Below are 57,671 nucleotides of genomic sequence, written 5' to 3' on the forward strand. Positions count from 1 at the left end.
ATAAGATAGTGGTGCCCATAAAGGTCCTTCTTTCTAATGGAATGTTGTAACGACACCATTAAAGACCTTTATGGGTTTTTCTGTCCACTAAAATGTTCAACTTAAATTTTACAATCTGCCTTAACGAAAATAAAATTTTGACATAAGTTAGAATTTAGTGAAAAATTTATTTGATTTTTTCTTCTTATATAGTGCAATCCCAAAGACCATGAGATTGCGGAATAAACCCAGCTTGGGTCCAAAAGGCCGTGGTAGCTGGATCGGGAATAAAGCCGAGCCGAACTGTAGTCATCCGGCGGCGTCGGGCTAGGTTGATGAGGGAAGTCAACAATGCAGAAGCATGCTTATCATAGTCATAAGCACCACTAACAGCAAGGGTAGTGATGATGAACATTGGCTGCATATAGGTAAAGGTGAGGAGTTCAGCATGGAGATAAGCTAGAACCTGGTCAGTTAAAGGATCGACACTGACCCTGAGCATATGCTGGTGGGGATCTTTCAAAAGAGTTGTTAGATAACTAGTAGTGTCAGCGAGGGTACAACCTTCGTTCAATTCGGTGTTATTGATGCGTTGAATATCCCGACTGTCATCGGGGGTGACTTCTCTGAGCATATGGGTAATCTCCCTTGGTTAGTTTTTTTCTATTATAATAGATAGAAATAAAAAATGCGGGCTGATCAAGTGATCAGCCCGCATTTTATATATGTGCTGCTAGTCAGAGTAATTACTTGTTAGCATCTTGCTTCTTTAATAAAGCAACAATTTCTTCTAAGTACTTTTCTTCAGCAGATGGTTCAGGATCAGCCGGTGCTTCTTCCTTCTTAGGCAATGCCTTGTTAACTGCCTTAACGATCAAGAAGACCACAAAAGCAATGATCAAGAAGTTAATGATCGAGTTCAAAAATGCCCCAAACTTAAAGTGGGCTTCCCCGATAGAGAAGACGAGGTTAGAAAGATCGATCTTACCCAAGAAAATCCCAATCAACGGGTTGATTAAGTTTTCTACCAATGAAGTAACGATAGCAGTAAAAGCAGACCCGATGATAACCCCAATGGCGAGGTCTAAAACATTACCGCGTGAAATAAATTCTTTAAATTCTTTTAGCATGCTTCAACATCCTTCTATGAATATTTACTTATTATATACAAGCATACCAACAAAATTAACGAGAAACAACTCAAAAAATCTTTATATAGCGCCTATATAGATATAATTGAATATATTTTTTGGTAATAAGTGTAACATTCTCGTCATAAAAGAGGATTTTTAACGAAAATGCGTTCGTTTTTTTGAAAAGAAAGAACTTTTTTAACGAAAGTATATTTAATTATTTAATTGATATGCAGATGGACAACGTTTTTTGAAATATAAATAAAAGGGAAGTCAGTCCCATGTTGATGGGATCTAGGCTTAAATATTTGTTTTTTAAGCTTTACAAAAGATTACAGATTGTAATAATCGTTACGATGTTGGGGATTTTCGTAAAATTGCTGGTATTTTAATGTTACAAGGTGCTTATATACTAAGAATTGTTAGCTCGCAGGGGCGAGTGGAAAAAAGTTTTTATTAGATAACATAATCACAGACAATACACATAGGAGTGAATTTTCTATATGAATTTCAAACAAACTTTACTTTCAGTTGCAGCAGCTAGTGGCTTGTTCCTTTTTGGTTCCAAGGCTGCTAACGCCGACCAAGTAACTTATACAGTTAAGAGTGGGGATACTGTTAGCCAAATCGCTAAGGACCACAACACTACTGTTAAGTCCATCGAAAAGTTGAACAACTTAAAGAACGTTAACTTGATCTTTGTTGACCAAAAGTTAATCGTTGAAGAAAATGGTGAAGCAGCTAATACTGCAGTTGCTCAAGCAGCTCAACCTGCTACAACAGCAGTTGCCCAAGCACCAGTACAACAACCAGTGCAACAGGCACAAGCTACACCAGCACAACAAGCAAGTTCAGCTCAAACTAACTACGCTGCAACACAAACACAAACACAAACACAAACTCAAAACACATACAGTGCACCTGTAACTACAGGTTCTAGCTCTGAAGAAGCTGCTAAGGCTTGGATTGCAGGGCGTGAATCAGGTGGTTCATACACTGCTACTAACGGTAACTACTATGGTAAGTACCAATTATCCCGTGCATACTTGAATGGTGACTACTCAGCTGCTAACCAAGAACGCGTGGCTAACCAATACGTACAAGCTCGTTATGGTTCATGGTCTGCTGCTAAGGCTCACTGGTTAAGCAACGGCTGGTACTAAAATTAGGCTCAGAGTAAGCATATATTAGCTTTAGTACATTTATCCCAACAGGGTTTGACATCATGTCAAACCCTGTTTTTTCGTGCAGTAATAAAAACTAGACATTAATTGTAAGTGGTCAAAGAAGCATTTTCTTAGTATCATAAAAGCAAATAGCGTAGTTAGGTAAAGGGGGATATAAGATGACAGATATTGAAATTGCTAGCCAAGCGGAAATGTTACCGATCACAGAGATTGCTAAAAAGATCGGGTTGCAGGCAGATGACATTGAACAGTATGGCAAATACAAAGCTAAGTTGGCGTGGCCTTTAGCATACCGTCCAGACAAAAAGCATAAGTTGGTTTTAGTAACCTCAATCAATCCCACTCCGGCTGGGGAGGGGAAGTCAACGGTGCTAGTTGGCTTGGGTGATGCTATGAATCAGATTGGGCGTCAGACTGTTATCGCCATGCGGGAGCCATCCATGGGGCCGGTCTTTGGAATTAAAGGTGGGGCTACTGGCGGAGGATATAGCCAGGTACTGCCGATGGAAGATATTAACTTGCACTTTACTGGGGATATGCACGCACTGACAGCAGCCAATAACACATTAGCAGCGTTAATTGATAATTACATTATGCGGGACAATTCTTTAGGCTTAGATCCCCGGCGGATTCAATGGAAGCGTGTCGAAGACGTTAACGACCGGGCTTTACGTAACGTTGTGACCGGCTTAGGGGGCGTGATGCAAGGTGTTCCACGTGAAACAGGCTTTGACATCACCGCTGCTTCGGAGTTGATGGCAGTCCTATGTTTAGCTACCGACTTAGTTGATCTCAAACGCCGAGTGGGGCGGATCGTTGTTGGGTATACTTATGATTCCGAACCAGTTACGGTTGCCCAGCTGGGCTTTACGGATGCAGTAACAATCTTGCTAAAAGATGCCCTCAAACCGAACCTGGTCCAAACAATTGCCCACACACCAACCATTATTCATGGGGGACCGTTTGCTAATATTGCTCATGGATGTAACAGTGTGATTGCTACCCGGGCGGCTATGCAGTTGGCAGACTATACCGTAACAGAGGCCGGCTTTGGAGCAGACCTTGGGGCGGAAAAATTCCTAGATATTAAGGTGCCAGTTTTAGGAAAGACACCAGACGCAGTGGTTATTGTCGCAACTGTACGTGCTCTGGAATATAATGGTGGGGCTAAGCTTGCTGATCTTGACCGGGAAAACTTATTGGAATTAAAGCGGGGGCTAGCTAACCTTAACCGCCATATAACCAATGTGCAGCGGTACGGCTTGCCGGTGGTAGTAGCAATAAACCATTTCGCTAGTGACACAGACCGGGAACTGGCTGTGATTACGGAAAATTGTCAGTCCTTGGGTGTCGATGTAGCTGTAACTGACGCTTGGGCGCAGGGAGGCGCAGGCACGCTTGCCCTTGCAAAAAAGGTAGTCCAACTAGTAGAAGAAACTAAGGCTGAATTTACACCGCTATATGATTATCAAGCAAGTCCTCGGGCTAAAGTAGAAACGATTGCGAAGAAATACTATGGGGCCAGCGAGGTCGAATTTAGCCGTAAGGCCACAAAACAATTAGAACAGTTTGCCCGCTTAGGCTGGAATGATTTGCCGATCTGTATTGCCAAGACACAATACTCGTTTACTGATGACCAAACTGTTCTAGGAGCCCCGACAGGGTTCAAATTTCACATTCGTGAATTTGTTCCTAAACTGGGAGCAGGCTTCATAGTTGCCCTAGCCGGCAATATGATGACAATGCCGGGCTTACCAGCCCGTCCAGCTGCGGTTGGGATGACAATTGATGCTGATGAGAAGATAACCGGTTTGTTTTAACCATTTAGGATGGGGAGAAGACATTATGGATCATTTTATGGCAATAACGGCTACCTTTGCAGAGCACTGCGATCCAGAAAAAGCGCGGGGGATGGCGCATTATATGCGGGACCAATTCTCATTTTACGGGATTCAGGCCACGCAAAGACGCCAGCTAAGTCGCCCGTGGCTGAAGATCGAGCGCAAACAACCAATTGATTGGCGTTTGATCGACCAGTATTTTGCTGCTGCGGAGCGCGAGCTACAGTATTTTGCATGTGATTATCTCCGGCGGCGGACCTGTTATTTAACATACGAAGATCTCCCCCATATCAAGACGTTGTTGATGACCAAATCATGGTGGGATACGGTTGACTCCTTAGTTAAAGTTTTAGGGCAAATGGCCTTAGCTGATCCGCGTGTGGCGACAATGATGGTAACCTGGGGGACCGACCCTAATTTGTGGGTTCGGCGGGCTGCTATTGAGCACCAATTGGGACTAAAAGACCGAACTGATCAAGTTCGCTTAGCAACCATTATTACGGCCAACTTGGGGCAGGATGAGTTTTTTATCAACAAAGCTATTGGTTGGGCGTTACGGGAATATTCAAAGACCGATTCGGACTGGGTCCGCAATTACCTCGCTGAATATCAAGGTCAACTAGCTCCCCTGAGTGTGCGGGAGGCAAGTAAGTACCTCTGAGCTTGTAAAGAAAACTTAAAGCACGGTATACTATAAATATTTATAAGGGAGGGGATTACGATTTCCATCAAGTTAATTGCGATTGATATTGACGCAACATTATTAAATAGTAAACATGAAATTACTCCAGCAGTGCGGGAGGCCATTCAAAAGGCTAAAGAAGCGGGTAAAAAAGTCGTTATTTGTACAGGACGACCACTTTCTGGGGTTAAGCAGATCCTAAAAGACTTGGGTCTGGCTGATCAGGATGACCAATATGTAGTAACATTTGGAGGCTCACTGGTCCAAACAACAGCCGGGGATTCGATCTTTAAGGCAACTTTGACTTATGCAGACTATGTTGACTTAGAATATATTGCACGGAAGAAAGGATTACATTTCCACGCCAATGGCTTAGACCGCCTCTATACTGCTAACCGAGATGTGGGTGACTACACGATGCGGGAAGCGCGGTTGGTTTCACAAGCCATTTCCTTTAGAACACCAGAAGAAATGCACGATATCCCAGTTGTGAAGGCAATGTTTGTGGATGAACCAGAAGTTATTGATGAAGCGATCAAGGACATGTCACTCTTCAATCAATTGGCAGACCGGGTAACTTATACACGGTCAACACCTTACTATTTTGAAGCAAATGCTAAGGGGATCAACAAGGCCAGTGCCTTGCAACAATTAGCTAAGGTGCTGGATTTAACGCCAGCAGAAATTATGGCGATTGGGGACCAAGGCAATGACTTGGCAATGATCGAATATGCAGGAACGGGCGTTGCAATGGGGAACGCCATTCCAGAAGTAAAAGCTGTTGCGCAACAAATTACCACTGACTGTGACCATGATGGTGTAGCTAACGCGATTTATAACTGGGCAATGGACTAAACAAAAAAGAGGCTGAAAAAACAGCCTCTTTTTTGTGTATTCAAGTTGATTGGTTGAAGGATTATAAGTTCCTCTATTCTCTCTCATGACAACCACAATTAATGTACTTGTCGAACCAATAAAACAGACTATACATGAAAACTATGAAAAAGGCAAATGATTGATCTGAAAATATCAACAAAGATTGCTTATTAGGTAACCATTGATTATAATCAAGGTGCAGAATAAAAGCGGTCTCACGGCCAATTTTCATTCTGTATTTTCCTTATAGATGCCGCTGTCTCACCACAGCGGTCTTTTTTTGTTTAGAGATGAGAAGTTGGTAAGAATTCCCATGAAATTGGCAGGGCAGATATTGGCAAAGAAAAAATCACTTATTTTGGAATGCATGGTGCCTTTTTTCAAACAAAAGATTTAAGGCAAATACTGAGCAATGCTTATTTACAAGTTGTTAATGGGGAGAATAGGCAAGAAGAAGCACGCTTTCATGCTCTTTACTCATGAATTTATATAAAAGTATTTAGAGTAAGTAAAAATGCTAAAAGAGCTACAAAGATTGCCGCTCAGGGATGATGACAAATGTAAACACGAGCCTGATAATGTAAGCTTGTGAAATGTTTAGCAATATATTATAAATTAATAATTTTTAATGATGGTTGTTAAAGAGGGAAAAGACGTGCTATATTTTGTTCACAGTTGAAAGCGCTATCAACAGTGATGATGTTACTATAATTCCGAAAGGAGTCATTAATTGATGTTAATTGGGGTACCAAAGGAAATTAAAAAGCAAGAGGAACGGGTTGGCGCAATGCCAAGTGCAGTTGCAACCCTCGTTCAGGCAGGACACCAAGTAGTAGTTGAAAAGGGCGCAGGGCTTGGATCAGGCTTTACTGACCAAGACTATATTGCTGCCGGTGCAAAGATTGGGTCGACTGCCGAAGCTTGGGATGCTGAAATGATCATCAAGGTCAAAGAACCTTTAGCTAGTGAATATGATTATTTCAAGCCAAACCAGATTATCTATACATACCTCCACTTAGCTGCTGACCGGGTATTGACTGAAGCGATGTTGGCTAAGCAAGTGACCGGGGTTGCTTATGAAACAATGGTGGGGCGTCATGGCGACTTACCTCTGCTCTTCCCAATGAGTGAAATTGCGGGACGGATGGCTGCCCAAGTGGGGGCTCACTTCCTAGAACAACCCCATGGTGGCAAAGGCGTGTTGCTCAATGGTGTGACCGGAGTTAACAGGGCCAAGGTAACTGTTATTGGTGCTGGAACTGTTGGTTTCAATGCCGCTAAGATCGCTGTTGGAATGGGGGCACAGGTAACTATTTTAGATATCAATGCGCAACGTTTAGCTGAAGTCGATAATATCTTCGGCGGGCGGGTACAAACATTGATGTCCAATAGTGCTAATATTGCAGCAGCAGTTAAGCAGTCCGATTTAGTAATCGGGGCAGTGCTGATTCCTGGGGCAGCAGCACCAAAGTTGGTCACTGAAGAAATGGTGGCCAGCATGGAACCCGGGTCTGTGATCGTGGATATTCCGATTGACCAAGGGGGGATCTTTGAGACTACCACTCGGGCAACAACCCACGAAGACCCAACATATGTTTCCCACGGAGTAGTCCACTATACAGTGGCTAATATGCCAGGGGCGGTACCAAAGACAGCCACAGAAGCGTTATCTAGTGCAACTGTACGTTATGCACTTGAGATTGCCAATAAGGGCATCGAAAAGGCTGCTGCAGAAGATAATACTGTCCTGACAGGGATTAATACTTATCAGGGGGGCTTAACTTCCAAGGCAGTTGCAGATAGTTTAGATATTACTTATACTCCTTATCCAGGCTAAAAACTGGATGTCCCAGTTTGTGGGCTAACATGAAGCATGTTACTGGGACACGTAAACATTAGTAGGTGGTCCTAATCACTCTTCCATACCTATAATCTATTCTCCATACATGACAACCATAACCAAATTTGTGACCACCACACAAAAAGCAGGGTTCCTCGGGCATACAAGCTCGGGGGATCCTGCTTTTGTTATAGGTTTAGTTCAAATGCAATGCGCCGCGGATCGAGGGGGTCATCAACTAGGATCTCTCCACGCTGTGAGAAATCAAATTTAGCAGCGATTTTTTGTACCGGTTGGTTGAGACGGTAAGTATCAAGACGAATATTAGTTATTCCTTGACTAGCCATTAAAGTAATAATGTTAGTCATAAAGAAATGACTCAAATGTTGTCCACGAAAATCCTGGCTAATTGCCATACGGTGAATAGTAGCGTATGGGTCGGTGGTATTAGCCCATGAACCTTTAGTAATGGTGTGATAAGTCGGTTCATTACCAATAACTACGGCTGCATAGCCGACAACTTGACCGGCAACAAGCAGAACATAAGCGTGACTATTTTTGATATCTAATTCAATGTCAGATGTAGCAGGGTAACCAGTTTGCCATTGGGGACTGCCACTGGCCTTGAGAAATTCTTTTGCTCCAGCGATGACTTTCATAATCATGGGAAGGTCGTTCATCTGAGCAGGCCGGGTATAAATGTTTGCCAATCGTACTCACTCCTCTTACAATAATTTTAAAAAGTATAGCATAAGGAGGCGCAGATATGAAAACATTGGTCGTTGTGGGCCACCCACGGTTAGGTGAATCAACGACGCAGCAATTTTTGAAAGTTGCAGCTAGTGAGTGTGCCAATGTTACTTGGCATGAGCTGCAACTTCCCTTTGAGGTTACCCAGGAGCAAGCTTTAATCCAACAGCATGACCGGATTATCGTGCAGTTTCCGCTGTACTGGTATAGTGCACCGGCAATAATGCGTCAATGGTTTGATGAAGTGTGGCGGATGCCACTGACAACGGGAAATTACCGGTTATTGCGCGGAAAACAACTTGGGGTGGTGGTGACCGCGGGCGCTGCCCGAAACGAGTTCCAAGCTGGAGGAAAGCAGGGAGCAACGATGGATGAAGTTCTCCGTCCCTACCAGATGACCGCTAGGGTAACTGAAATGGAATATTTACCGGCATTGCCGATATATCAGTTTAATTATCTTAGTGAGCAAGCTAAACAGGAGTTGTATATTACTTATCAAAGTTATATCAGTAATCCTGAGCATGGGCACTTTGCTGGTTTAGAGCAATGGTTGTTGGCCCGCCTTGATTTATTGGTCACTACTATGCCGGACTTGGCACCGGTGCTTGCCCAACTGCGGGCTAACCAGGAAGAACTAACGGATATTGCACAGCAAGTTAAATGGATGCGGCAGGAGGATGATGAGTGATGATTGATCCTAATAATGAATGGGCGGAGCAACAACTAGCGAAATTACATGCCCAGGCAACGACTTATCCAACTCAGGCCCTGTTGCGGGCGGCTAGGCAATTGGTTGTGGCTCAGGACCAGCGCTTGGATCAACTACGTGGGGAGTTGGATGGGCGGATGTGGAGTCCCCAAAAGTGGTAATTTTTAAAAAACTTAACGTCTTGTTAACAAATCCTTAATATTTTGCGTGTATATTAAAAGCATAAAGTAATTGGCACTTCAATTACTTTATGGGCATCTTGTTGACATATCTCCCAATCCCATAAACCTCCAACAAGATAGCTCGTCTTTAACTCAAGATAGATATTTCCATATTTCCTAAGGGGCCCAGCGGTAAGCTGGGCTCTTTTTTTGGTAGTTGGTATTAAGCAAAATGGGGCTGTGTTAAAATATATATGCAACAAATTCTATGTAGTGTCTTATTGAGCGGACAGAAAGTAGTGAACGTATGGAAAATATTCTCGAAGTAACCCACTTGACCAAACACTTCGGCTCATTGGTGGCCGTTGATGATGTCAGTTTCAGTGTCGCCCCCGGCGAGGTGCTGGGACTTGTGGGACAAAACGGTGCCGGTAAGTCAACGACTTTTAAGATGATTCTTAAATTTTTGCGTCCGGATGCAGGGACGATCCTGACTGCAGGCCAGCCCATAACGACGAAATTTTTTGACCAGTTGGGGTACCTCCCCGAAGAACGGGGCTTGTATCTTGATATGACGATTCAGGAACAGGTGGAATATTTTGCACACCTACATGGGTGCAAACCAGCGGTGACGGCCCGCCGGCTGCCTGAGTGGCTAAAACGATTAGCAGTTAAGGGCGATGCTAAAACCAAAGTGAAGGACCTCTCCAAGGGGAACCAACAAAAGGTCCAGTTGATTACGGCCCTAATCCATCAACCACGATTGGTTATTTTAGATGAACCCTTTTCAGGGTTGGACCCCGTCAATGTCCAGCTGTTAATCAAAGTGGTTTTGGAGCTTAAAGAGCAAGGAACTGCGATTATCTTTTCATCCCATAATATGAAAAATGTGACAGCTGTTTCGGATAAACTCTTGATGTTGGTCAATGGGCGGCGCCGTCTTTATGGATCGATTGCTGCTATTCGTAATCGCTACGAGCGTAAAGAGCTGTACCTTGAAGGAGTTAATGGAAGCGACTATCCGGGTGTAATTGCGCGCCGAAATGATGGTTTAGGCGAGATTTTGACGTTTGATTCACAAGAACATGCACAAGCAGCTATTGCAGTGGTCCGGAATGATGAGCGGTTGCAGGGGTTCCGCCTCTTAGAACCAACGTTAGACGACATCTTTGCCTGGGAGGTAAAAGCCGATGAATAAAGTATTAACAGTTGCACAGATGGTCTTTAAAAAACGTATTCGGTCAGCGGTGTATTATTGGATGATTCTAGCGCCACTCTTTTTCTTAGCCTTAACGTTTGGGATTGCAAAATTTACGATGAGTCAAGCAGAAAAGTCCCTTCCCCAGATTGCGATCGTGGCTCCTCAACCACTCAAAAAAGTATTAGAGCAAAGCCATGGGAAAAAATATCGGGTTAAGTCTAGCGTTACTCCGACTACATATGCGCAACAAAAGCAAGTTTTAAAGAAGGGTAAAGTTGACGGCATTTTGGTAATTAGCCCTGATTTTGAACGGGTCCAATACTTATATAATAGTAACGCACAAGCAACAAATCCCGTTCCAGCGCTTCAAGCGCAGTTGACAGCTTTACGCTCGCAGACGATAGCGGCGCAGGCGGGGATCGATAGCGCTACTTGGCAGAAAATTATTGGTAAAGTGAAAATTAACCAACATGCTTTTCAACAAAAAGACACTGTTAATCAGACCGATCGGGCGACAGCTGATGGTTTGGGGAAAGGGATGGTTTTAGTAGCGTTTCTCTTTTTAACTAGCTATGTGTCAATTGTTGGCGCGGAAATTGGTAATGAAAAGAGCAATCACCTGATTGAAGGGATCTTGGCAGCAGTGCCGGCGCGTAAGCATTTTGCCGGCAAGATGCTGGGGATCGGAGCGCTAGTGGTTTTACAAATTATCATTTACGCTGTGCTGGGGATAATTGGGCAAGTGATCTTGAAAAATAAGTACCCGGACCTATATCGTCCGATCAAACAATTTATGGCAAACATTAGTAGCCAGTATTTATTTGTGGCAGTGATTTTGACCTTGTTGACAGTTGCGCTATATGTCTTTTTAACTGCTATGATTGCAGCTTTTGTTTCGCGGAACGAGGATATTTCTCAGGCAACCTCGATGGTAACAAGTTTGATGTTCATTCCGTATATTCTTGGTTTTGTTCTGGGTTCGAATCCTAACATGCTGATCGCCAAAATTTTAGGATATGTCCCGTTCTTTAGTTTCGGGGTAATGCCAGTTCGTTTAGCAATGGGGGCTGTCCCTTATTGGGCAGGTTATGTGGCCTGTGCGTTGGCCCTAGTAGGAGCGATAGCAATGTACTGGTGTGCAGCAATTGTTTATGAACGAAATGCTTTTGCTTATAGCAATATCGGACCTTTGAAGGCTATCATAAATAAAATTCTGCGGAAGTGAAAAACATAGAGAGGATCTAGCATTTTAGGAGGTCCTCTCTATTTTTATCGTTACTTATTAAAAGTATTATTTTATGATATTAAATGCGCTTTCTGAAGTGGATAGAATGATAATGATAAAACCAGTAAGGAGGAAATCAACTATGGAATTGTATTTAGATACAGCAAATATTGAAACGATTAAGCATTACGTAGATGTGATTGCTCTAGCAGGAGTAACCTCCAATCCAACAATTGTCAAAAAAGAGGGGAAAATTGATTTCTTCAACCACATGAAACAGATCAAAGATATTATCGGTCCTCAGGCAAAGTTGCATGTTCAAGCAGTTGGACAAACGCGTGAAGACTTTATTCAAGATGCGTATTCGATTTTGGAAGGAATTGCACCAGATGTTTTTGTTAAAATTCCCACAACCGAGGAAGGGCTAGCAGCAATTAAAGTGCTGAAGCAAGAAAAAGTTAATATTACCGCGACGGCAGTTTATACAGAGTTCCAGGCTTATTTGGCCTTGGCGGCTGGAGCAGACTATATTGCTCCGTATTACAACCGGATGCGGAATATGAATATTGATGCACCAAGCTTTGTGCGTAATATTGCTGACCAAATCGCTCGGGAAAAAAGTAATAGCAAGATTCTGGCAGCTAGTTTCCATAATGTGGAGCAAGTTAACGCAGCTTTGCGTAATGGGGCTCAAGCAGTCACTATGGGGCCCGATGTCCTCACTAGCGGGCTGGAAATGCCAGCAATCGCCCCTGCTGTAACGGCCTTTCAAACAGACTGGGAGAGTATCTATGGGGTAGGTTCTTCGATCACCAGCATAAAAAAAGACCGCAAATAGCATTTTGTTAAAAAACAATTTGACTTTATCATCAAATTATCATAAAGTAACGGTAATATAATAAACTGGTGGGATGAGTAAGTGACTAAACCCTAGCCCAGAGAGTCCGGTAAGGTGAGAGCGGATCAAGGGATGGTCAGTGAAGATGGTCCCAAGTAGATGGAGCTAGTGAAGTAGTTCAGCTAGCTACGGGGACGCCCGTTACAGCGTGCGAGTATTCGCGAAAAGCGAGCACTCAGTGAGGGGTCAGGCGTGAGCTTGCCCTGAAAACGGGTGGTAACACGTGGTAAAGCAACGTCCCAGGAATCAATGGTGATTCCTGGGGCTTTTTTTATTCAAAATAAGGAGTGGTGAATTATGCGAGAATATATCAAAGAACATTGGCAAGATTTTAGTGATTTATTACGGATTAAAACCATTGCAGCGCAGCACATTGGGATCGAAGAAACCAGTACCTGGGTCGCCCAAGCCTTCCGTAATTTAGACGCCAAGAAGGTAGCTGTTTGGGATGATCAAGGCGGTAACCCGGTTGTATTTGCAGAGTTTACAGGCCAAAGTGATAAAACCATTCTTTTCTATAACCACTATGATACGCAGCCAGCAGAACCGTTAGACCAATGGGCAACCGATCCGTTTGCGGTAACAGTCCAGGGTGACCATATTTTTGCCCGGGGAATTGGCGACGACAAAGGGGACCTGATTTTTCGACTTGCCTGGGTCAAGTATCATCAAGAACGTGGTGATCTCCCGGTTAATGTGAAATTTTATGTTGAAGGCGAAGAGGAAATTGGGAGCAGTCATGTGGTTCAATATACCCAAGCACATCAGGCCGACCTGCAAGCTGATGCCGTCCTGTGGGAAGGGGGCGCAAAGAATGAAGCGGAAAAACTAGCAATTGTTGGGGGCTTGCGGGGGATCGCATGTCTTGAGCTGACAGCAGTTTCAGCAGATGTAGACCTCCACTCCTCAAAGGCATCTTATGCGGAGTCAGCCCCGTGGCGGCTGGTCAAAGCCCTCAATTTGCTTCGGGATGATCAAACTAGCAGGATTTTAATTCCTGGGATTTATGACGACGTGCGGTCCTTGACACCTGCAGAACAGCAGCAAGTAGCCACGCTAGATTTTGATGCAGCAAAAGTCATTGCCGGCGAAGGACTGAAGCGGCCGTTGCTGACAGATACGCCTCGGACCGATCTAACTAACCAGCCGACAATCACTATCAATGGGATTACAGCCGGCTACCAGGAAGAGGGGGTCAAGACCGTTCTACCGCGGTTGGCAACTGCTAAACTTGACTTCCGGTTAGCGCCAGACCAAGATCCGCAGCGAATTCCGGACCTGGTTCGGGCTTATCTTGATCAAAATGGGTTCACTGATATTAAAGTAGAGTACATTGTCGGGCAAAAAGGCTACCGCAGTGATGTGAACCATCCTTTTGTTGGGCTAGTTTGTGATACTGCCCGTGAAGTCTATGGTCCGGATGGCTATCAGTATGTTCTTAACAGTTTTGGCGCTGGACCGGCTTATGCGTTTGGGGATTTGTTACAACTTCCTGTGTTAGGGATTGGAATCGGTTATGCAGGTTCAAATGTTCATGGTGCCAATGAAAACGTGCGCTTAACTGACGCTTTACAAGCAGTAGAACACTTAGAATTGGTAGCGCAGAAATTTGCTCAAAAATAAAATCAGCGAATAGCTAAAAAATCTGCTATGGGAAATTTTCCATAGCAGATTTTTTACTTGTTATTACTGTTTACAGTGCTTTGGTCAATATGACACGACATAAGAAAAAATATGTGCCGGAAGACAAAAAGTATTAGCATATGCTTGGTGTTATTCATTTGCAGACACATAATTTACTATATGCCGTGTCTTCGAAATTAAAAGAAGACTTTACTGCAGATAGCAACGAAAGCGAGGAGGATGACTGAGCCGATAGAAGCTGCTCCCAAGGCGTTGCGTCCCCGGTGAAGCAACACCCGGAAGTTAACGCTCATCCCCAAAGCGGCCATTGCCATTCCCAAGATCAGGTAAGCTAGTTTGACCAAGTTGGCTAAAACAACAGGCCCTAAAGGCAAGAATGTACCGATGACACTAGCAAGAATAAACCCGGCCATAAACCAAGGGACAGGAACTTTTCCTTTAGCTTGCCCAACAGCACGTTCCTTCTTTTGGTACCACAAACCAACAATGACAGCGACGGGGGCAAGTAACAGCACACGGGAGAGTTTGGTAATGATGGCAGTGTCTAAACTAACTGGACCGCCAGCACTTCCGGCTGCCACGGCATGGGCAATTTCATGGAGACTTCCCCCTGTCATTACTCCGAACTGCAGAGCTGACATATGGAGGAGGGGTTTGAGGCCGATTTCGATTAAGGTGAAAAGAGTTCCTAAAATGGCCACAATTGCGACCGCTACAACTTCGTTTTCGCGGTGAGTTTCGTCATCGTCAGCACCGAGCTGGGAGGAGATCCCCATCACCGCAGCTGCACCGCAAATCCCGGTTCCACTAGCAGTTAAAATTGCAAGGTGACGGTCAACCCCAAACTTACGGGCGAGTTGGTAAACCATGACGATTGTCCCCGTGACGATCACTGCAGCTAAAACAATACTTTTAACACCTGCTTGTGCGAGCGCAATAAGATTGAGTTTGAAACCTAAAAGGATGATCCCCAAGCGTAAGAACTTATTGGAAATCAATCCGATCCCGGGGCGGGAGTATGTAACTGCGGGTTGAAAAACCTGGCAGACCATTCCTAAAATAAGAGCTAAAACAAGGGCCCCGATTACTTTAAGGTAAGGAAAGCCCGCTAACCATGACCCCAGCAGTGAGCATAATAAAGTCATAAGAAAAGCACTACCGAAGCGCTTAGAAAAGATAATTTGACGCATAATATATCTCCTTCTCTGTATTTGCTTTACTAAGGGTAGCATGGAATATAGTATAATTAAAAATACATAATTATTTGTAATATATAAGTATTACTTATGAAAGGGGTAAAAAATGACACACTTGTTTGACCACCGTTTGGAAACCTTGGTGATGGTTGCAACCACTGGATCATTTACGGCCGCTGCGCAGGCGTTGTATATCAGTCAACCGGCTGTTTCGCAACAGATTAGGTCATTAGAGATGGACTTACGTTTAGACTTGGTTGTCCGACAGGGAAAGAATGTCCAGTTGACACCAGCGGCCCGAGAGTTAGTAGCTTATCTCCGTCATCAACAGGTTCACCATGAGCAGTTATTGACTAAACTGCGCCAAGAAGAGCGTGGTCCATTACGGTTAGGAGCAACGTTATCGCTCAGCCAGCTTTTGTTGCCCCCGCTATTGCACCGGGCTCTTAAAGATGGGTGGCAGGTCAATAGCCAAGTTGCGAACACGGGGCAATTGTTAACGCTGATCGAGCAGGGATTACTAGACGTGGCGTTGATTGAAGGGAATTTTAATAAAAAAGACTTCGGTACAATTGAACTGGGAACAGTCCCGTTTGTTCCCGTGGGTGGGACCGACCTTCCGACGACGATGACCTGGGAAGAAGTCTTCCACCAACCCTTATTAGTTCGTGAAGAAGGGTCTGGGACGCGGGCAATTTTGACTGCTTGGTTGGCAAGCCATAATTATTCATTGGCGGACTTTGAGCAAGTAATAACATTAAATAATCCGACAACAATCATCAATTTACTTAAAGAAGGCAGTGGGGTTAGTTTTATGTATCGTGACCTGGTAGCAGATGATATTGATCAGCGCCGGTTGCAGGACTTGAACCTGCCACGGTTTGCAGTGGCCCACCCGCTCAATTTGGTGTATTTAAAAGGAAGTATTCGGATAAAAGACTACCAACGAATAGCCCAAATATTGCAACAAGCATTAGGCAAGCAAGGCCAAAATTAAAAGCAGGCAAAGAGAAGAAAACTTCTTTTCGCCTGCTATTTGTTTGCAATAATTATTATTGGTTAAAGTGACCGGGTGAAATTGGCCCAGATGCCCCAGATGATAAAGCCGAAGAAGGCAACGATACCAACTACGGCAATGCTTAGAGCAAAAAAGAACTTGAAAAAGATCAGTAAAATGAGGAACCCAAAAAAGCTCCCGAACAAGCCAAAAACACCGCGGAAGAAGAAGCGAAGCACCGAAAAGATGCCCCCAAGAAACAGCATCAGAATAACGATCGCCAGTAATGCGCCCATAGCAGCATCCCTCCTTGATTTACTAAACTAAGTATAGCAGATTGTTCTACCATTAACGGGCAAGGCGTGTAAGCTTAAATATTAATTAAATAAAAAAGACGAGGTAAAACCTCGTCTCAGTAAATCTCTGATGGACAGTCAGGGGATCGAACCCTGGACCCACGGATTAAGAGTCCGTTGCTCTGCCAGCTGAGCTAACTGTCCATGTCTTAACAACAGATATTATAATAGCAAGTATCCATTGATAATGCAAGACTTTTTTGAATAAAAATTATATTTCTTCATGGGTGAATTTGAATAAAACAACTGCGATCCAAGAAGCAATGAATGAAGATAATCCAGCAACGAGTAACGCGTTGGCACTCAATGCAGTTAAACTAGAAACATTTTTAATGATTTTAAGCGTCCGGAGGAGATTTTCAAAGATGATTTGGTAGATTGTTGCATAAATCAAACTCCATTGGATGTAGTATTCGATGATAGTGAGCGTGGTCACTGATAGAGGGCGGATCCGATTGAGCAGGCGTAATACCAGGTATAAAAAGACACCCGCAATAATGATCACGAGACCATAGAGCAAGAAAAGTGATCCTATATGCAAATGAGGGAACGACGAACTGAACATATAGGCAAGAACAATGGCTGTAACAATAAAAATAGTGCTCAAAATAATCATCGTAGTGAGTAGGAGCAGAGCGTGGAGAAAGGCGAACTGTTCCCGTTTACGTCGTTGTACAACAATACCGATAATGACCATTACGATCAATAGCCCCCAGGCAACTGTCATGAAAAAACCTCCTTAATAGCAAAAAACAGGCCTGAGATTCCTCAAGCCTGTCACAAGTATGGACAGTCAGGGGATCGAACCCTGGACCCACGGATTAAGAGTCCGTTGCTCTGCCAGCTGAGCTAACTGTCCATTAGTTAAGTAAATTAACAACAAAAATATAATAGCAAAAAAACTGCACAATGACAAGATTTTTTTGATTTGTTGTATCGTGATCACTTCATAGCTGAAGCAAATCAACGAATAATACTTTAACAAATAATTTAGATGAACGCAAGTGAAAATTTACCAACTGCAAATAATAAGTGTTTATTTGCAATTTGCCAGAGTAAAGCAATAAGTGAAAATACAGCCGTTTATGAAAATAACATCGCATATTAAAGATAAAAAATACATACTTAATTTAGCGCATGCTAAAAAAGTATATGGAAGCGTAATGATAATTGGGACCATAATATATTATTATTTATATGCATAAATATACTGTATATAAATGAATAGATTGCTGGTGGAAAGTTGATTGAATGTACTTACTTAAACATAGATAAGTTTATGTTTTTTATATAGAATAATATGTGGAAAATGTTGCTAACACTTATAGTTATAGGAGTTATATGTTCGGAATGGCAGAGACATCAGCCAAAGCAGACGGAACAATAATCGCCGATCAAACCTTGCACGTAATTTATGTTTACCGTAAGTTGGCAGAACCAGTGGTTAAAAAAGGCTCCGTTGACGTCAAATACATTGACCGGGCTACTGGTCAGGAAATTCCTGGTGGGGAATTGGCAGCGGTGGTAACCGATGCCGAAGCTGGAACTAGTTATGGAACCACCAAGAAAGACTTTGATGGTTACACCTTTGCCGGGCTGGATGAAAAATCCGCCGCTGCTAGTGGTAAGGTTGAAGCCGACACAACCCTGCATGTCATCTATACTTATGACAAGCTTCCAGATCCCGTTGTGGAAAAGGGTTCGGTTGACGTAATTTACGTCGATGAACATGGCAACGTTCTGCCAGGTGGTGACCTTACAGTGGTTAAAGATAACGTCCCAGTAGGTGAAAGTTATAGCACCACCCAAAAGGACTTTGCGGGTTATACATTTGTACGGATGGGAACTGGTTCAGCGACTGTTAACGGGAAAGTGACCCCAGGTACCCAGCACGTGATCTACGTTTACAGTAAGAATCTTGATCCGGTACCAGAAATTAAACGGGGAACAGTGACGGTTGTCTACGTTGATGAGCAGGGTAACCCATTGCCAGGCGGTGACGAAACTGTCGTTAAGGATAATGTTCCGGTGGGTGAAGGTTATACCACTACCCAACGGGAGTTTTCAGGTTACACTTTCAATCGTTTAGGTGAGGGATCAGCCGATCCAACGGGAACGGTAGTCCAAGGCAAGCTTCGGGTAGTTTATGTCTACCGGCAGACACCGACGCCAGAACTGCCACCACAACCAGAACAACCATTGGCGCCAGCACCGAAGGTGATGAATTACCGGCGGCCGGCACCGGTTCCGCCAAGAATGCGGACTCAAGCACGGCCGATTCAACGGGCTCAAGCTAAGGCAACATTGCCACAAACAGGTGACAGTGAGACTTCAGTCTTAACGGCACTGGGAATGGTGAGTTTAGGGTTAGCCGGGTTTGCGGTTACTGGTTTGAAAAAGAGATTTTAAGCAAGATAGACTGGCTAAATAAAATGAGTGCAGGATGCTACGATGGGCATCCTGATCTTTTTGAATGCAAAAAAGCGACCGGGTAAGGGTCGCTCGTACTTAGTTGTTGTATATCTCTGGTCAACTATGATCGTTGTTGTCAAAATGGCATCTTACTCTCACAACCCAGACTTTATCGACTCGAACATGTCAGCATGTCGGTTCAAGCCATAGTTGATCTGGATACCGCACATGGTGGGTTAAGCCTGTGGGGAGAAACAAAATAACATTTGCCTGCTGGTAGACAAGGGAAAATGCAGGAAACAGCAACCAAGCTTACCTGATAAATGGTAAGTAATCCCAGAGTCGTTTTTCATTATAACATGATTGCAAAGCGGAGGGAAAAGCTTTTTATTCGTGGTACCGCCTCCATCTGCTCAACCGCAAGGGACACCAAATCTAAGTGTCCTTTGTCCCTAATTGTAAATGTCCTTTAATGTCCGTTGCTGACCCTTGCAACGGACATTTATCGGTAATTTAAGCGCTTTCATTAAAGATAGAATTAAAACTGTCAGGAGGGGGAAAACGATGCTGAAGGATATTGATCAACAAATTATTGATTATTTATTAACTCACACCGAGTTCACCACTTCTGATGAGCTATCAAGTGAACTGGGTGTATCGTCCAAAACGATTACCCGGCATATCGGTAGTATCAATAAAAAGTTTTCTAAACAAATTATCAATGCTAAAAGAGGCCAAGGATACAAACTCGACTATGCCACATACCTGGATGTTGCGAATGAAAATTCGCAAACCAATTCTTCAGTCAAACTCAGACGCGAGTATATTGTTACCAAGTTACTGTTTGCCGCTCCAAATGCGGTAATGATCTATGACTTGGTAAACAAACTCTACATCAGCGAGTCGGTATTGCAGACAGATGTCAAAGAGATTGGTCAACGCCTAGAGAAGTGGGACCTCAAGCTGGTACGCAAGCAGCGGTCCTTACGGGTAGTTGGAAGTGAGAAGGCAGTGCGTGATGCTCTGATCGAAGTCGTATTCCATTTGAGTAATGCGACTGACATCGATGCTTTGAAAAATGATTCAGATTCGATGAATCAAGATGATTTTCATATGGCACTCAGTCAAGTGGAAATTGCAGAGCGCACCTTGAATGGGCTATTGCCATATCCTTACAACGTTAATTTCTTTGCCCACATCTACATCTTGCTCAGCCGGGCCCGCAAGTACAAATTAGTTGATGCTTCCATTGAAAATGAGAAGGACTTGCAGAAGGAATTCCAAAACAATCCAGAAATTTTCAGTGTTTGCCAGACTATTATCACGAATATCCGTGAGTACTTGCACCTGGGGGAAAACACCTTAAAGTCTGAAGCCTATTACCTGTTTGAGTACCTAGTAACTTCCCGTTTCAATTCCTTTGACGGGGTGGTATTAGGTGACGGGGAGCTTTCAGACAAGGTAACCGACCAGTTCGTCGCACTAGTATCCGAGAAGTTGAACTTCATATTTGACGATTCAATTCGAGCAGATATCAGGAGTCATATTCTCGCGATGATCAGTCGGTTAAAGATGAACATTTCGTTGCCCAATGCGTTACTAAACAGTATCAAGCTCGAATACCCTAAGGTGTTTGCAGCAACGCGTGAAGCATCGGCAGTCATCAGCGAGGAGTTTTCTCTTCCCCGGATTTCAGATGACGAAGCAGGCTTTATCTGTTTGTACTTTGTCAAATACTACGTTGCCGCCCGCGAAAATCGGGTTAAAACCTATGTGATCTGTACGACAGGGATCGGGACATCGGGAATTATTTCCACCAAAATTAAAAATGCAATCCCTGAAATTGAGATCGTTGGTATAGCTTCGACATTTGACATCGAGAAAATTCTTGATTCAAGTCCAAATATCGAGTTGCTGATTAGTACAGTACCACTGAAGAGTGAGGTTGATGTGCCAGTCGAACAGGTTAGTGCCTTTTTCACAGAGAAGGATGAACAACAGGTCAAAAAAGTTGTTCAAAGGATCCAAAATGAGAAAAAGTAGTTTGGTTACTGGTCAACAATTGACCGGAGCGAACAAACAGGAGGCTTTGCAGCAGTTAGCGCACGCTGCCGCTACCACTCTTAACCTTGACGAGATAGAAGTTAAAGCGACGTTAATGACGCGTGAAGCCCTTGCTGATACAGCATTAATCAGTGGTATAGCGATTCCTCACATCATCATTGATAAGGAGTTTACCCCGCAAATTTGCGTGGGCCTCCTCGCCAGTCCCCTGGAAGATTGGGATTGCCTGGATGGAACTAAAGTGCATCTTTTATTGGCTTTCGCTGTTCCCCAGCGAACCTTGGTGCACCAGCAAGAGATAAGAGAGATTAGTGAAATGATAACCCAGCTGGCTGACGAACAATTTTGTTGGCGCGTTAGCCAAGCACAAACAGTCGCAGAAGTTAGTGCAATTTTAAGTGAAGAGAGGTGAGTAGTGATGGCTGATGAAAAATTTGATATTGCTAAAATCATCAATGCTAACTTGATCGAGTTGCATCTGAAGGGACAAACAAAAGCAGAAGTCATCGACGAACTCAGTAATTTATTGACCGAGGATGGCGACGTTATTGACAAAGAAGCCTTCGTAACTGACGTTTTCAAACGGGAAGAAGAAGGCGCAACTGGGATCGGCCAGGGTGTGGCGATTCCGCACGGCAAGTCGACTGCAGTTCAAAATACAACGATCGCAATAGGCTTGAGTGATCACCCGATTCCATGGGAAACCTTGGATGGCGAACCAGTAACCGCAGTGATTTTGTTTGCAGTCCGTGATCAGGATGCAGATACTCTTCACCTCAAGTTGCTCCAACAGGTCGCGATTCTATTGTCAGATGATGGTTTTATCGAAGCAATGCACTCTGTTAAGACCAAAGAACAGTTGATTGAACTTCTAGGTGCATAAGTTAGGAGATGTCAATATTATGAAAATTGTTTGTGTTTGTGCCTGTACATCAGGTATTGCCCATACGTATTTGGCAAAGGCAAAGTTAGAGAAAGCAGCAAAGGCTTTAGGCCATGAGATTCACGTCGAAACTCAAGGGACAATCGGAACTGAAAACGAATTGACTCCTGAACAAATTGCAGAGGCTGATGTAGCCCTTCTTGCAGTTGATATTGCAACTAGCGGGAACGAACGGTTCAAGGACTTACCAACAGTCAAGGTAGGGACTTCCATCGTGGTTAAGGCTCCAAAACAGCTCTTACAAAAAATTGAAGAACAAGTTAACGCACAGAAGGCTTAATAGAAAGCGTGAGTGATTAATATGGCAAAAAATAATTTATCAGGTGCTAAGAAGGTCGGAAATGCGATTAAAAAGCACTTATTAACGTCAATTTCTTACATGTTGCCGTTGGTTGTTGCATCTGGTTTGTTGATTGCGATTGGTAACTTGATGGGTGGTCAAAACGTCACCTCCATGGCGAAGATGAACTTCCCAAATGCGATGACGACGCTTGGGGTTCTCGGGATGGGCTTACTGCCATCATTCATTTCAGGATATATCGGTTATTCTATTGCTGACCGTCCCGGGATTGCACCAGGATTCTTAGCCGGACAAATTGCTTCCTTCTTAGGAGCAGGGTTCTTAGGCGGGATCATCGGTGGTTTCATCTCCGGTTACATCGCATTGTTACTCAAGAAGTACCTCAAGGTACCAAACTGGGCAAGTGGTCTGATGCCAATGTTGATTATCCCAACTTTGACAGCAATCTTAACTGCCGTAATTATGTTCTTCGTTCTTGGTGATCCATTACAACTGATGACTAAGAGCTTGAACCACTTCATCACTGGCTTGGATCGTTCCCAAAGAGCTATGTACGGCTTCTTGATCGGTTGGATCGGAGCCTTCGACTACGGTGGAGCTATCAGTAAGATTCCTAACCTGATCTGTGACGGTCTGTTGCTTGAAGGGATCAAAGGTCCTGAAGGTATCAAAGTTCTTGCTGCTATGGTTCCTCCATTTGGTGTTACTATTTCTTACTTCATCGCTAAGTTATTCAGAAAGAGAATCTGGACTAAGCAAGAAGTTGACAACATCAAAGTTGCCTTCCCAATGGGTGTCTGCATGATCACTGAAGGTGTTATTCCGATTGCTATGAATGACTTGCTGAGAGTGTTACCAAGTACTTGGATCGGTTGTGGGATCACAGGGATGATCAGTTACAGCCTTGGGAACGAAAGTCCTGTTCCATCTGGTGGTGTGTTCGTTATTCCAGCAATGTCCAAGCCATTGATCGCTGTTATCGCCTTGTTAGCAGGTTCCTTAGTAACAGCTATCTTGTTGGTAATCTTAAAGCGACCTGTATCTGATGATCAATACAACGGCACTTTAGATACTGATGATGACAAGGAAGAAGACGTAGACTTATCAGGTATCACTTTACAATAGGCTCATAACTTGGGGGTAGATGAATGCTAGTTTCAATGGGTAGTATTCTAGAGAGAGCAAACCGTGAAAACTACGGTGTGTTGGCCATTAACGTTTTCAATCTTGAAAGTAGTTATTTGACTATTAAAGCCGCCGAAGAAATGCATGCGCCGATCATCTTGGATCTTCTCATGCAACATATACAAACAGATTTGCCAATGGAAGTTGTCCTCCCAGCAATCCGCCGTCTAGCTGAAGCAGCTACGGTGGAAGTAGCGATCAATTTAGACCACGGGAAAGATGAAGAGTATGTCAAGCAAGCTATCAAAGCCGGGTTTACCGGGGTGATGGTTGACATGTCCGAACATCCATACGCAGAAAACGTCCGAATTACTCGGGAAATCGTACAGTTGGCTCATGATTATGGGGTAACTGTTGAAGCCGAAATCGGAGCAATGGGAGCAACAGCTGGTGAACACTTTACAGATGGAGATATGTTCACTGATCCAGAGCAAGCAATTGATTTTATCCAACAAACTGGAATTGATGTCTGCGCCCTATCTTTCGGATCTTCTCATGGGATTATGCCGGAAGGGTATGTGCCAGAATTCCACTGTGACATCGTTGAAAATGTCAAAAAAGTAACGGGAATTCCGTTAGTCTTGCACGGTGGGTCAGGATGTGGAGCAGAGAACATCCAGGCTTCCGTGAAGGCGGGGATCAATAAGATTAATGTTGGTTCCGATGTTATGCATGCTCAGGCCAATGCCTTGCAAGAACAATTCGCACGTAACCCTGAACGGGACTACGTTGAAATTATGGCAACGACCTTAGAACCAGCGAAGGAAGTGGTCAAAGAATACATCAAGATTTCAGGTTCAGCAGAAAAAAGTGTAATGTAGTTATTTTTATCAGAAAAAATGTAAACGGTTTAAAAGGGGATATATAATATGACTTTAGTTAATATGACTCAAATGTTAGAAGTTGCTAAGAAGAACAAGTTCGCCGTAGGTGCATACAATGTATCTAACATGGAATTATTCCGGATGGCAATCGAACAATGTGAAGCTGACTATGCACCAGCAATCATTGCTATCCACCCAACTGAATTGGAATACTGCAAAGATGACTTCATTAGCTACGTTTTAACACGGATTCGCAACAGCAAGATTCCAGTAGTATTACACATGGACCACGGTGATTCAATTGACAGCGTGACCCGGGCAATTCATGATGGCTTCAGTTCTGTAATGATCGACTTATCTTTGAAGAGCTGGGAAGATAACATCAAAGAAACTGCTGCTACTGTTGAAATGGCACACCGTGTAGGCGTTACTGTCGAAGGTGAAGTCGGGACTATCGGTCAAACAGGGATGCACGTTGAAGGTCACAAGCAAGAAGGTATCTACACTACTGTTGAAGAAGCCACTGACTTCGTTAAGGAAACTGGTGTTGACACACTGGCAGTTGCTATCGGGACTAGCCACGGGATCTACCCATCTGATGTTGAACCAAAGATCCGGATCGACATTTTGAAAGACATTGTTAAGGCTGTACCAGATACACCATTAGTTCTTCACGGTGGTTCATCAAACCCAGATGACCAAATTGCCGACGCTGTTGCTAACGGGATCAGCAAGGTTAATATCTCCTCTGACTACAAGCACGCATTCTTTGCTAAGGTACGTGAAATCTTAGCTGAAAACGATGGCTGGGATCCAAACACCCTCTTCCCAGAAGCAATCGAAGCTGGTAAGAAGGTTGTTCACCACAAGAACGAATTGTTCAATGCTGTTGGTAAGGCTGCCCTTTACGAAGGCATCGACCCATGGCGTGCAGAATTCATCTAAACTTAAGCGTTACGCCTAAGTAACTACCTCTAATTTAAAAAGGCTGGGGCTTGAACACGAAAATGTTCAAGCCCCAGCTTTTTTGTGATGCTTGCACATCACTGCGACTTTATGCACTAGGGCACGGGAGTTACCCGGGTTCGATCACACTGCTATTGTCGTGCTTCGTCGTGCAGAAAGCTATATCTAACTACGGGTCCTCTGATGATACTCATCATTCGTTACCCTAGGTTAGATCACGCTTTCTAACCGTACTACTCAGCACTTCTACTCCTTAACGTGCTCACATCCTCAGATCCCTATCCCTAGCTTTGATCTCTTGCAATGTTTGACATTGCTACGAGTTCATATGCTAGTGCACGGGATCTAACCGAGGATGTTCACACTTCTATTTTGTCATCTTAAACTTCAAAAACAAATCATTATATGTTTGGTTAACCTTGCGAGGCAAGTCCTTATATACTTCCAAATGCTCCATCGTCCGTTCATCCGGATAAAAGGCCTTATTATTAATTATCTCAGGATCCAAATACTTCTTAGCCTGCCGGTTCGGGGTAGCATAACCAACATAGTCGGCATTTTGTGCCGCATTCTTAGGTTCAAGCATAAAATTGATAAAAGCATAAGCAGCCTTGGTATTTTTGGCTGTTTTAGGAATAACAAAGTTGTCATACCAGATATTACTTCCCTCACTAGGAACAACATAATGGAGGTGCGAGTTGACGGCCATCATCTCTGCTGCATCACCTGAATAAGTAACACCTAAAGCTGCTTCGTTTCGTTCAAGATAGAGTTTCATTTCATCACCAACCACTGCCCGGGTGTTGGGCATCAGGTGGGTGAGCTTTTGCTCAGCTGCTACCAAAGTTGCGGTATCAGTAGTATTAACCGAGTGTCCCTGGGTGATCAGCGCGATCCCCATCATGTCACGGGCACTGTCAAGAAGCATTTCTTGTTTGTGAAAACGGGGTTCCCATAACTGGTTCCAGTGCTGGGGGGGATTTTTGACCAGGCGATCATTGTAAATAATGCCCAGGGTCCCCCAGAAGTAAGGAACGGAGTATTTATTACGGGGATCAAAGCTTTGATTGAGCAACCGGGGATCGATATTTTGCAGATTGGGCAATTGTTGGTGATCTAAGGGTCTAATCAGGTGGGCTTTGGCCATCCTGGTAACGGTGTATTCACTAGGGACTGCGAGGTCATACCGAGTCCCTCCTTGCTGGATTTTGGTCAACATCGCCTCGTTAGAATCAAATGTTTCATAGTCGACATGATAACCAGTTTGTTTTTCAAACTTAGTGATCAAAGCAGGATCGATATAATCCCCCCAGTTATAGATGACCAATGTTTTAGTAGGTGATGAAGCCTGCCGACTAGTAGTAAGTTGCCGGTTCCATAATGTCAAACCGCCGATAACAGCGAGCAGGAAGATCACGGCTGATAAGAGTTTCTTCATTGGTTGAGCCTCCTTTTAGCACCTTTCTTAGTAGAAAAGCGGTAGTAAATATAGACTAAGATCAGTGATACAAGGAACATTATTGTAGATAAGGCATTGATTTCAAGATCAATCCCTTGGCGCGCCCGGGAGTAAATTTCAACTGATAAAGTTGAAAAACCATTCCCGGTAACGAAAAAGGTTACAGCAAAATCATCCAATGAATAAGTCAAGGCCATAAAGAAGCCGGCCATGATCCCATCCGTGATCCCCGGAATAGTTACCTGGGAGAAAGCTTGCCACCTAGTAGCTCCCAGGTCATAAGCTGCATCTTTAAGTGATTTGGGTAATTCTTTAACCCGTGGCAGGACCATAAGGACTACGATCGGAATGGAAAAAGCCACATGGCTGAACAATACGGACCAAAAACCCAGTTTAAAACCGAGGAAAGTGAAGAAAATCAAGAAACTTGCCCCGATGATAACATCCGGTGAAACAAGGAGGATGTTATTTAAAATCAGGATATTACGCCGCCACAAGCGGTTATGTATTCCATTGATCATGAGGGCTCCTGCGGTCCCCACTACGGTAGCTAGAAGGGCGGAGAGGAGGGCCAAGACTAAAGTATTAAGAACAATGCTAATCATGCGGGTATCCTGAAAGAGGGCCTGATAATGGACCCATGAAAAGTGATGAAAACCGTCCATGCGCTCACCAGAACTAAATGAATAGTAGATCAAGTAAAAAATGGGCAAGTACATGACTATAAGGACCAGTGCGAGATAAATTCTGCCGATAGAAAAACGTTTTTGAGGCAACTCAGGCACCTCCTTTTTTATTGTTATCGTCTGTTAGTACCATGACTATCAGCATTGCCAGGACTAAAACCACGCCGATGGTCGACCCCATGCCCCAGTTCTGGGTAGTCAAGAAGTGCTCTTCGATTGCTGTACCTAGGGTGATGACTCGGTTTCCCCCAATCAGACGGGTAATCATGAAGAGGGATAGCGATGGGATGAAAACCGCTTGGATCCCAGCGGCAACCCCACTTTTACTCAGGGGGAAAATCACCTTGGTCAAGGTTTGCCACCGGCTGGCTCCCAGGTCGAGGCTGGCATTGATTAGCGAAGTAGGAATCGCTGTGATTGCATTAAAAATTGGGAGCACCATAAATGGTAGTTCAATGTAAGCGGCCACCCAAACAAAGGCGGCATTAGTAAAGAGCAATTGGTGACTTCCTACCCCAATAAAACGCAGAAAGTTATTAATAGACCCATGTTGTCCCAAAAGCCCGATGAACGCATAGGTCTTTAAGAGGAGGTTGATCCAGGTGGGGAGGATGATTAGCGCTAGCCAAAAATCTTTACTACGAAGTTGGGCAATGACATAGGCTACGGGGTAGGCAACCACTAGGGTGATGACGGTGATCACCAGGGCATACCAAACGGAGTTAAAGGTCATTTGGAGGTAGGTTGCCGAATGGATATAGTCACGGTAGTTATCCCAGGTCAGATGACCATTAATATTAAGAAATGATTGATAAAAAATCAAAACCAACGGTGCGGTTACAAACAATGCCAGCCATAAGATATAAGGCAGGGTAAAGACCAGGTGCTTATTCTTGCTCATGAGCGCCTCCTTCTTGGTAAGTAGCTAAACGGGCATCAAAATCAGTTTGGCTTTCATTGAACCGCATGACATGGATGTCTTCGGGATCAAAAGTGATCCCAATTTGCTTACCAACAACGGTTTTATGGATTGAGTTAATCGTCCATTCATGCCCTTCGGTATCACGGACCACGATTTGGTAGTCGACACCACGGAAGAGTTGTGATTCGACCGTTGCTGTGAGCATCCCTTTAGCAACTGAGGTAATATCGAGATCTTCGGGACGCAAAACGACTTCAACTGCTTCGTCAGGTTCAAACCCACCATCAAGGCAAGAGAATTGTCGTCCATCAATTTCAACTGCATAGTCTTCAACCATTGTGGCGGGGATGATGTTAGACTCACCGATAAAGTCAGCAACGAAGTGGTTCAAAGGTTCATCATAAATATCCACTGGGGTTCCTGACTGTTCGATCAGCCCGTTATTGATAATCATTATATGGTCACTCATAGCTAACGCTTCTTCCTGGTCATGAGTGACAAAGATGAAGGTAATCCCCAAGCGCCGTTGGAGCTGGCGGAGTTCTGTTTGCATTTCTTTGCGCAATTTATGATCTAAAGCAGAGAGTGCTTCATCCAAGAGGAGAATCTTGGGCCGATTGACGATGGCGCGGGCAATCGCAACCCGTTGCTTCTGTCCTCCTGATAATTCATCCAGCTCGCGGTCAGCAAAGTCAGCTAGGTGAACGAGATTTAAGGCTTCATTCACCCGGGCAGTGATTTCCTGTTTGTTGACCCGTTGCAAGCGCAAGGCAAAGGCAACATTGTCAAACACATTGAGGTGGGGAAACAAAGCATAGTCCTGAAAGACTGTATTTACCTGGCGCTTGTTGGCTGGAACTTGGTTGATGGTTTGGCCATCAAAAGCAATTGTCCCGCCATCAGGAAATTCAAAGCCCGCAATCAAACGTAAAATGGTAGTTTTTCCGGATCCAGAAGGACCCAAAATGGTATAGAACTTGCCCTCCTCGATTTCAAATGAGATGTCTTGCAAGATAACATTGGATCCGAATTGTTTCTTTACTCCGGTAAACTTGAGCATCGCCAATCATATCACTCCCTTGGTATTAAGTATGTGCTTATGGTAATTATCGTTTATTTTTTTATTTAAATATGTTTATGCCCGTCGTTAATAGAAAGATGATTTGATCGTCTATCAAAGCGGGTTAATTTATTGATGAAAAATTACCGCTGCTAAATCATAGCACTTTGAAGGATATGAAGGAAGAAAAAGTTATCGCGAATATGGAAGTGGGAAATGGTTTTAATTAACTTAAAATGAGCATTTCTTATTGATTTTTAATTTAAACAACGATTATACTAATAAAAAAGACACTTTTTTGTCCTAAAGGAGGTCATCTTATGGCATATGTTGATGATGTATACACCCGCTTGGTACAGCAAAATCCTGCTCAACCAGAATTTCACCAAGCAGTCAAAGAAGTTTTAGAGACGATCCGGCCAGCGGTCGAAGCAAAGGAAGAACGTTATCGTAAATTAGCGCTCCTGGAACGGTTGACAACACCGGACCGGCAACTTTTGTTCCGAGTGCCATGGGTGGATGACCAGGGACAAGTTCAAGTAAATAACGGTTATCGGGTAGAATTTAATAATGCGCTTGGCCCTTACAAGGGAGGGTTACGGTTGCACCCTACGGTTAACCTGGGAATTCTTAAGTTTTTGGGCTTTGAACAGATTTTCAAAAACGCCCTGACGACATTACCTATTGGTGGGGCTAAGGGAGGTTCTGATTTTGACCCTAAGGGAAAATCGGATCGCGAGATTATGGCTTTTTGTCAGAGCTTTATGACAGAGCTGTACAAGTATATTGGGGCAGATATTGATGTTCCAGCCGGTGACATTGGGACCGGTGCCCGCGAAGTAGGATATTTGTTCGGCCAGTACAAACGGTTGACCAACCGCTTTGAAGGGGTATTAACAGGCAAAGGCCTGGCGTGGGGTGGTTCCCTGGTCCGAACTGAAGCTACGGGCTATGGTTTGCTTTATCTTGTAGAAGCCTTATTAGCGAGCCAAGGACAAGATCTCCAAGGCAAGACAGTAACTGTTTCAGGTGCTGGTAACGTCGCAATCTATGCCGTTGAAAAGGCCCAACAGTTGGGAGCCAAGGTCGTTACGGTGTCTGATTCCTCAGGGTGGGTTTATGATCCAGCCGGGATTGATGTAGCTTTACTCAAAGAGGTTAAAGAGCAACGCCGGGAACGGCTGACAGCATATGCTTCAGTTCGAGAAAGTGCCACATATCATGACGGGCGGGGTGTATGGACAGTAGCGACCGATATTGCCCTACCATGTGCTACGCAAAATGAGTTGGATTTGGCAGATGCCCAGGCTTTGGTGGCTAACGGTGTGCAAGTAGTAGCAGAGGGAGCTAATATGCCAACCACCCTGGAAGCGACAACTTATCTCCAAGAACAAGGGGTGGCCTTCTTGCCAGGCAAAGCAGCAAACGCTGGTGGAGTAGCCGTATCGGCACTGGAAATGAGTCAAAATTCAGAACGCCTATACTGGAGCTTTGCTGAAGTTGATGCTAAGTTACGCCAGATTATGCAGGATATTTTTACTAATATTACAACTACAGCTACTGAATACGGGATGCCGGGTAACTATGTAGCCGGAGCTAATATTGCTAGCTTCTTAAAAGTAGCTGGAGCGATGGAAGCTCAGGGAGTAGTATAAGTTTACTAGTATACGGATGAAAACGGGTGGAAGATAAGTTCTGCCCGTTTGTTAATTTATCCAGAAAGTGGATTAACAAATGTGAAAGCTAACTATTAGTAAGCAAATTACTTTAGTAACAGTTACGGCGAATTGTATAATAATACCGTTAATAATAGTAATTGGGAGGCTTTACAATAACACTAGTCGATGTTAATTCACCAGTAAAACTCAATAACGGGGTAGAAATTCCTTGTGTAGGCTACGGGACTTTCCGGACAGAACCAGCCGCAACAGCCGCTGCGGTCAAGGCTGCCTTGCAAGCAGGTTATCGCCATATTGATACAGCTTCATTGTATAAAAACGAAGCAGGTGTAGGCCAAGCGATCAAAGAATCTGGGTTAGCGCGGGAAGACTTATTTGTTACTTCAAAATTATGGACTTCTGACTGGGGCTATGAAAACGTCAAACAAGCATTTCAAGCCAGCTTAGACCGGTTAAGATTGGATTACCTCGACTTGTATCTGATCCACTGGCCAGCCAATGAAAAGCAGTTCGGGGCTGATGCGGCTAAGATTAATGCAGAAACATGGCGGGCTTTTGAGGAGCTATATCAAGAAGGAAAAGTACGGGCCATTGGCTTGAGTAACTTTATGCCCCACCATGTTAAGAAGTTACTGGAAACAGCAACAATCAAACCGATGGTTGATCAAATTGAAATCCATCCTGGCTGGACGCACGAAGCAGAGATCAAGGAACTCCAAGCGATGGACATTGTAGTTGAAGCCTGGGGACCACTTGGTGGGTAGGGAGCGACTGTTTTAACCAACCCAGTTATGCAAGAAATTGCCATTGCTCATGGTAAGACGACTGCCCAAGTTAGTCTGCGCTGGATCCTCCAACAAGGCGTGGTTCCATTGCCAAAGTCAGTGCATGCAAACCGAATTAAGCAAAACATGGAGATCTTTGATTTTGAACTGACTGATGAAGAAATGGCAAAAATTTTCGCTTTGAAGGACTTAGGTGGGCAGTGCAAGGATCCGGATGAAGTGATTTTTAATTACTAAATAATAATGACCAAGTAAGTTATGGAGTACAATTGAACGGGAGGCTGGTGAGAAAGGAAGACTTTCTCCCAGCCTTTGCTTTTAGTAGGAAGAAGGAAGTACGGATGTATTATCACGAAATAAATTTACGGACTACTGGGACAGCGATGATGAAGGCATATATCTTGGACGAAGAAATTACTCATCGCCGCCATATCAAGCGGCCTCTGATGGTTATCTGTCCGGGTGGTGGTTATTTAACATTAGCCCACCGCGAGAGTGAACCAGTGGTAGCTCGTTTCTTGGGTGCGGGTTACAATGTTGTCTTGGTTGATTATTCTGTTTATTTTAAACAGCGACCAAAAAATCCCGGTGAACCAGGCGTAATTAACCAGGGCTTTCGGATCGCTGATGCTGTTCAAGACTTAGTTCAAGCGTTAAATATTATCCAAGAAAACAGCGACGCTTGGTTTATTGAAACAAGCAGGATATATTTATTAGGTTTTTCGGCGGGGGCCCACCTGGTAGGAACCGTTGCTGAAAACTATCGTGATCCCGAATGGCAAAAAAGATTCGGGGTGCAGTTTACCCAATTAACCTTACAGGGATTGATCTTGGCCTATCCGATGTTGACAGCAACTGAAGTTAACGTCAAAGAAAGGGATGCTTTTCGGGATTTAATGGCACGCGAAGATATCCTACAACTGGATTTAACGCAAAACGTATCTGCCCATATGCCGCGGACTTTTATCTGGCAGGGTAACGAAGATCAAACGGTTAATCCCCTGACGACAACGCAATTTATTCTCAAATTGCAGCAAGCGGGAGTGCCGTGTGAATATCACTTGTATGAAAAAGGAGGCCATGGGGTAGCATTGGCAGACCGAACAAGTGCAACGACTCCTGATTATATCGTGCCTAACTTAGCTCAATGGGTCGATGCAGTTCAGGTGTGGCTTGCTCAAGACGATGGTGAGCTTACGCTCTATCCGGACCTCCGTGAATAATATTGATTAATGGAATAAAGCTGAAATTAGATGATTTTCAGTTTTATTCTTTTTTAATTTTATTTTTTTACATAAACATCAAATTAGTAGCAATTTCAGCTGAAATATGTGTTAATTAATAGAACTATGTAACACGAAGAAAATTAGGAAAGGAATGGTTAGATGGAATTGATTATTTCCGGTGGCACGATCATCATCGTGGCAGCCTTAGCTAGTATTATCAATGAGTTCTTACCCCGGGTTTCAGGAAGTTATGTTGCGATTGCCTTTGGGATTGCCATAGGCTTTATCCCGTTTTTGAATGATTTGGTGGTCAACTTCAATACGGAAATATTCATGCTCTTTGTAGTCGCGCCACTGCTATATTTCGAAGGGCAGGCGACGCGGCTGAATCTGATTTGGCGGCAAGTACGAGCGATCATTTCCCTAGCTTTGGTCTTGGCGTTAGCGATTACCATTGCAGCAGGATTCTCAGTCCATTATTTATTGGGATATAGCTTACCTTTGGCCTTTATCATGGCATCCCTAGCTACCCCAACGGATGCAACAGCTACTGAAGCAGTGTCCGACGGCCTGATAGTCCCTGAACGAACGGAACACGCCCTCAAGTTAGAATCAATGTTCAACGATGCTTCCGGAATTGTGCTTTTGAGTGCTACGTCACTATGGTTGACACGGGGCCACTTGGATGTGCAAGGTTCGATCATGTCCTTTATTGTTGCAGCTGGGGGCGGGGTAGTTTTCGGCTTCCTTTTTGCTTTTGGGATGATTTCTTTTCGGAAATTATTTACCAAGAATTCGACTTATAATGGTCAAGCAATCCTGTACTTATTGACCCCAATCTTTATCTATTTGATTGCTGAACACTTCCATATGTCAGGAATCATCGCAGTGGTGATGGCCGGGTTGGTGCAAAACAGTGAGTCATCGCGTAGTAGCTTCGCCCATGTGAAGCAGTTTCATACCAATTTGGTATTAATGAACTTTACCCAGGCTTTGCTGAATAGCGCGGTGTTTGTGATTCTGGGCTTGATGCTGGTGCGGATCTTCCGTGCTGAACTCGGTTTGGTCAACCTTAGTATCAGTATCGCAACCGGGGCCCTTTTATATGGGATTAATCTTTTAGTACGTTACCTGTACAAGCGGTTCAAACACGTATCCCACCATGAGAGCTTGGTCTTTGCTCTCGGCGGGGTTCGGGGAGCGATCACAATGGCTTTAGTCTTTTCAATTGAAGAAAGTGGTCTGACTAGTGCCCAGTTTAACCAGGTACTTTTGGCAGAAATCTTTTTAATCCTGTTAAGTATGATTGTTCCGACAGTCCTGTTCCGTTTTATCTTACCAGCCGCTACGCCTCCAACTGAGGCGGACGCCACGCGGGATCGGATTCGTCTTGAAATGGTACGGGCCGGGCGCGAAGCAGTCAAAAAGATCTACTTGCCACCCCGGGTGCGGCAACGGGTAATGTATGATTTAGCGGACCAGGCCAACCGAACTAGCCAGCGGGACTTTTGGCAAGAATGGCGTCGGACTAGCGTGTCAGAGCTGACGCAAGGCGAAAAAGAACTGGAACAACGAGCCTTGACCTGGGCGTTGATGCAGGAATGGCGGTATATTGATGAGATTTCACAAAAAGAAGAACTAACTGATGATATTTATCGGTTTTATGATGAAATCACGCTAGCATTGTCGATACTGATGGATCCAGATAATAAATTGCGCTAAATAAACACAAAAGCAGAGTGTCAATTCTTAATGAGAACGGCACTCTGCTTTTTAATGGCTAAAGAAAAGATAGGTTAGAAAGTATAAGTTAAGCTTGCTGACTGAATTCTTCAAGTAAGCGGGCGAGATAACCCGAAGCTTGCTGGTAATCAGTCAAACGGATGTTTTCATTTGGAGCATGAGGGGTGCTAGCAGCGTAGTGAACACCGATCCCCATCAGTGGTGCTTGGGTGACTTCAAAGAATGGAAGCATTGGGCCACCACCAGGTTGATTAGGAACTAGGACAACCTGATCTTGACCATAAACTTCTGCAGCTACGCGTTTACCAAGCTGAACGAACGGATCTTCTAGATTAGTCCGGTAAGCATCTTCTCCTAACAGGAAGTGGAGCTTGATATCAGGGAAACCATTTTTTACAAGTTGATCCTGCAGGTAGCCGACAATAGTTTCTGGGTCTTGCCCTGGAACTAGACGGCAGTCAAGCTTAGCCTTAGCACGTCGAGGGATGACAGTTTTGACCCCATCACCCTCATAGCCAGCTGAAAGGCCATTAATAGTGATGGTTGGTTCAGTCATTACGGCTGTAAACGGTTTGGCTACCGGAAGCTTACCGTGACTAACACCAAAGGTATCAACTACTGCTTGAGTGTCAAAGTCGGGTTCTTGCTGGGCAACTTGTTCGGCTGCATACGGTGACAATGGTTGAACATTGTCATAGAAATGCTCAGCTTTGATCTTGCGGTCTGGCCCATATAGTGTTGCTAGCCCCTGAACGAGGCGCCAAGCAGCATTGTCCAGGTAAGGAGCCAAAGAAGAGTGAGCGTCAGATTGGGCAGTAGTAACTTCAGCTTCAAATGAAGCCACCCCCTTGGTCCCAGCGATAATCTGAAACTTTTCAGCTTCGTTTTTACCGCCACCTTCCCAGATAACAGCGTCACAACTGAGATACTCAGCAGCATCTTGGGCATATTTACCTACATTGGGACTACCAATTTCTTCTTCACCCTCGATGAAGAATTTCAAATTACATGGGAGACCACCATGTTCTTGAAAATACCGGACTACGGCCAAGCGGGACATCAATTCCCCCTTATCATCACAGACCCCGCGGGCAAATAACTTGCCATTACGGACGGTTGGGTCAAACGGATCGGATTCCCATTCATCCAAGGGATCTGGGGGCTGAACATCATAGTGGTTATAGAACAAAATTGTTTTGGCACTGTTGCCAGTGAAGGAGGCAAACACAGCGGGATTTTGGTACTGGTCGAAAACTTTGACCTGGTCAGCTCCCAAGTCCTGGAACCAATCGGTGAGGTAGGTAACGGTTTCTTTAATTCCCCGTCCCTGCGCGGAAACACTAGGAATAGTTAAATATTTAGCACTGGTTTCAAGTTCAGCAGCAACAAACTTTTCAACATCATTGATATCTACTGTCATAAGCAAAGCCTCTTTTCTAAATTAAAGCATGTTGAGGAAGAAGGATGCGATCAATACGGATGCAATCGAAACAGTTGCAAACCCCCCAACCAGCATTTTAGGAAGCATGTTGTCTAAAAGGAAGGCCCGTTCATCGGCATCGTCAGTTAAACTATTAACCACATCGGTAGTTAAAATGTAGTCAGCGGGGAAGCCACACAGGGCAGTGAGAGCACAGGCAAAAGCCATGGGCCGACTCATGCCGAACGGCTTAGCCAGGATAACTGATGCCAAAAACATCCCGAGTAAGCCTAAAGCGATTAAGATCAATGCTTGGAGGAGGATCTTACCGATTGTAGCTGGTGTTGTTGCGTTTAATTCGGCCAAGACGAAAACCAGCAACCCGTACATCAACCAGTTGAAAACTTTGGCCTTATTCAAAGCATCATCAGGTAAGAAGCCAGCCGCATGGGCTACTACCCCGAAGATTAGGCAGAGAACGTTGGCATTGATCACACCATGGAGTAAGCTAGAAATCCAAAAACTGAAAACAGCGACCAGGGCTACTTTAGCCATGATGAAAGCAGGTGTGTCATATTCGGCGCCGAGGCTAAAGAAGCGTTGGCGGTCGTTGCTGCTACCAGAGCCAGTATCGCTGGCAACCGCTGCTTTCGCTGTTGCCGGATCTTTTTGGAAAACAACCTTCAGGCGTGCCCCTTCCTTGCGGAGGCAAGTTGAAATCATAGGAAAACTAATGATGTGGTGGCAAACAAACATTGTTACTGGGTAGGCAACTAAAGCTACCATTCCCGCTTTTTGGATCCCTTGAGTCATCAAAGCGGCTGCTACCAAGCCCCCGGTAAGGGTTGGAACAGTGGAAACAACGAGGTCACGTCCAAAGAATGCTAGCCCGATTGTCAGGGTGAAGATTAAAGTTCCTAACATCCCTAATACGGCGATACAAACGGCTTTCCATTGTTGAACCAACTTTTTTAAATTCATTAAAGTTCCTAAGTGGACCAACAGGATCCCGATGGCAATGGTAATAAATGCTTTAGAATATGATGCTTGGGCAATTAAGTCTTTGGGGAAAACAGTCCAAAAACCGATCAAGAAAATAATCGCAACAACAAAAATTGATGGGATCCAAGAATGAGTTTTTTTAGATACCCATTCACCCAGGAACATGGCGACCATGATGGTCAAAAAACAAAGTAGGTTTTCCATAAGCAGCTTCCTCTCTTTAAAAATTTAGAACATTCGTTGGCCTTTTTTGTAAACTTGCTTGTCCTTTTGTTGGACGGCTTTGACGTCAGCTAATGGATCAGCATCTAGAACTAAGAAATCAGCAAATTTCCCTGGTTCGAGTGTGCCGTAATCAGTCTCAATGCCGAGTAGTTCGGATGAGAACTTTCCGGCCGCTTGGAGGGCTTGGAAATTAGTGGCACCATTTTCTACTAGTAGCTGTAATTCATAGGGAGCTTCTTCAAAGCGGTTAAAAGGCGTCCCGGCATCAGTCCCAAAAGCGATTTTGACCCCGGCTCGAATGGCTTTGCCGATGTTTTCGAAGTAATCGTTAATAAAGGCTTTAGCCTTGTCCAACATGTATTGAGGTAACTTACCTTCGCCATATTCAGGAATAGTCCAAGCAGCAATTAATGTAGTTACTAGGAAAGTACCTTGTTCTTTCATAGCGGCAATGTCCTCATCACTCAGGTAAGAACCATGTTCGATTGAATCAACCCCAGCGAGGATAGCGTTGTGAATACCAGCTCGGCCTTCAGCGTGGGCAGCCACAGTCATATGCTTAGAATGGGCTTCGGCAACAGCCATCTTCAGTTCTTCTAGTGAGAGTTCGGTATCATCAACTTGGTCAGTAGCTGACATGATTCCGCCCGTAGCCATAACTTTGATGTTTTGAGCACCGAGCTTGAATGCCTGGCGGACGGTCTTGCGGACTTCGTCAGGTGAATCGGTTAAGTAGCCCCAGGTAGTGCAACCGTCGTGTCCTTCAGTAAAATCACCGTGACCACCAGTCATTGAAAGAGGACGCCCGGAAGGCATAATTTCTGGCATTTTGAAATCAAAAACCCGCCCTTCGCGATAAAAGTTTGCCAATTGGATATCGACATTAAATGCGCAGCCACAGTCGCGGACATAAGTTTGCCCACTCTTAAGGAGTAATTCGAGATTATGTAGTGCTTGCACGGTTGCTTCAGCTTCAGTTAAGTATTCTGTTTTATTAGTGATGGGATTCATCATAATGTGCGTATGGGCATTAATCAGACCAGGCATCACAAACTTGCCTTGAAGATCGGTACGATCGGCGACATCTGGATATTTTCCCGTCCCTTGGTTGCTAATCCGGCCAGCTTCGTTGACCACAAATCAAGCGTTTTCAGTTAAAGTAGCGGTTGTTCCGTCAAACATATTGCAATTAAAAAATAGTTTATCCATAGGCACATCTCCTTTTTAACCTGAAACTCATTATCAACTAATTACAAATTAATCATTTTTTAATAAAATGGTTAACAATAATTTAGCACTATTGAAAATATTTGCAACCCCTGAAAACGCATTAATTTAAAAGTTAGGACATGTAGTATATAAATAGGTGAAATTTTGTTTGCCAGAAATAGAGTTGCATTCGGTAGTTAAAATGGGCTGTTATTTCTCAAAAAATTTAGTATAGTAAACATAACGAAGCATTAGGAGGACTTAACTATGACAGCAAAAGCGCCTGTGACGACAATTGATTGGGAAAATCTAGGCTTTGACTATATGGACTTGCCATATCGGTACCGTGCCTATTGGAAAGACGGTGAATGGTACAAGCAAGGATTAGAAGAAGATGCTAACCTGGTGATCAACGAAGGATCTCCAGCTTTACACTACGGACAACAAGCTTTTGAAGGCTTGAAAGCTTATAGAACTAAGGATAATCATGTGCAGTTATTTCGGCCTGACCGCAATGCCAAGCGCCTTCAGGACAGTTGTGACCGCCTCCTGATGCCTCATGTACCGGTAGAAATGTTTATTGATGCCTGCAAGGAAGTAGTGCAGGCCAATGAAGAATTCGTTCCACCTTATGGAACTGGGGGGACACTGTATTTACGGCCAATGATGATTGGGGTCGGTGAAAACATCGGGGTCCATGCTGCTAAGGAATACATCTTTAGTATCTTTGCGATGCCAGTTGGAAACTACTTCAAGGGTGGTATGGTACCAACTAAGTTCTTGGTTTCAGAATATGACCGGGCTGCTCACCGGGGAACTGGAGCTAGCAAGGTTGGGGGCAACTATGCAGCTAGCCTCTTGCCAGGGAGTAAGGCCCACGCTGCTGGTTTCTCCGACTGCATCTACTTGGATCCGGTTAACCATGAAAAGATTGAAGAAGTCGGTTCCGCAAACTTCTTTGGTATTACCAAGGACGGAAAGTTTGTGACTCCAAAGTCACCATCAATCTTGCCATCAGTGACAAAGTACTCCCTCCTTTACTTGGCGGAACATAATTTTGGGATGGAAGTAGAACAAGGTGACATTTACATCAATGATTTGGATCGTTTTGCTGAAGCAGGTGCTTGCGGAACGGCAGCGGTTATTTCACCAATCGCTGGGTTCCAAGTGGGTGATACTTATCATGAATTTTACTCGGAAACAGAAGTGGGCCCAGTGACGAAGAAGCTTTATGAAGAGTTGACGGGGATTCAGTTTGGTGACCGGCCAGCGCCAGAAGGCTGGATTGTGCGGGTGGACTAAAGAAGTGTGAACGAACCCGATTAACTCCCGTGCGTGCCCTAGTGCATGAAGTCGCGGTGATGCGCAAGCATCACAAGAGTTTATGACTAGGGATAGGGAGTTGGGTGAGGAGCACGTTAAAGAAGTGTGAACCAGTTCGGGTAAAAGGCGTAGAAGTGTGAACATCCTCGATTAGATCCCGTGCGCTAGCACATAAACTCGTAGCAATGTTGAACATTGCAAGAGATCAAAGCTAGAGATAGGGATCTGAGAATGTGAATATGTTAATAAAGACACCATCCAACCAACAATAAGCAATAACTAGTTACGTAATTCATTTTCAAAAATTAGAGCTATTGAATTCAAAACAGCAAGGTGAACATCTTTTGCCTTGCTGTTTTCGTATGTTAAAGAGTATTTGAAATTAAATATATAGTAATGTTATGATAACTTATTGCTAAAAAACGAGAGGAATTAGAAAGAGAGGGAAACATGGGAAATAATAAAAATAACGAGCAGAAAAACTTCAAGGACGACTTCTATGCCCGTGGTCACTGGGGGCTTAAAATCTGGCAAACCGTAGTAACCCTAGTTTGTTGGTTACTTTTTATTATTCCAGGTGTGATTACAGGGATGACTTATGTTGCTCACCTCACTCGGGGGCGCTATGGCTGGTTCTTTTGGCATTATCCAGAAGGGATGATGACCATTGCGTTCTTGCTGACGGTACTAGCATTTGCCTGTGGAATGATCGCTGTTTTTTGTTTAGCCAGTGCTTTTATCCCAAAAGGGCGAGAATACTGCCACTTCTATAAGCGGCAGATGGATTACCTTTTGAAATACTTCATGTTTCTTTTTTGGTAAAATAAAGACATAATTCTAAGGAAAATGAGGTTTAAAAACTCCAGCTTAAACAAAAAAGGTATGGAACGTACCTTAGTAAAATAGCCTAAACCTCTACTGTTTAAAATACGTTTTAAATAGCAAGTTATGGGTGTTCCTAGAATCCCCAACTTCAAACCGTTATTAGGATAAGTTGGGGTAGTTCAATACAATAATGGTGCCAGCACATAACGAAGAAGTGGTCTTACAGTCAACCCTAGAATATTTGTTAAATGAGCTCAGTTATTCTAATTATAAAGTTTTAGTAATTGATGATGGGAGTACAGATCAGACACCGACTATTTTAGCGAAGTTGCAGGAACGATACCCGAATCTGAGAGTAGTTCGGATCGAAGCTAATAAAGGCAAGGCGCATGCTTTTAACGTAGGGATGTTTTTTGCTAAGGGTAAGTATATCTTGAGTAACGATGCAGACACATTGCCGAAACGGGACGCACTGCGCAAATATATGCGCTACTTTGAGAGTCCTGCCGGGGTCAACTATGCAGCGATTACCGCTAATATGGATGTCTATAACCAGACCACTTTGTGGGGGAAGTCACAAACGGTAGAATTTTCGAGTATTGTAGGAATTATCAAACGGAGCCAAACGGCTGTCAGTAATACGATGTATGCGTATAGTGGGGCAAATACGATGTACTGTCGCTTACTTCCCTTTTTAGAGAATATTACCCATGTAAAATTTGTTGCCAATGCCTTCAACAAGTCAGCTACGCACTGGATTGAAGTGACTTTAGGCGAATGGCAGCTAGCAACTCAAAAAGCTCAGGTAGGGATGATCTTGGGTAAGATTGAGCGTCTCTACCAAGAACAACTGGCAGACCAGTTACATATTCCTTACCGGCAGGGATATCTGTACGCTCGTCCGGAAAAAATTGAGCGTGAAGATCACTAATATTAGGGCAAGTTTCCTAGGAAAAACCTATGGAACTTGCTCTTTTTTAAATATATAAATATATAACTTTGATAATCAAATTAATTTTAAAAAGCACCTCGAATAATAAGGTGCTTTTATTTTGCAGTAAAAAATTAATTTGAGAAATATAATAGCCACAAACAAAAAGAAAGTAGTTTGCAATAAATGTTGGTATGACAGCGTTTTTTGGTGATGAATATGCTGTTTATCAGTGATGGGAGAACAGTAGAAATCAAATTTATGAATGCGACATTTTTATTTATTTGTGTTGACAGATTTATTTTGATGTAATATTATTTGCCTATCGAATATTTTGATGTTCGAAATAAATTAAATAAGTGAGGTGCCAAGTGTGCGAGTAATGGATGCCCAAGAGATTATGGCTCTAATCCCCAATCGCTATCCGATTTGCTACATCGATTATGTAGATGTGCTCGAACCGGGAACACGAATCGTTGCAACCAAGAACGTGACGATCAATGAGGGTTATTTTGCCGGTCATTTTCCAGGTAACCCAGTGATGCCAGGTGTTTTGATCATCGAAACACTAGCACAAGCAGCTTCGATTTTGATTTTGAAATCTCCGGAGTTTCTGGGAAAGACAGCTTACTTGGGTTCAGTTAAAAATGCGCGTTTTCGGCAGATGGTCCGCCCAGGTGATGTCTTGAAACTAGAAGTCAAGATGGTGAAAAAGCGCGCTAACATGGGCATAGTCACAACCGTAGCATCGATTGCAGGTCAGCCGGCTTGTACGGCAGAATTGATGTTTGTGGTAGAGGAACGAACGGAAAAAATCTAAGGAAGTAAACTTAATTCTTGTTATAATTTTGATGTTCAAACTATTCGATTAACTAGGATAAGGCGGTAGATAGAATGGATGAAAGAAATAAAGCTATCAATGACTCACTAGTAAGAATTTACGGCGACATCATGTGGATTGAAGAAAATGAATTGCGCAAGAGTAAGTTTAACGACCTGACTATGCGCGAAATGCATGCAATTCACGCAATTTCAATGTACGACCATAAGTCGACTTCTGAAGTTGCCAAAGAACTGCACTTAACACCGGGAACGCTGACTTCGATGGCTGACCGCTTGGTGCGGAAAGGTTATGTTATCCGGTTACGGTCTGAGGATGACCGGCGGGTAATTCGCCTCGGTTTAACCAAGAAGGGCCGGGTTGTTTACCGGGCCCATGAAGCATTTCACAATATGATGGTAAAAAGTTTTCTCAAAGATCTGGATGCCACAGAAATTAAGACAATTGAAAAAGCGCTGTGGAATTTGGAACAGTTCTTACGAGAACACTCTTAATTTCGAGGGGAGAAAGTTTGGAAAAAGTTAAAATCATACAAACTGCTCATTACGTCCCAGAGATGGTAGTGACTAATGATGATTTGAGTTCTATGATGGCTACTTCTGATGAATGGATTAGCAAACGAACCGGAATCAAACGTCGCCACATCAGTCTGTCAGCCAATACTTCAGACCTGTGTACCAAAGTAGCGCAAGAGTTACTCTGTGCCAGCGGATGGCAAGCATCAGAATTGGATTTGATTATCGTGGCTACGATGTCGCCTGATGCCTATACTCCAGCTACGGCAGCCATCGTACAAGGAAACATTAACGCTGCTAATGCCTTTGCTTTTGACCTAGGGGCTGCCTGCTCTGGTTTTGCTTATGCTTTTGATGTTGCAAGTCAGTTTATCACAAGTGGCCGGGCCCAGAAGGTAATGGTTTTGGGTGGTGAAGTTTTGTCCAAGCTAGTTGACTGGGAGGACCGGACAACTGCAGTATTATTTGGCGATGGCGCCGGGGGTGTTTTGTTAGCTCCTAGTACCGATCAAGCTGCGGTATTGGCGTCAGACCTGAGAACTTTTGGACAGGAAGCTGCCAAGCTGAGTGCAGGGGTTAACCCACCGTTAGCAGCTTGGGGCGGGGTTAATCCTAGGACCATTTCAGCTTTTGCAATGGATGGACATGCAGTTTACAATTTTGCTACGCGGGAAGTGCCTGCGTCTTTGCGCCGGGCATGTCACCAGGCAGGGATAACTGTAGACAAAGTGGATCATTTCATTTTGCACCAGGCCAACGAACGGATCATTAAGGTCATTGCCAAACGGTTACAGTTACCAAGGGAACGCTTTGCGGTCAATATCAGTGAATATGGTAATACCTCTGCTGCTAGCGAACCGATCTTATTGGATGAATTAGTTAAGCAAAAACAAATTAAACGGGGGCAAATCATTGCGCTGAGTGGTTTTGGTGGTGGTTTGACCGTTGGAACCCAAATTATTAGATATTAGTTTAAAGGAGATAAATTGTTATGACTGAAACAGAAATTTTTGACAAAGTAAAAGAAATTGTTGTGGAACAACTTGATGTAGATGAAGCTAAGGTAACATTGTCTGCTGATATTAAGGATGACTTGGCAGCTGATTCTTTGGATGTTTTTGAAATCATGAATGAATTAGAAGATGATTTGGACATCAAGCTAGAAGCTGACGAAAATGTTAAGACAATCCAAGATGTTGTGAACTATGTCAAAAAGGAACTAGACGCTAAATAAGCTAGGAAGTGGCCTGAATGGAAAAGTTAATTTTATTATTTTCTGGACAAGGGGCACAGTATAGCGGAATGGGCCTGGACTTGTATCAAAATGATCCATTATTCAAGGAGAAAATTGATCAAGCCAGTCAGGCTAGTGGGTTAGATCTGGTTAAGATCTTGGCTAACAAAGACGGACAACTGGATAAAACTGCCTATGTACAACCGGCACTAGTTGCCGTTAGCCTAGGAATTTATGCGATGTTGAAGCGAGATTATACCTTAGACATTGCAGGAATGGTCGGTTTGTCGCTAGGCGAATATGGTGCTTTGATGGCAAGTGGTGCCTTGGATGAGCGCGAAGGCATGCGCCTTTTACGTGCTCGGGGGGAATATATGCAAACGGACGCGGACGCGAATGTCAGTATGCTGGCTGCGGTATTGGGTCCAGATATCCCGCAGGTTGAAGCTATTTGTCAGCAAGTAAATCAGGCAGAGAACCCCGTAGCGGTGGCTAACTACAACTCACCAAAACAGGTAGTGATCGGGGGCAGTCCAGCAGCCGTGACACAGACAATTGAAAAATTACAGACAGCTGGTGCGGCGAAAAAAGTGGTGCCGTTGCAAGTAAGCGGGGCGTTTCATACCCCGCTTTTTAAAAACAGTAGTAGTCAATTAGAGCGGCGCTTACAGACAGTTGGATTCACTGAACCCCAAGTGCCGGTTATCAGCAATACTACGGGCCAGCCCTTTACTAAGGACAACGTAGCAACGATTCTAAGCCGTCAAGTGTGTGTGCCCACTCATTTTGCAGACTGTATCAAATATTTATTAGCAAAGTGTGAAGTAACCGGCGTCTTGGAAATTGGCCCGGGAGTAACGCTGAGTAAATTCGTTAAACAAATTGACCGTAACCTGGCCCGCTATCACATTGAAGATTTGGCTACTTACCAGGCTTACGGTGCACAAGTACGAGGTAATTAAAGTGGATTTGAAAGAAAAAGTTGTGTTCATTTCTGGATCATCACGGGGGATCGGCAAGGCAATTGCCTGTGCGTTTGCCCAAGCTGGTTGTCACGTGATTTTGAACGCTCGCAAAGCAGTTGACCCAGAAGTGGTTGAACAGATCGAAGCCTATGGTGGCAAGGTAGCTGTGGTCTTGGGAGATGTTTCACAAGCCCAAGATGTTCAGCGAATGGTTAAAGAAGCGCTAGCAGCCTTTGGCAAGGTTGATATCTTGGTCAATAACGCCGGCATTACTAACGATAAGTTGGCGATTGGGATGAAACCAGATGACTTTACCAAAGTTATTGACGTGAATCTGACTGGGACTTTCATGCTGAGTCAGGCGTTTTTAAAAAAGATGTACAAGCAAAAAGCTGGTGTCATCATCAATATGGCTAGTGTGATCGGTCTGCACGGCAATGTTGGGCAAGCTAACTATGCAGCCAGCAAGGCGGGAGTTATTGGCTTAACCAAAAGCATTGCTAAGGAGGGGGCACTACGCAATATCAGGGTCAACGCAATTGCACCAGGAATGATTGCAAGTGATATGACCGCTGTTTTAAGTGACAAAGTCAAAGCCAATATTATGCAGGAGATTCCTCTCCACCGTTTTGGCAATGCTCAAGAAATTGCCCAAACTGCTCTTTTCTTAGCCGCAAATGACTACATCACAGGGCAGGTAATAACAGTTGATGGCGGGATGACAATCTAGGAGTGATTAGATGACAAGAGTAGTAATTACAGGGATGGGGACGGTTAGTCCAATCGGCAATGATACCCCAACATTTATTGCCAATCTCCTGGCTGGCAAGTTAGGAATCGACAAGATCAAAAAGTTTGATGCCAGTGCAACGGGGATCAGTGTTGCAGGGGAAGTGAAGGATTTTGATCCACAGCTAAGACTAAGCAAAAAAGCTGCTAAACGCATGGACCTGTATTCGCAATATGCAGTTTATACAGCGTTGGAAGCATTAGAGCAAGCAGGTATTTATGCTGAAAACACTGACCCATATGAAATGGGGGTCATTATTGGTTCAGGAATTGGAGGGTTAACTACCATCCAGGAACAAGTGATCAAGATGCATGAAAAAGGACCCCAACGAGTATCCCCACTGTTTGTTCCGACCGCGATTGCCAATATGGCCGCTGGGAACGTGGCGATTGCAGCCAATGCTAAGAATATCTGTACGGCGGTTGTTACTGCTTGTGCATCAGCAACCAATGCGATTGGAGAGGCATACCGCCAGATTAAAGAAGGGCGGGCCCAGGTTATGCTGACCGGGGGTGCTGAAGCTTCGGTCAATGAAATCGGAATCGCTGGGTTTGCGGCTTTGACTGCTCTTTCAACGCAAGCAGATCCGCAGTTAGCTTCCCTGCCGTTTGACAGCAAGCGCTCGGGCTTTGTTTTAGGCGAAGGAGCAGCTACCCTTGTCTTGGAAAGCCTAGAACACGCACAAAAGCGGGGAGCTAAAATTCTCGGAGAAATTGTTGGCTATGGTGCCACTTGTGATGCTTATCACATCACTGCTCCTGATCCATCTGGCGAAGGGGCAGCACGGGCAATGCAGGCGGCTCTAGATGAGGCCGGGATTAAACCAGACCAAGTCGGTTATATCAACGCTCACGGGACCGCAACCCATGCCAATGATGAAGGAGAAGCCAAAGCGATAAACCGTGTATTTGGCGCTGATAGTCAGGTTTGGGTAAGTTCGACCAAGTCAATGACTGGCCACTTGTTGGGGGCAGCTGGTGCGATCGAGGCAGTAGCAACGGTGGCCGCATTGCAGCTAGGGCAACTCCCGGCCAATATTGGTCTGACCCAGCAGGATGAAAAATGTCAAATTAATGTGGTAACGCAAAATGCCCTGCCGGTGCCAATTGAATACGCATTGAGCAACTCACTTGGCTTTGGTGGGCACAATGCAGTTATTGCATTTAAAAAGTGGAGTGATTAAGAGTGGACTTTAAAGAAATAAAAGAACTGATGGCAGAATTCAATTCCTCGCCGATGCGGGAATTAGAAATTGAAACTGAGGGTTTTCATATTCATCTCAGTAAAAATGAAAATACATTTAAGCCCCTTCCAGCAGCAACGAATACTAAGGCTGGAAGAACACCGGTGCCAGCTAACAATGCCACAGATGATACGAAACAAGAAACAATCCCAGATGAAACCTACATTACAGCCCCGATGGTGGGGAGTATCTATTTGCAGCCAGAACCAGATAAACCAGCTTATGTGGAAGTAGGTTCCCGGGTGCATAAGGGCGATGTGGTCTGCATCATTGAAGCGATGAAAATGATGACGGAAATCAAGGCAGATGTTGATGGTGTAGTTACCAAAGTTCTGGTTGCCAACGAAGAACTAGTAGAATTTGGACAACAACTCTTTGAGATTCAGGAAGGTTAAAAAATGGTTTTAGACGTAACAGAAATTCAAAAAATTATTCCGCACCGGTACCCGATGCTTTTGATCGACCGGGTAGAAGAACTGGAAGTCGGGAAAAGAGCAGTGGCCATTCGCAATGTAACGGCTCATGAACAGGTCTTTAATGGCCATTTTCCTGGTAACCCGGTTCTTCCCGGTGTCTTGATTGTGGAAGCAATGGCTCAAACAGGAGCAGTGGCCCTGTTATCCATGGATGAATTCAAGGGTAAGACGGCTTATTTTGGAGGAATTAAACAAGCAAAGTTTAGAAAGGTTGTTCGGCCTGGAGATACCTTACGGATCGAAGTAACATTGGAAAAAATTCGCAACAATGTTGGTCTGGGCAAGGCTATCGCCATGGTTGCTGGACAAAAGGCATGTACGGCCGAACTAACCTTCATGATTGGTTAGATAGGTGGTAGAAATGTTTGCGAAAGTTTTAGTTGCTAATCGGGGCGAGATTGCAGTCCGAATTATTCGCTCCTTGAAAGAGTTAGGCATCAAGTCAGTGGCGATTTATTCGACAGCTGACCGGGAAAGCCTTCATGTGCAGTTAGCTGATGAAGCAGTCTGTGTGGGAACAGCCCGACCACAGGATTCATATTTGAATATGCAAAATATCTTGGCAGCAGCCGTAGGGACGGGGGCAGAAGCGATCCACCCCGGTTTTGGTTTCTTGTCGGAGAACAGTCGCTTTGTGGAAATGTGTGAAGCTTGTGGTGTGACATTTATTGGACCCAAGTCCCAAACGATTGATTTGATGGGGAATAAGGCTAATGCTCGGATGCAAATGCAAGCTAATGATGTGCCGGTTATTCCTGGTAGCGAGGGCTTTATTGCTGATGTGCAGGAAGCCCAAACAGTTGCTCAAAAAGTAGGTTTTCCAGTCCTCTTAAAGGCGGCCGCTGGTGGCGGAGGAAAAGGAATTCGGCGGGTAAACAATGCCCAAGAGTTAGGCCAGGCTTTTGAAGAAGCCCGGCGCGAAGCTCAAAATGCCTTTGGGGATAACCGGATGTATCTGGAAAAGATTATGGAAAATGTTAAACACATTGAAGTGCAGATTTTCCGCGATCAGGCGGGACATACTGTTTATTTTCCTGAACGGGACTGCTCGGTTCAGCGTAGCAAGCAAAAAATGATCGAGGAGAGTCCATGTTCAATCATTACGCCTGCCCAAAGACAAGAACTCGGGCAAATTGCGTTGCGGGCAGCCAATGCCATTGATTATCTAAATACCGGAACGATTGAATTTTTAATGGATCAGGACCATCATTTTTACTTCATGGAGATGAATACCCGGATCCAAGTAGAACATACCGTGACCGAAATGGTGACGGGGATTGACTTGGTAGAAGCCCAGCTGAAAGTTGCAGCTGGGGAAATGTTGCCTTTTAGCCAGGATGATATCAAGGCCAACGGGTATGCGATTGAGTGTCGGATCAATGCTGAAGATCCAGCGCACAACTTCTTGCCATCTGTGGGCAAGGTTAAGTATCTATATTTCCCAGTTGGTAACTTGGGAATGCGGATTGATTCCGACCTGTATTCGGGGGTCGAGATTCCGCCGTATTATGATTCGATGATTGCTAAAGTAATCGCCTTGGGACATGATCGGCGCGAAGCGATTGAAAAGGTCAAACGTTTGTTGAATGAAATGGTCATTATGGGGATCACAACTAACCAAGCGATTCATTTGGATATTCTTCAGACCAAGACGTTTTTGCATGACCAGGTAACAACTGACTATCTGGAAAAGAAATTTTTACCACAGTGGAAAGAAGGGGTAGCTAGTGCAACTGTTTGATGAGCTCAAGACACTGGGACATAAGCATATTAAGGCAGACAAGGAAGCCCAAAATAAAGTGCCGACTGGTCTGTGGATCTCTTGTCCCAAGTGCCACCAATCTTTTTATCATAAAGATCTCGGTCCTTACCGTGACTGTCCTTCCTGCCAGTATGGCTTTCGGATCAGTGCTCGGGAACGGCTGGCCTGGCTAGTCGATAATTTCCATGAAATGGATGCAGATTTGCAAACCCAAGATCCCTTGGATTTCCCTGGTTATCAAGCTAAGTTGGCCAAGGCACAAACGGCAACTCAGCTCAATGATTCTGTTTTGACGGGAATTGCGCAGATTGGGCAGGCAAAATTTGCCCTGGGAATTATGGATCCAAAGTTCATTATGGGTTCACTGGGGACAATTGCAGGTGAGAAGATTACCCGCTTGTTTGAAACAGCTACCCAAAAGAAGTTAGCAGTGGTTTTGTTTACAGCTTCTGGTGGGGCGCGGATGCAGGAAGGAATTTTCTCTTTGATGCAAATGGCTAAAGTTTCACAAGCAGTCAAGCACCATGCTAATGCAGGATTGTTTTATTTGACCGTTCTGACTGACCCAACAACGGGTGGGGTAACAGCTAGCTTTGCTATGCAGGGGGATATCATTGTGGCCGAACCCCACGCCCTAGTAGGGTTTGCTGGTAAAAGAGTGATTGAGCAAACGATCCACCAACGCGTGCCAGAAGATTTACAGGCTGCTGAAACGGTACTCAAAGAAGGATTTGTGGACGCAATTGTTCCGCGGGCACAGCAGAAGGCTACAATTGCTTTCTTATTGGCCACAAATCAGAAAAGGAGGGTGGCTCATGGTTAGTCTATTTGAACATAAGCCACGAGAACAACGAACTGCAGCCGCAGTCGTCAAAGCGGCTCGGGCGGAACAAAAAGTAACGGCCCCAGAGCTGATCAAGGGCCTGTTTAAAGAGTTTCATGAGCTCCATGGGGACCGCAGTGGGGCGGATGACCCTGCGATCATTGGCGGAATTGGCTTTTTAAACGATATAGCGGTAACCGTGATTGCCATTGATAAAGGAAAAACACCTGCGGAACGGATTGCCAAACACTTTGGTGGTCCCACTCCCAACGGCTATCGGAAAGCATTACGCTTGATGAAGCAGGCGGAAAAATTTGGGCGACCAGTAATAACGCTCATCAATACTGCAGGCGCCTATCCGGGCCCAACAGCCGAAGAAGGTGGCCAAGGGCAAGCCATTGCTCAGAACTTGTTAGCGATGAGCGACCTTAAAGTGCCGGTCATTGCGCTTATCTTTGGTGAAGGGGGCAGCGGTGGAGCCCTGGCATTAGCAGTCGCTAATAAAGTATATATGCTGGAAAACAGTATGTACACAGTCCTATCCCCGGAAGGGTTTGCCACGATTTTGTGGAAAGATAGTAGTCGGGCTGCCGAAGCTGCTGAAGTGATGCAGGTAACACCGCAGGCACTATTGCAGCAGGGAGTTATTGAAGGAATTGTTGCGGAACCAAACTCCCACCGTAAAGTAATCAAGAATATTAAGCGTGTCCTAGTTGAGGAGCTAGCATCACTTCAGAGGTTAACTCCACATGAGCTGGTAGCTCGCCGGCATGCGCGCTTCAGAAAATTTTAAGGAGGAGCAACATGGGTGATCTATTAACTGGTAAAAAAATCGTAGTTATGGGGGCGGCTAACAAGCGGTCGATCGCGTGGGGCTGCGCTCAGATGATGATGGAGCAAGGCGCTCAGCTAATTTTTACCTATCAGAACGATCGTTTAAAGAAAAGTTTACATAAGTTGGTAGCAGACGAAGAAGCATTGGTTGAATGTGACGTTGCAGCGGATGAAAGCATACAGACTGCGTTTGCGACAATCAAGGAGCGCTTTGGTAAGGTAGACGGGATTGTTCATGCTATTGCCTTTGCGCCCAAGGAGGCTTTGGGCGGTGCGATCATGGATGCAAAACGCCAGGACTTCGCAATTGCACAAGACATTTCAGCATACTCTTTGGTAGCTGTTGCCAAGTATGGGCAAGCAATTCTGAACAATCCAGGTAGCATTGTAACTTTGACTTACTTTGGCTCGGAACGAGCTATACCGAACTACAATGTCATGGGGGTTGCTAAGGCAGCGCTGGAAGCAAATGTTCGCTACTTAGCGCGCGACATGGCAAAGTATGGCGTGCGGGTCAATGCGATCTCAGCTGGAGCAGTCAAGACTTTGGCGGTGACAGGAATCAAGGGCCACGCTGAACTATTAGAAATGTCAGCCGCACGGACTGTTGATGGTCAGTCTGTCACAACAAAAGAAATTGGTGGGGCATGTGCCTTTCTAATGTCGGACTTAGCAACCGGAGTAGTTGGGGATACGATTTATGTAGATAAAGGCGTTCACTTAATCTAATAGAATACAAAAATGGCAAACCTCCTGGTACTTATACCATGGTTTGCCATTTTTTATTAGTGAATAATTTGCGTTAGGTTCAAGTTACCAGATGTTTACCCGTTCGCTTGCAGGTAAGTACATCCCGTCGCCTGGTTGAACATTGAATGGTTGGTAGAAATCATCCAGGTTTTTAACTTGAATATTAGCCCGAAGCTCGTGTGGAGAGTGGACATCGATTGCCAGTAAGAGTTTTTGCCGTTCAAGAGAGGACTTCATGCACCAGATCCGCGCCCAGTTGATGAAGAAGGCCCGCAGGTCAGCAGAGCCGTCTTCTTTAGCGGCTTGCAAAGCACAACTTAGACCACCAGCATCAGCGATATTTTCAGAAACTACCAATTTACCGTTAACCTTGCCGGCAGGAGTAGTGAGCCCGTCAAACTGCTTAATCATCTTTTCGGCCAGTTCTTGGAAGTGTTTGAGGTCCGCATCAGTCCACCAGTTGTTCATATTCCCGTATTCGTCAAACTTCGCCCCGTTGTTATCAAAGGCATGGGAGATTTCATGGGCGATAACGGCCCCAATTCCCCCATAGTTAGCACTGGCCGGTTGGTCCAAACTATAAAATGGTGCCTGGAGAATAGCAGCGGGAAAGACGATGATGTTGAACGATGGGTTGTAGTAGGCATTAACCATGTGTGCTGGCATTCCCCACCGGGTCCGATCGACAGGTTTGGTTAAACGTCCGTAGTGGTCTTTGAGGATGATCTTAGTAAACTCGTGATCATTATCCAGAAGCGAAGCAGATTCATCGACACTGAACTTAGTGTAGAGCGAGTCTAGCTCATCCGGATAACCCACGTTGATTCCCAGAGTATTGAGCTTAACAACGGCTTGTTTACGGGTGGCAGCACTCAGCCAGTCGTTATTTTCTAACCGTTGCTTGTAGACAGCGACCATCTTTTCAACCATGTGGTGGACGTCAGCTTTGGCTTGAGGGCCAAAATATTTGTGGCCATAGTAGAGCCCAACAACTTGGTCAAACTGGTTAGTTGCCAGGTAATAGGCCGCTTTTTGCGGTTTTTTTGCTTCCTTTGATCCTGATAGAGCCCGACCATATTCACCACTGGTAACCCGCATTTCATCAGTTAAGTAAGGTGCCATAGCAATCAGCATCTTGACCACGATCCAACTTTGAATTTGAGCGAAAGTAGCGGGTGTTACTAGTTGGTTTAAGGCAGCATAATAGTTAGGTTCGGTGACGATTACTTGGTCAACCGTGGTTCCAACTAAGCGTTGCGCATAAGCTACTAGATCAATGGCACTGCTGGTTTGTGCAAATTCTGCTGGAGTATATTTGTTATACATCTTAGTATAGTCAGCCCGCTCAGTAGAGTCTTTTTCATGGGGTGCCAGAGCAGCATCAAAAGCCAACGCCCGCTGGAGGTGGTCCTCAGCGAAGTCAGCGCTATAACCGGCCAAGGAGAACAACTTACGAACCATATTTTGATAAATTGCCAGCAATTGGTCTGCCTGATCCTTTTTTTCGTCTGTGTAGTAGGTTTTGTCCGGTAAGATCAAGTGAGGAGCTTCGGCATAGAGGGCATAGTGGGCAGTGTCCTTCATATCAGGGTCAACTGACATTGGGAATGGTGTGGGGTAGCCACTCATGGTCAACTCTGGTAAGGCTTCCTGCCAATCTTGGAGGTCTTTAAGATCCAAAATGCGGTCCAGGAACTTTTGTGCTGGTGCAAAACCAAGGGCTTCCCGTTCATCAAAGTTGGCTGCTTTACGGTAGTACTTGATGAATTCTTGTAAATAAGGATCATCCGGGATATCCTTGCCATCGAGCATGGCTTGGAAATCGGCCATCAAGGTCTTTTCGATGTTGTCAGCCAAATCAGCAAAGCCCCCAGTAGTTGGCTTGTCTGCTGGAATGACAGCATGTTGGAGCCATTCACCATTAACGGCCTGATAGAGGTCATCTTTGAGCAATGCTTCATTGATTGGATATTGTTTATTTGTCATTCAGGTCATCCTTTCATGTGTAGTCAATGAGTTGTTATTTATATTTTAGCCCAAATATTATTGATTTCACAGAATTAGCCCTGAACGCAAAAAGTTCAATTTTTGAAAAATATTGTTTGACTTGGAGCTCACTCCAAGTAATATGATGAATTTAGAAATTATAGCTGGAGGGAGATAAGATGGCAGATTTGACGATTTCCGCAGTGGCAGAAAAGTTTCACGTGAAACCAGATACCCTGCGTTATTATGAGCGCATTGGCTTGTTGCCACCTGTACCCCGGCGGACTAACGGGAACCGTTATTATCCGCCGAGTATTCAAGAATGGTTAGAAATGGTTTTGTGTTTTCGGGCGTCAGGGATGGCGATTGAACCGCTGATTGAATATTGTAGTTTATTGCAACAGGGCGATGAAACCGCCCCCGCCCGGGAAAAGATTTTGCAGGAGCAGCTAGCAGTGTTATTAACCCAGCGTGAACAATTGGACAAATCGATTCACCGGCTAGAAGGCAAGGTTGCCCGCTATGAAAGAGGGGAAGTTAAAGTAGGGGCTGATTGGCTCCACTTTGCAGAAAAAAAGGATGGTAGAAAATGAAGACAGTTGTTTTAGTATTTCACCCAGATTTAAATACATCCCGGGTTAACCGTGCTTTGGCAGCAGGCTTGCCGGCAGAGATCGAGGTGCGGGACATGTACCAATTGTATCCAGATTTTAAAATTGATGTTGCCCAGGAACAAGCAGTCTTGGCGGATGCAGACCGAATCGTGCTTCAGTTCCCAATGTATTGGTATAGTTCGCCAGCTTTGCTCAAGCAATGGGAAGATGATGTCTTGGAATATGGTTGGGCCTACGGGTCAAAAGGCGATGCACTCCATGGCAAGGAGTTGGTAATTGCGGTTTCACCAGGAGCAGATAATTATGACCGGGATAAGTTTGCCAAGTACCATGTCACAGAATTGCTTCGGCCTTTCCAGGCAACAAGCCGCCTGATTGGGATGAAGTTTGTTAAACCCTTTATCACAGTGGGGGCTTCGACGATTGGTAAGGAACAACTGGAACAACAAGTCCAGGCCTATGCAACCTACCTAACCCAGGCGACGTTACCAGTGCTGGGTGATTTTGAATAGCAGGTGATTAGTTATGGATTATGTACAATTAGGAAAAACAGACATTATGGTTTCACCGGTATGTGTGGGGGCGATGAGCTTCGGACAGCCGGGAACGATGCATGACTGGACCTTGGACCAGGGACAGACCACCAAAATGGTGAACGCAGCCTTGGAATTAGGAATTAACTTCTTTGACACTGCTAATTCATATTCACGGGGAACAAGCGAAGAATATCTAGGTAAAGCCTTAAAAGTTAATACTCAACGGGATCGAGTAGTGATCGCTTCTAAGGTGTATTTCAATCCTGGACGTCTCTCTTACCAAGCAATCATGCGGGAAATTGATGGAACTTTGTTACGGTTGGGGACGGATTACTTGGACCTGTATATTATTCACCGTTTTGACTATGACACTCCGATCGAAGAAACCATGGAAGCCCTCAATGATGTAGTCAAACTGGGTAAGGTGCGGGCCCTCGGGGCGTCGGCAATGTTTGCGGACCAGTTTGCTCAGATGCAACAAGTTGCTGCTGACCATGGTTGGGCCCAATTCCAAGCAATGGAAAATCATTATAACTTGCTCTATCGTGAAGATGAAGCAGAGTTGATTCCTTATTGTCTGCAAAATCAGGTGTCTTTAATTCCGTATAGTCCGCTAGCGGCTGGGCATTTAACGCGCCCAACCTGGGAGGCAACCACGTTGCGGAGCCGGACTGACCGCGTGGCTCGGGGCAAATATGATGACGCCAAAGAAAATGATTTACAAATTATTGGTCGGGTCCATGATCTAGCGCAAAAATACGGGGTGTCGATGGCGCAAATTGCCTTAGCATGGCAGTGGGCTAAGGGGGTAACAGCCCCAATCGTTGGCGGAACCAAAACTCGAAATTACCGTGATGCCGTAGCAGCAACGAATGTTCACTTAACAGCGCCTGATATTGCGTACCTAGAAGAACCTTACCAGCCACATCGGATTGTGGGGCCATTGACGGCTAATCCGCCTCAGGGAACAATGTTGATTGATGAAAAGAAGTAAAGAAAGGATGGATTGAATATGAAGAAAGCTATTTTTGAAAAAGCGGGAAAGATGAGTGTTGTGGAAGCGCCGATGCCAACTATTGAAAAAGATGATGATGTTATCATCAAGGTCGTTCGGACCTGTGTTTGTGGGTCAGACCTCTGGGCATACTCAGCTGGGGATGCTAAAGAAGCTCACTCAGAAAACACTGGTCACGAAGCCATCGGGATCGTTGAAGAAGTGGGAGCGGCTATTACTACGGTTAAGAAGGGTGACTTTGTGATTGCACCTTTTACCCATGGTTGTGGGCATTGTCCAGCTTGTTTAGCGGGATTTGATGGTGTATGTCAAGACCACAGTGATAACTTTACTAATGGCAATCAAGCTGAGTATATTCGGTTCCAGCATGGACAGTGGGCGCTGGTGAAAGTACCCGGACAGCCGGAAGATTATTCCGAAGGGATGCTCAAGTCTTTGTTAACTTTGGCTGATGTTATGGCAACAGGGTACCACGCTGCTGTCACGGCCCATGTTGGTGCGGGCGATAAAGTGGTCGTTGTTGGCGATGGAGCAGTAGGCCAATGCGCTGTTATTGCTGCTAAGATGCTGGGTGCTTCCCAAATTATCATCATGAGCCGGCACGCAGATCGGCAAAAGATGGCCCTGGATTTTGGGGCTACGGACTTTGTAGCTGAACGGGGCCAAGAAGGCATTCAAAAAGTGGTGGAATTAACGGGTGGTACTGGTGCCAACGCAGTTCTGGAATGTGTTGGGGCCCAGGCTTCAACTGACCAAGCCTTTGGGGTAGTACGCCCTGGTGGGCGAATTGGTCGGGTGGGCTTGCCCCATGGCGAAAAGATGGATCCAGCTGCTACCTTCTATCGGAATATTACTTTGGCTGGTGGCCCAGCCTCAGTGACGACATACGACAAGGAAGTCTTACTTAAGGCTGTGCTGGATGGAGCGATTGAACCGGGGAAGGTCTTTACTCAAGAGTATACTTTAGATGAAATCAATGCTGCTTACCAGGATATGGCTGACCGGAAGACCATCAAGGCTTATGTTAAGATTTAATGCGCTTTTACTGGTGTTTGTAATTGTAGAAAGCCTATTAAATCAAGGTTTATATTATTTGCTCGACACTGAAAAACAATAGTTTAAAAATAAATTGCAACCAAGTTGCAACCAAATTTAACCGGCTATCAATACGACTGTTTAAAAGTACCGTCTTAATAGGCGGTTTTTTTATTGTCTGAGATATAAAAAATACCAGCCCCATAATAAAGAGCTGGTATAAAAAGAACTGATTAATTTAATTATATCATCAGGCGGGATCATCAATGCTGAAATTTAGCTAAAAAACGACTGTTGCAAATACTGTTGCATCCGTCCTTGTTTATAGGGCTATTTATAAGACTTATTTAAATCAGATTGCATATAACGCCAATAGAGGAACTATGA

Annotated in this window: 56 protein-coding genes, 2 tRNA genes and 3 pseudogenes; 45 read left to right on the forward strand and 16 right to left on the reverse strand. The window is 44.5% G+C overall.

The window, feature by feature from the left end:
* Positions 1-184 precede the first annotated feature (184 nt).
* Positions 185-613: a hypothetical protein gene (locus tag G541_RS0101630; protein WP_027826263.1), complete on the reverse strand. Its 429-nt coding sequence runs from the start codon at positions 611-613 to the stop codon at positions 185-187.
* A 112-nt stretch (positions 614-725) separates the two neighbouring features.
* A complete protein-coding gene (mscL, locus tag G541_RS0101635) occupies positions 726-1,109 on the reverse strand; it encodes a large-conductance mechanosensitive channel protein MscL (protein WP_027826264.1) in 384 nt (127 codons plus the stop codon).
* A 506-nt stretch (positions 1,110-1,615) separates the two neighbouring features.
* On the opposite strand from mscL, the gene apf reads away from it, so the two are divergent.
* The 5 genes from apf (at position 1,616) to ald (ending at position 7,535) form a co-directional block, all read left to right on the forward strand.
* The gene (apf, locus tag G541_RS0101640; protein ID WP_027826265.1) at positions 1,616-2,275 is read left to right on the forward strand and encodes an aggregation-promoting factor; all 660 of its coding nucleotides are present in this window, start codon (positions 1,616-1,618) and stop codon (positions 2,273-2,275) included.
* Between the two features lie 182 nt (positions 2,276-2,457).
* On the forward strand, positions 2,458-4,119 hold the full coding sequence (locus G541_RS0101645; protein ID WP_027826266.1) for a formate--tetrahydrofolate ligase: 1,662 nt from the start codon (positions 2,458-2,460) through the stop codon (positions 4,117-4,119).
* 25 nt (positions 4,120-4,144) lie between these two features.
* Positions 4,145-4,801, forward strand: a complete 657-nt coding sequence (locus tag G541_RS0101650; RefSeq protein ID WP_027826267.1) for a DNA alkylation repair protein — start codon at positions 4,145-4,147, stop codon at positions 4,799-4,801.
* 60 nt (positions 4,802-4,861) lie between these two features.
* Positions 4,862-5,677 carry a sugar-phosphatase gene (gene yidA / locus G541_RS0101655; protein WP_035162663.1) on the forward strand — a complete coding sequence of 272 codons (816 nt, stop codon included), beginning with the start codon at positions 4,862-4,864 and terminating at the stop codon, positions 5,675-5,677.
* 754 nt (positions 5,678-6,431) lie between these two features.
* Complete coding sequence (gene ald, locus G541_RS0101665) at positions 6,432-7,535, forward strand: alanine dehydrogenase (protein ID WP_027826270.1); 1,104 nt, start codon at positions 6,432-6,434, stop codon at positions 7,533-7,535.
* A 191-nt stretch (positions 7,536-7,726) separates the two neighbouring features.
* Here ald and G541_RS0101670 read toward each other — a convergent pair whose 3' ends face one another.
* A complete protein-coding gene (locus G541_RS0101670; RefSeq protein WP_027826271.1) occupies positions 7,727-8,248 on the reverse strand; it encodes a GNAT family N-acetyltransferase in 522 nt (173 codons plus the stop codon).
* Positions 8,249-8,304: 56 nt separating this feature from the next.
* On the opposite strand from G541_RS0101670, the gene G541_RS0101675 reads away from it, so the two are divergent.
* From G541_RS0101675 to G541_RS0101700, 6 genes are all read left to right on the forward strand, one after another.
* The gene (locus G541_RS0101675) at positions 8,305-8,976 is read left to right on the forward strand and encodes an NAD(P)H-dependent oxidoreductase (RefSeq protein WP_027826272.1); all 672 of its coding nucleotides are present in this window, start codon (positions 8,305-8,307) and stop codon (positions 8,974-8,976) included.
* The gene (locus G541_RS0101680; protein WP_009551422.1) at positions 8,976-9,158 is read left to right on the forward strand and encodes a hypothetical protein; all 183 of its coding nucleotides are present in this window, start codon (positions 8,976-8,978) and stop codon (positions 9,156-9,158) included. Before G541_RS0101675 ends, G541_RS0101680 begins: the two co-directional genes overlap by 1 nt.
* A gap of 316 nt (positions 9,159-9,474) precedes the next feature.
* Entirely contained in the window at positions 9,475-10,356 is an 882-nt protein-coding gene (locus tag G541_RS0101685; RefSeq protein ID WP_027826273.1) for an ABC transporter ATP-binding protein, read from the forward strand.
* Entirely contained in the window at positions 10,349-11,584 is a 1,236-nt protein-coding gene (locus tag G541_RS09925; RefSeq protein WP_051174524.1) for an ABC transporter permease, read from the forward strand. Before G541_RS0101685 ends, G541_RS09925 begins: the two co-directional genes overlap by 8 nt.
* Positions 11,585-11,726: 142 nt before the next feature.
* Entirely contained in the window at positions 11,727-12,422 is a 696-nt protein-coding gene (locus tag G541_RS0101695; RefSeq protein WP_027826275.1) for a fructose-6-phosphate aldolase, read from the forward strand.
* Between the two features lie 357 nt (positions 12,423-12,779).
* Positions 12,780-14,105: a M20/M25/M40 family metallo-hydrolase gene (locus G541_RS0101700; protein WP_035162665.1), complete on the forward strand. Its 1,326-nt coding sequence runs from the start codon at positions 12,780-12,782 to the stop codon at positions 14,103-14,105.
* A gap of 197 nt (positions 14,106-14,302) precedes the next feature.
* Here G541_RS0101700 and G541_RS0101705 read toward each other — a convergent pair whose 3' ends face one another.
* On the reverse strand, positions 14,303-15,316 hold the full coding sequence (locus G541_RS0101705) for a YeiH family protein (RefSeq protein WP_009551413.1): 1,014 nt from the start codon (positions 15,314-15,316) through the stop codon (positions 14,303-14,305).
* Between the two features lie 112 nt (positions 15,317-15,428).
* Between G541_RS0101705 and G541_RS0101710 the strand changes: the two genes are divergently transcribed.
* The gene (locus G541_RS0101710) at positions 15,429-16,319 is read left to right on the forward strand and encodes a LysR family transcriptional regulator (protein WP_027826277.1); all 891 of its coding nucleotides are present in this window, start codon (positions 15,429-15,431) and stop codon (positions 16,317-16,319) included.
* A gap of 62 nt (positions 16,320-16,381) precedes the next feature.
* Here G541_RS0101710 and G541_RS0101715 read toward each other — a convergent pair whose 3' ends face one another.
* From G541_RS0101715 to G541_RS0101730, 4 genes are all read right to left on the reverse strand, one after another.
* On the reverse strand, positions 16,382-16,615 hold the full coding sequence (locus G541_RS0101715; protein WP_009551410.1) for a hypothetical protein: 234 nt from the start codon (positions 16,613-16,615) through the stop codon (positions 16,382-16,384).
* Positions 16,616-16,746: 131 nt separating this feature from the next.
* Positions 16,747-16,819 (reverse strand) — tRNA-Lys (locus G541_RS0101720).
* A 67-nt stretch (positions 16,820-16,886) separates the two neighbouring features.
* Positions 16,887-17,402 (reverse strand): SA1002 family membrane protein, encoded by a 516-nt coding sequence (locus G541_RS0101725; protein ID WP_027826278.1) that lies wholly within the window; start codon positions 17,400-17,402, stop codon positions 16,887-16,889.
* Between the two features lie 59 nt (positions 17,403-17,461).
* Positions 17,462-17,534: transfer RNA gene (locus G541_RS0101730), tRNA-Lys, on the reverse strand.
* Between the two features lie 491 nt (positions 17,535-18,025).
* On the opposite strand from G541_RS0101730, the gene G541_RS0101735 reads away from it, so the two are divergent.
* The 9 genes from G541_RS0101735 to G541_RS0101770 all read left to right on the forward strand — a co-directional run bounded on the left by G541_RS0101735 (position 18,026) and on the right by G541_RS0101770 (position 25,349).
* Positions 18,026-19,084, forward strand: coding sequence for a MucBP domain-containing protein (locus G541_RS0101735; RefSeq protein WP_027826279.1), 1,059 nt, complete (start codon positions 18,026-18,028; stop codon positions 19,082-19,084).
* A 42-nt stretch (positions 19,085-19,126) separates the two neighbouring features.
* On the forward strand, positions 19,127-19,297 hold the full coding sequence (locus tag G541_RS10340) for a hypothetical protein (protein ID WP_155824438.1): 171 nt from the start codon (positions 19,127-19,129) through the stop codon (positions 19,295-19,297).
* Between the two features lie 354 nt (positions 19,298-19,651).
* Complete coding sequence (locus G541_RS0101740; protein WP_027826280.1) at positions 19,652-21,130, forward strand: BglG family transcription antiterminator; 1,479 nt, start codon at positions 19,652-19,654, stop codon at positions 21,128-21,130.
* Positions 21,117-21,563 carry a PTS sugar transporter subunit IIA gene (locus G541_RS0101745; RefSeq protein ID WP_027826281.1) on the forward strand — a complete coding sequence of 149 codons (447 nt, stop codon included), beginning with the start codon at positions 21,117-21,119 and terminating at the stop codon, positions 21,561-21,563. The genes G541_RS0101740 and G541_RS0101745 overlap by 14 nt, the downstream gene beginning before the upstream one ends.
* A 6-nt stretch (positions 21,564-21,569) precedes the next feature.
* Positions 21,570-22,034 carry a PTS sugar transporter subunit IIA gene (locus G541_RS0101750; RefSeq protein ID WP_027826282.1) on the forward strand — a complete coding sequence of 155 codons (465 nt, stop codon included), beginning with the start codon at positions 21,570-21,572 and terminating at the stop codon, positions 22,032-22,034.
* 19 nt (positions 22,035-22,053) lie between these two features.
* Complete coding sequence (locus G541_RS0101755; protein WP_027826283.1) at positions 22,054-22,374, forward strand: PTS fructose transporter subunit IIB; 321 nt, start codon at positions 22,054-22,056, stop codon at positions 22,372-22,374.
* Between the two features lie 21 nt (positions 22,375-22,395).
* The gene (locus G541_RS0101760; protein ID WP_035162674.1) at positions 22,396-23,520 is read left to right on the forward strand and encodes a PTS fructose transporter subunit IIC; all 1,125 of its coding nucleotides are present in this window, start codon (positions 22,396-22,398) and stop codon (positions 23,518-23,520) included.
* A 23-nt stretch (positions 23,521-23,543) separates the two neighbouring features.
* Positions 23,544-24,401 (forward strand): class II fructose-bisphosphate aldolase, encoded by an 858-nt coding sequence (locus G541_RS0101765; protein WP_027826285.1) that lies wholly within the window; start codon positions 23,544-23,546, stop codon positions 24,399-24,401.
* Positions 24,402-24,449: 48 nt separating this feature from the next.
* Positions 24,450-25,349, forward strand: a complete 900-nt coding sequence (locus tag G541_RS0101770; protein WP_035162677.1) for a ketose-bisphosphate aldolase — start codon at positions 24,450-24,452, stop codon at positions 25,347-25,349.
* 388 nt (positions 25,350-25,737) lie between these two features.
* On the opposite strand, the gene G541_RS0101775 is transcribed toward G541_RS0101770, so the two are convergent.
* Genes G541_RS0101775 through G541_RS0101790 form a run of 4 tightly spaced genes read right to left on the reverse strand, consistent with a single transcriptional unit; the run spans position 25,738 to position 29,497 of the window.
* Positions 25,738-26,808 (reverse strand): ABC transporter substrate-binding protein, encoded by a 1,071-nt coding sequence (locus G541_RS0101775; protein ID WP_027826287.1) that lies wholly within the window; start codon positions 26,806-26,808, stop codon positions 25,738-25,740.
* The gene (locus tag G541_RS0101780) at positions 26,805-27,605 is read right to left on the reverse strand and encodes an ABC transporter permease (protein ID WP_027826288.1); all 801 of its coding nucleotides are present in this window, start codon (positions 27,603-27,605) and stop codon (positions 26,805-26,807) included. Before G541_RS0101780 ends, G541_RS0101775 begins: the two co-directional genes overlap by 4 nt.
* Position 27,606: 1 nt before the next feature.
* The gene (locus tag G541_RS0101785) at positions 27,607-28,416 is read right to left on the reverse strand and encodes an ABC transporter permease (RefSeq protein WP_027826289.1); all 810 of its coding nucleotides are present in this window, start codon (positions 28,414-28,416) and stop codon (positions 27,607-27,609) included.
* Positions 28,403-29,497, reverse strand: a complete 1,095-nt coding sequence (locus tag G541_RS0101790; protein WP_035162715.1) for an ABC transporter ATP-binding protein — start codon at positions 29,495-29,497, stop codon at positions 28,403-28,405. Before G541_RS0101790 ends, G541_RS0101785 begins: the two co-directional genes overlap by 14 nt.
* A 320-nt stretch (positions 29,498-29,817) precedes the next feature.
* Here G541_RS0101790 and gdhA point away from each other — a divergent pair, with 320 nt between their 5' ends.
* The 4 genes and pseudogenes from gdhA (at position 29,818) to G541_RS0101810 (ending at position 34,909) form a co-directional block, all read left to right on the forward strand.
* Positions 29,818-31,152: an NADP-specific glutamate dehydrogenase gene (gene gdhA, locus G541_RS0101795; RefSeq protein ID WP_027826291.1), complete on the forward strand. Its 1,335-nt coding sequence runs from the start codon at positions 29,818-29,820 to the stop codon at positions 31,150-31,152.
* 176 nt (positions 31,153-31,328) lie between these two features.
* Positions 31,329-32,198: pseudogene (locus tag G541_RS09155) on the forward strand (aldo/keto reductase).
* 47 nt (positions 32,199-32,245) lie between these two features.
* On the forward strand, positions 32,246-33,184 hold the full coding sequence (locus G541_RS0101805) for an alpha/beta hydrolase (RefSeq protein WP_155824440.1): 939 nt from the start codon (positions 32,246-32,248) through the stop codon (positions 33,182-33,184).
* Positions 33,185-33,346: 162 nt separating this feature from the next.
* On the forward strand, positions 33,347-34,909 hold the full coding sequence (locus G541_RS0101810) for a cation:proton antiporter (protein ID WP_027826293.1): 1,563 nt from the start codon (positions 33,347-33,349) through the stop codon (positions 34,907-34,909).
* Positions 34,910-34,997: 88 nt separating this feature from the next.
* On the opposite strand, the gene G541_RS0101815 is transcribed toward G541_RS0101810, so the two are convergent.
* The 3 genes and pseudogenes from G541_RS0101815 to G541_RS09160 form a co-directional block, all read right to left on the reverse strand.
* Positions 34,998-36,350: a M20/M25/M40 family metallo-hydrolase gene (locus tag G541_RS0101815; RefSeq protein WP_009551385.1), complete on the reverse strand. Its 1,353-nt coding sequence runs from the start codon at positions 36,348-36,350 to the stop codon at positions 34,998-35,000.
* A 21-nt stretch (positions 36,351-36,371) separates the two neighbouring features.
* Entirely contained in the window at positions 36,372-37,556 is a 1,185-nt protein-coding gene (locus G541_RS0101820) for a hypothetical protein (protein WP_027826294.1), read from the reverse strand.
* 24 nt (positions 37,557-37,580) lie between these two features.
* A pseudogene (locus tag G541_RS09160) lies at positions 37,581-38,786 on the reverse strand (metal-dependent hydrolase family protein).
* Positions 38,787-39,053: 267 nt separating this feature from the next.
* On the opposite strand from G541_RS09160, the gene G541_RS0101830 reads away from it, so the two are divergent.
* From G541_RS0101830 to fabI, 16 genes and pseudogenes are all read left to right on the forward strand, one after another.
* Positions 39,054-40,088 carry a branched-chain amino acid aminotransferase gene (locus G541_RS0101830; RefSeq protein WP_009551378.1) on the forward strand — a complete coding sequence of 345 codons (1,035 nt, stop codon included), beginning with the start codon at positions 39,054-39,056 and terminating at the stop codon, positions 40,086-40,088.
* Positions 40,089-40,559: 471 nt separating this feature from the next.
* The gene (locus tag G541_RS09165) at positions 40,560-40,931 is read left to right on the forward strand and encodes a hypothetical protein (protein ID WP_051174525.1); all 372 of its coding nucleotides are present in this window, start codon (positions 40,560-40,562) and stop codon (positions 40,929-40,931) included.
* Between the two features lie 187 nt (positions 40,932-41,118).
* Positions 41,119-41,616, forward strand: a pseudogene (locus tag G541_RS09170) (glycosyltransferase family 2 protein); the annotation flags it as partial.
* A 622-nt stretch (positions 41,617-42,238) separates the two neighbouring features.
* Positions 42,239-42,685, forward strand: a complete 447-nt coding sequence (fabZ, locus tag G541_RS0101845; protein WP_027826295.1) for a 3-hydroxyacyl-ACP dehydratase FabZ — start codon at positions 42,239-42,241, stop codon at positions 42,683-42,685.
* 74 nt (positions 42,686-42,759) lie between these two features.
* Positions 42,760-43,200 carry a MarR family winged helix-turn-helix transcriptional regulator gene (locus tag G541_RS0101850; RefSeq protein WP_027826296.1) on the forward strand — a complete coding sequence of 147 codons (441 nt, stop codon included), beginning with the start codon at positions 42,760-42,762 and terminating at the stop codon, positions 43,198-43,200.
* 17 nt (positions 43,201-43,217) lie between these two features.
* Positions 43,218-44,192 (forward strand): beta-ketoacyl-ACP synthase III, encoded by a 975-nt coding sequence (locus G541_RS0101855; protein ID WP_027826297.1) that lies wholly within the window; start codon positions 43,218-43,220, stop codon positions 44,190-44,192.
* A gap of 20 nt (positions 44,193-44,212) precedes the next feature.
* On the forward strand, positions 44,213-44,455 hold the full coding sequence (locus tag G541_RS0101860; RefSeq protein ID WP_009551366.1) for an acyl carrier protein: 243 nt from the start codon (positions 44,213-44,215) through the stop codon (positions 44,453-44,455).
* A 17-nt stretch (positions 44,456-44,472) separates the two neighbouring features.
* Positions 44,473-45,417: an ACP S-malonyltransferase gene (locus tag G541_RS0101865; protein ID WP_027826298.1), complete on the forward strand. Its 945-nt coding sequence runs from the start codon at positions 44,473-44,475 to the stop codon at positions 45,415-45,417.
* A gap of 1 nt (position 45,418) precedes the next feature.
* The gene (fabG, locus tag G541_RS0101870) at positions 45,419-46,150 is read left to right on the forward strand and encodes a 3-oxoacyl-[acyl-carrier-protein] reductase (RefSeq protein ID WP_027826299.1); all 732 of its coding nucleotides are present in this window, start codon (positions 45,419-45,421) and stop codon (positions 46,148-46,150) included.
* A gap of 10 nt (positions 46,151-46,160) precedes the next feature.
* Complete coding sequence (gene fabF, locus G541_RS0101875) at positions 46,161-47,393, forward strand: beta-ketoacyl-ACP synthase II (RefSeq protein WP_027826300.1); 1,233 nt, start codon at positions 46,161-46,163, stop codon at positions 47,391-47,393.
* A 2-nt stretch (positions 47,394-47,395) separates the two neighbouring features.
* The gene (gene accB / locus G541_RS0101880) at positions 47,396-47,848 is read left to right on the forward strand and encodes an acetyl-CoA carboxylase biotin carboxyl carrier protein (protein WP_009551359.1); all 453 of its coding nucleotides are present in this window, start codon (positions 47,396-47,398) and stop codon (positions 47,846-47,848) included.
* A gap of 3 nt (positions 47,849-47,851) precedes the next feature.
* Positions 47,852-48,277, forward strand: a complete 426-nt coding sequence (fabZ, locus tag G541_RS0101885) for a 3-hydroxyacyl-ACP dehydratase FabZ (RefSeq protein WP_009551357.1) — start codon at positions 47,852-47,854, stop codon at positions 48,275-48,277.
* A gap of 13 nt (positions 48,278-48,290) precedes the next feature.
* Positions 48,291-49,670, forward strand: coding sequence for an acetyl-CoA carboxylase biotin carboxylase subunit (gene accC / locus G541_RS0101890; RefSeq protein ID WP_027826301.1), 1,380 nt, complete (start codon positions 48,291-48,293; stop codon positions 49,668-49,670).
* Positions 49,657-50,514, forward strand: coding sequence for an acetyl-CoA carboxylase carboxyltransferase subunit beta (locus G541_RS0101895; protein ID WP_027826302.1), 858 nt, complete (start codon positions 49,657-49,659; stop codon positions 50,512-50,514). The genes accC and G541_RS0101895 overlap by 14 nt, the downstream gene beginning before the upstream one ends.
* Entirely contained in the window at positions 50,507-51,307 is an 801-nt protein-coding gene (accA, locus tag G541_RS0101900; RefSeq protein ID WP_027826303.1) for an acetyl-CoA carboxylase carboxyltransferase subunit alpha, read from the forward strand. Before G541_RS0101895 ends, accA begins: the two co-directional genes overlap by 8 nt.
* 11 nt (positions 51,308-51,318) lie before the next feature.
* Positions 51,319-52,077, forward strand: coding sequence for an enoyl-ACP reductase FabI (gene fabI / locus G541_RS0101905; RefSeq protein WP_027826304.1), 759 nt, complete (start codon positions 51,319-51,321; stop codon positions 52,075-52,077).
* Positions 52,078-52,161: 84 nt separating this feature from the next.
* Here fabI and G541_RS0101910 read toward each other — a convergent pair whose 3' ends face one another.
* Complete coding sequence (locus G541_RS0101910; protein ID WP_027826305.1) at positions 52,162-54,084, reverse strand: M13 family metallopeptidase; 1,923 nt, start codon at positions 54,082-54,084, stop codon at positions 52,162-52,164.
* Positions 54,085-54,263: 179 nt separating this feature from the next.
* Here G541_RS0101910 and G541_RS0101915 point away from each other — a divergent pair, with 179 nt between their 5' ends.
* From G541_RS0101915 to G541_RS0101930, 4 genes are read left to right on the forward strand one after another with little or no spacing between them, the layout of a single operon-like run.
* A complete protein-coding gene (locus G541_RS0101915; RefSeq protein WP_027826306.1) occupies positions 54,264-54,677 on the forward strand; it encodes a MerR family transcriptional regulator in 414 nt (137 codons plus the stop codon).
* Positions 54,674-55,210, forward strand: coding sequence for an NAD(P)H-dependent oxidoreductase (locus G541_RS0101920; RefSeq protein ID WP_027826307.1), 537 nt, complete (start codon positions 54,674-54,676; stop codon positions 55,208-55,210). The genes G541_RS0101915 and G541_RS0101920 overlap by 4 nt, the downstream gene beginning before the upstream one ends.
* Before the next feature lie 13 nt (positions 55,211-55,223).
* Positions 55,224-56,228, forward strand: a complete 1,005-nt coding sequence (locus G541_RS0101925) for an aldo/keto reductase (protein ID WP_027826308.1) — start codon at positions 55,224-55,226, stop codon at positions 56,226-56,228.
* A gap of 18 nt (positions 56,229-56,246) precedes the next feature.
* Positions 56,247-57,284, forward strand: a complete 1,038-nt coding sequence (locus G541_RS0101930; RefSeq protein ID WP_027826309.1) for a zinc-binding dehydrogenase — start codon at positions 56,247-56,249, stop codon at positions 57,282-57,284.
* Positions 57,285-57,671 lie beyond the last annotated feature (387 nt).

It is taken from the genome of Ligilactobacillus saerimneri DSM 16049 (assembly GCF_000423265.1).
Taxonomy (GTDB): Bacteria; Bacillota; Bacilli; order Lactobacillales; family Lactobacillaceae; genus Ligilactobacillus; species Ligilactobacillus saerimneri.

What these genes read in the sequence shown, in the direction of transcription:
- G541_RS0101695 (WP_027826275.1), top strand. Translation starts at nt 11,727, where the DNA reads ATGGAATTGTATTTAGATACAGCAAATATTGAAACGATTAAGCATTAC.
- fabZ (WP_009551357.1), top strand. Translation starts at nt 47,852, where the DNA reads ATGGTTTTAGACGTAACAGAAATTCAAAAAATTATTCCGCACCGGTAC.
- G541_RS0101850 (WP_027826296.1), top strand. Translation starts at nt 42,760, where the DNA reads ATGGATGAAAGAAATAAAGCTATCAATGACTCACTAGTAAGAATTTAC.
- G541_RS0101760 (WP_035162674.1), top strand. Translation starts at nt 22,396, where the DNA reads ATGGCAAAAAATAATTTATCAGGTGCTAAGAAGGTCGGAAATGCGATT.
- G541_RS0101910 (WP_027826305.1), bottom strand. Translation starts at nt 54,084, where the DNA reads ATGACAAATAAACAATATCCAATCAATGAAGCATTGCTCAAAGATGAC.
- apf (WP_027826265.1), top strand. Translation starts at nt 1,616, where the DNA reads ATGAATTTCAAACAAACTTTACTTTCAGTTGCAGCAGCTAGTGGCTTG.
- G541_RS0101820 (WP_027826294.1), bottom strand. Translation starts at nt 37,556, where the DNA reads ATGGAAAACCTACTTTGTTTTTTGACCATCATGGTCGCCATGTTCCTG.
- G541_RS0101750 (WP_027826282.1), top strand. Translation starts at nt 21,570, where the DNA reads ATGGCTGATGAAAAATTTGATATTGCTAAAATCATCAATGCTAACTTG.
- G541_RS0101710 (WP_027826277.1), top strand. Translation starts at nt 15,429, where the DNA reads ATGACACACTTGTTTGACCACCGTTTGGAAACCTTGGTGATGGTTGCA.
- G541_RS0101785 (WP_027826289.1), bottom strand. Translation starts at nt 28,416, where the DNA reads ATGAGCAAGAATAAGCACCTGGTCTTTACCCTGCCTTATATCTTATGG.
- G541_RS0101865 (WP_027826298.1), top strand. Translation starts at nt 44,473, where the DNA reads ATGGAAAAGTTAATTTTATTATTTTCTGGACAAGGGGCACAGTATAGC.
- G541_RS09925 (WP_051174524.1), top strand. Translation starts at nt 10,349, where the DNA reads ATGAATAAAGTATTAACAGTTGCACAGATGGTCTTTAAAAAACGTATT.
- G541_RS0101705 (WP_009551413.1), bottom strand. Translation starts at nt 15,316, where the DNA reads ATGCGTCAAATTATCTTTTCTAAGCGCTTCGGTAGTGCTTTTCTTATG.
- G541_RS0101700 (WP_035162665.1), top strand. Translation starts at nt 12,780, where the DNA reads ATGCGAGAATATATCAAAGAACATTGGCAAGATTTTAGTGATTTATTA.
- G541_RS0101745 (WP_027826281.1), top strand. Translation starts at nt 21,117, where the DNA reads ATGAGAAAAAGTAGTTTGGTTACTGGTCAACAATTGACCGGAGCGAAC.
- G541_RS0101810 (WP_027826293.1), top strand. Translation starts at nt 33,347, where the DNA reads ATGGAATTGATTATTTCCGGTGGCACGATCATCATCGTGGCAGCCTTA.
- G541_RS0101755 (WP_027826283.1), top strand. Translation starts at nt 22,054, where the DNA reads ATGAAAATTGTTTGTGTTTGTGCCTGTACATCAGGTATTGCCCATACG.
- G541_RS09165 (WP_051174525.1), top strand. Translation starts at nt 40,560, where the DNA reads ATGGGAAATAATAAAAATAACGAGCAGAAAAACTTCAAGGACGACTTC.
- G541_RS0101715 (WP_009551410.1), bottom strand. Translation starts at nt 16,615, where the DNA reads ATGGGCGCATTACTGGCGATCGTTATTCTGATGCTGTTTCTTGGGGGC.
- G541_RS0101930 (WP_027826309.1), top strand. Translation starts at nt 56,247, where the DNA reads ATGAAGAAAGCTATTTTTGAAAAAGCGGGAAAGATGAGTGTTGTGGAA.
- G541_RS0101815 (WP_009551385.1), bottom strand. Translation starts at nt 36,350, where the DNA reads ATGACAGTAGATATCAATGATGTTGAAAAGTTTGTTGCTGCTGAACTT.
- G541_RS0101790 (WP_035162715.1), bottom strand. Translation starts at nt 29,497, where the DNA reads ATGCTCAAGTTTACCGGAGTAAAGAAACAATTCGGATCCAATGTTATC.
- gdhA (WP_027826291.1), top strand. Translation starts at nt 29,818, where the DNA reads ATGGCATATGTTGATGATGTATACACCCGCTTGGTACAGCAAAATCCT.
- G541_RS0101860 (WP_009551366.1), top strand. Translation starts at nt 44,213, where the DNA reads ATGACTGAAACAGAAATTTTTGACAAAGTAAAAGAAATTGTTGTGGAA.
- G541_RS0101915 (WP_027826306.1), top strand. Translation starts at nt 54,264, where the DNA reads ATGGCAGATTTGACGATTTCCGCAGTGGCAGAAAAGTTTCACGTGAAA.
- G541_RS0101740 (WP_027826280.1), top strand. Translation starts at nt 19,652, where the DNA reads ATGCTGAAGGATATTGATCAACAAATTATTGATTATTTATTAACTCAC.
- fabF (WP_027826300.1), top strand. Translation starts at nt 46,161, where the DNA reads ATGACAAGAGTAGTAATTACAGGGATGGGGACGGTTAGTCCAATCGGC.
- mscL (WP_027826264.1), bottom strand. Translation starts at nt 1,109, where the DNA reads ATGCTAAAAGAATTTAAAGAATTTATTTCACGCGGTAATGTTTTAGAC.
- G541_RS0101735 (WP_027826279.1), top strand. Translation starts at nt 18,026, where the DNA reads ATGGCAGAGACATCAGCCAAAGCAGACGGAACAATAATCGCCGATCAA.
- fabI (WP_027826304.1), top strand. Translation starts at nt 51,319, where the DNA reads ATGGGTGATCTATTAACTGGTAAAAAAATCGTAGTTATGGGGGCGGCT.
- G541_RS0101925 (WP_027826308.1), top strand. Translation starts at nt 55,224, where the DNA reads ATGGATTATGTACAATTAGGAAAAACAGACATTATGGTTTCACCGGTA.
- G541_RS10340 (WP_155824438.1), top strand. Translation starts at nt 19,127, where the DNA reads ATGGGCATCCTGATCTTTTTGAATGCAAAAAAGCGACCGGGTAAGGGT.
- G541_RS0101830 (WP_009551378.1), top strand. Translation starts at nt 39,054, where the DNA reads ATGACAGCAAAAGCGCCTGTGACGACAATTGATTGGGAAAATCTAGGC.
- accA (WP_027826303.1), top strand. Translation starts at nt 50,507, where the DNA reads ATGGTTAGTCTATTTGAACATAAGCCACGAGAACAACGAACTGCAGCC.
- ald (WP_027826270.1), top strand. Translation starts at nt 6,432, where the DNA reads ATGTTAATTGGGGTACCAAAGGAAATTAAAAAGCAAGAGGAACGGGTT.
- G541_RS0101770 (WP_035162677.1), top strand. Translation starts at nt 24,450, where the DNA reads ATGACTTTAGTTAATATGACTCAAATGTTAGAAGTTGCTAAGAAGAAC.
- accC (WP_027826301.1), top strand. Translation starts at nt 48,291, where the DNA reads ATGTTTGCGAAAGTTTTAGTTGCTAATCGGGGCGAGATTGCAGTCCGA.
- G541_RS0101680 (WP_009551422.1), top strand. Translation starts at nt 8,976, where the DNA reads ATGATTGATCCTAATAATGAATGGGCGGAGCAACAACTAGCGAAATTA.
- G541_RS0101765 (WP_027826285.1), top strand. Translation starts at nt 23,544, where the DNA reads ATGCTAGTTTCAATGGGTAGTATTCTAGAGAGAGCAAACCGTGAAAAC.
- G541_RS0101675 (WP_027826272.1), top strand. Translation starts at nt 8,305, where the DNA reads ATGAAAACATTGGTCGTTGTGGGCCACCCACGGTTAGGTGAATCAACG.
- G541_RS0101630 (WP_027826263.1), bottom strand. Translation starts at nt 613, where the DNA reads ATGCTCAGAGAAGTCACCCCCGATGACAGTCGGGATATTCAACGCATC.
- G541_RS0101645 (WP_027826266.1), top strand. Translation starts at nt 2,458, where the DNA reads ATGACAGATATTGAAATTGCTAGCCAAGCGGAAATGTTACCGATCACA.
- G541_RS0101650 (WP_027826267.1), top strand. Translation starts at nt 4,145, where the DNA reads ATGGATCATTTTATGGCAATAACGGCTACCTTTGCAGAGCACTGCGAT.
- G541_RS0101920 (WP_027826307.1), top strand. Translation starts at nt 54,674, where the DNA reads ATGAAGACAGTTGTTTTAGTATTTCACCCAGATTTAAATACATCCCGG.
- G541_RS0101775 (WP_027826287.1), bottom strand. Translation starts at nt 26,808, where the DNA reads ATGAAGAAACTCTTATCAGCCGTGATCTTCCTGCTCGCTGTTATCGGC.
- G541_RS0101725 (WP_027826278.1), bottom strand. Translation starts at nt 17,402, where the DNA reads ATGACAGTTGCCTGGGGGCTATTGATCGTAATGGTCATTATCGGTATT.